61 protein-coding genes, 1 pseudogene and 1 riboswitch (2 of these 63 only partly in view) are annotated in these 57671 nt (G+C 42.3%); of the genes and pseudogenes, 25 read left to right on the top strand and 37 right to left on the bottom strand.

Features of this window, described 5'->3' with window-relative positions; translation table 11 throughout:
• From NSQ64_RS02030 to NSQ64_RS02015, 4 genes are all read right to left on the bottom strand, one after another.
• Window positions 1-967, bottom strand: the 5' portion of a protein-coding gene (locus tag NSQ64_RS02030) for a zinc-dependent alcohol dehydrogenase (protein ID WP_035390568.1). The gene continues 167 nt to the left of window position 1, outside the view; only the first 967 of its 1134 coding nucleotides appear in the window; it begins with the start codon at window positions 965-967; the stop codon falls past the left edge of the window.
• A gap of 161 nt (window positions 968-1128) precedes the next feature.
• Window positions 1129-2151 carry a quercetin 2,3-dioxygenase gene (locus NSQ64_RS02025; protein WP_341014782.1) on the bottom strand — a complete coding sequence of 341 codons (1023 nt, stop codon included), beginning with the start codon at window positions 2149-2151 and terminating at the stop codon, window positions 1129-1131.
• Between the two features lie 80 nt (window positions 2152-2231).
• Window positions 2232-2795 (bottom strand): TetR/AcrR family transcriptional regulator, encoded by a 564-nt coding sequence (locus NSQ64_RS02020; protein WP_024719023.1) that lies wholly within the window; start codon window positions 2793-2795, stop codon window positions 2232-2234.
• Window positions 2796-2838: 43 nt separating this feature from the next.
• Window positions 2839-4323: an amidase gene (locus NSQ64_RS02015; RefSeq protein WP_335364653.1), complete on the bottom strand. Its 1485-nt coding sequence runs from the start codon at window positions 4321-4323 to the stop codon at window positions 2839-2841.
• Between the two features lie 170 nt (window positions 4324-4493).
• Between NSQ64_RS02015 and NSQ64_RS02010 the strand changes: the two genes are divergently transcribed.
• Window positions 4494-6125, top strand: coding sequence for a S8 family serine peptidase (locus NSQ64_RS02010; RefSeq protein WP_445684634.1), 1632 nt, complete (start codon window positions 4494-4496; stop codon window positions 6123-6125).
• Between the two features lie 37 nt (window positions 6126-6162).
• Here the strand turns inward: NSQ64_RS02010 and NSQ64_RS02005 are convergent, their stop codons facing one another.
• Entirely contained in the window at window positions 6163-6699 is a 537-nt protein-coding gene (locus NSQ64_RS02005) for a DUF402 domain-containing protein (protein ID WP_341014778.1), read from the bottom strand.
• 114 nt (window positions 6700-6813) lie between these two features.
• Here NSQ64_RS02005 and NSQ64_RS02000 point away from each other — a divergent pair, with 114 nt between their 5' ends.
• Window positions 6814-7020, top strand: a complete 207-nt coding sequence (locus NSQ64_RS02000) for a hypothetical protein (RefSeq protein WP_008342164.1) — start codon at window positions 6814-6816, stop codon at window positions 7018-7020.
• A 57-nt stretch (window positions 7021-7077) separates the two neighbouring features.
• Here NSQ64_RS02000 and NSQ64_RS01995 read toward each other — a convergent pair whose 3' ends face one another.
• A complete protein-coding gene (locus tag NSQ64_RS01995; protein WP_319078368.1) occupies window positions 7078-7614 on the bottom strand; it encodes a GNAT family N-acetyltransferase in 537 nt (178 codons plus the stop codon).
• 211 nt (window positions 7615-7825) lie between these two features.
• Here NSQ64_RS01995 and NSQ64_RS01990 point away from each other — a divergent pair, with 211 nt between their 5' ends.
• Window positions 7826-9043 (top strand): multidrug effflux MFS transporter, encoded by a 1218-nt coding sequence (locus NSQ64_RS01990; RefSeq protein WP_319078369.1) that lies wholly within the window; start codon window positions 7826-7828, stop codon window positions 9041-9043.
• 209 nt (window positions 9044-9252) lie between these two features.
• Here NSQ64_RS01990 and NSQ64_RS01985 read toward each other — a convergent pair whose 3' ends face one another.
• From NSQ64_RS01985 to NSQ64_RS01975, 3 genes are read right to left on the bottom strand one after another with little or no spacing between them, the layout of a single operon-like run.
• Window positions 9253-9423, bottom strand: a complete 171-nt coding sequence (locus tag NSQ64_RS01985; protein WP_162835678.1) for a hypothetical protein — start codon at window positions 9421-9423, stop codon at window positions 9253-9255.
• Entirely contained in the window at window positions 9420-10007 is a 588-nt protein-coding gene (locus NSQ64_RS01980) for a DUF1700 domain-containing protein (RefSeq protein ID WP_268383278.1), read from the bottom strand. Before NSQ64_RS01980 ends, NSQ64_RS01985 begins: the two co-directional genes overlap by 4 nt.
• Window positions 10000-10317 carry a PadR family transcriptional regulator gene (locus NSQ64_RS01975; RefSeq protein ID WP_268383276.1) on the bottom strand — a complete coding sequence of 106 codons (318 nt, stop codon included), beginning with the start codon at window positions 10315-10317 and terminating at the stop codon, window positions 10000-10002. The genes NSQ64_RS01980 and NSQ64_RS01975 overlap by 8 nt, the downstream gene beginning before the upstream one ends.
• Window positions 10318-10566: 249 nt before the next feature.
• Between NSQ64_RS01975 and NSQ64_RS01970 the strand changes: the two genes are divergently transcribed.
• On the top strand, window positions 10567-11250 hold the full coding sequence (locus tag NSQ64_RS01970; protein ID WP_341014771.1) for a hypothetical protein: 684 nt from the start codon (window positions 10567-10569) through the stop codon (window positions 11248-11250).
• Between the two features lie 19 nt (window positions 11251-11269).
• Entirely contained in the window at window positions 11270-11467 is a 198-nt protein-coding gene (locus NSQ64_RS01965; RefSeq protein WP_080770761.1) for a hypothetical protein, read from the top strand.
• Between the two features lie 74 nt (window positions 11468-11541).
• Here the strand turns inward: NSQ64_RS01965 and NSQ64_RS01960 are convergent, their stop codons facing one another.
• Window positions 11542-12372 carry a YitT family protein gene (locus NSQ64_RS01960; RefSeq protein ID WP_025206673.1) on the bottom strand — a complete coding sequence of 277 codons (831 nt, stop codon included), beginning with the start codon at window positions 12370-12372 and terminating at the stop codon, window positions 11542-11544.
• Window positions 12373-12708: 336 nt separating this feature from the next.
• Between NSQ64_RS01960 and mmuM the strand changes: the two genes are divergently transcribed.
• The 3 genes from mmuM to NSQ64_RS01945 all read left to right on the top strand — a co-directional run bounded on the left by mmuM (window position 12709) and on the right by NSQ64_RS01945 (window position 15830).
• Complete coding sequence (gene mmuM, locus NSQ64_RS01955) at window positions 12709-13647, top strand: homocysteine S-methyltransferase (RefSeq protein WP_046526612.1); 939 nt, start codon at window positions 12709-12711, stop codon at window positions 13645-13647.
• A 46-nt stretch (window positions 13648-13693) separates the two neighbouring features.
• On the top strand, window positions 13694-15097 hold the full coding sequence (mmuP, locus tag NSQ64_RS01950; RefSeq protein WP_341014768.1) for an S-methylmethionine permease: 1404 nt from the start codon (window positions 13694-13696) through the stop codon (window positions 15095-15097).
• Between the two features lie 112 nt (window positions 15098-15209).
• Window positions 15210-15830: a hypothetical protein gene (locus tag NSQ64_RS01945; protein ID WP_135010236.1), complete on the top strand. Its 621-nt coding sequence runs from the start codon at window positions 15210-15212 to the stop codon at window positions 15828-15830.
• A 346-nt stretch (window positions 15831-16176) separates the two neighbouring features.
• Here NSQ64_RS01945 and NSQ64_RS01940 read toward each other — a convergent pair whose 3' ends face one another.
• Window positions 16177-16659 carry a hypothetical protein gene (locus NSQ64_RS01940; RefSeq protein ID WP_007498435.1) on the bottom strand — a complete coding sequence of 161 codons (483 nt, stop codon included), beginning with the start codon at window positions 16657-16659 and terminating at the stop codon, window positions 16177-16179.
• 106 nt (window positions 16660-16765) lie between these two features.
• Window positions 16766-19432, bottom strand: a complete 2667-nt coding sequence (locus NSQ64_RS01935; RefSeq protein ID WP_341014765.1) for a S8 family peptidase — start codon at window positions 19430-19432, stop codon at window positions 16766-16768.
• Window positions 19433-19674: 242 nt separating this feature from the next.
• On the opposite strand from NSQ64_RS01935, the gene NSQ64_RS01930 reads away from it, so the two are divergent.
• The 7 genes from NSQ64_RS01930 (at window position 19675) to NSQ64_RS01900 (ending at window position 28593) form a co-directional block, all read left to right on the top strand.
• Entirely contained in the window at window positions 19675-20133 is a 459-nt protein-coding gene (locus NSQ64_RS01930; protein WP_024719036.1) for a PTS sugar transporter subunit IIA, read from the top strand.
• Window positions 20130-20459 carry a PTS fructose transporter subunit IIB gene (locus NSQ64_RS01925; RefSeq protein ID WP_007498438.1) on the top strand — a complete coding sequence of 110 codons (330 nt, stop codon included), beginning with the start codon at window positions 20130-20132 and terminating at the stop codon, window positions 20457-20459. The genes NSQ64_RS01930 and NSQ64_RS01925 overlap by 4 nt, the downstream gene beginning before the upstream one ends.
• A 36-nt stretch (window positions 20460-20495) precedes the next feature.
• A complete protein-coding gene (locus tag NSQ64_RS01920; protein WP_178929547.1) occupies window positions 20496-21614 on the top strand; it encodes a PTS fructose transporter subunit IIC in 1119 nt (372 codons plus the stop codon).
• 28 nt (window positions 21615-21642) lie between these two features.
• The gene (gene mngB, locus NSQ64_RS01915; protein WP_341014762.1) at window positions 21643-24306 is read left to right on the top strand and encodes a mannosylglycerate hydrolase; all 2664 of its coding nucleotides are present in this window, start codon (window positions 21643-21645) and stop codon (window positions 24304-24306) included.
• A gap of 57 nt (window positions 24307-24363) precedes the next feature.
• Complete coding sequence (locus NSQ64_RS01910) at window positions 24364-25248, top strand: ROK family protein (RefSeq protein ID WP_341014760.1); 885 nt, start codon at window positions 24364-24366, stop codon at window positions 25246-25248.
• Window positions 25245-27164: a BglG family transcription antiterminator gene (locus tag NSQ64_RS01905; RefSeq protein ID WP_058336296.1), complete on the top strand. Its 1920-nt coding sequence runs from the start codon at window positions 25245-25247 to the stop codon at window positions 27162-27164. Before NSQ64_RS01910 ends, NSQ64_RS01905 begins: the two co-directional genes overlap by 4 nt.
• Before the next feature lie 77 nt (window positions 27165-27241).
• A protein-coding gene (locus NSQ64_RS01900; RefSeq protein ID WP_268356789.1) for an IS3 family transposase occupies window positions 27242-28593 on the top strand; the annotation gives its coding sequence in 2 pieces (ribosomal slippage) (window positions 27242-27686 and window positions 27686-28593; 1353 coding nt in all).
• Window positions 28594-28665: 72 nt separating this feature from the next.
• Here the strand turns inward: NSQ64_RS01900 and arr are convergent.
• Window positions 28666-29082 (bottom strand): NAD(+)--rifampin ADP-ribosyltransferase, encoded by a 417-nt coding sequence (arr, locus tag NSQ64_RS01895; protein WP_041508172.1) that lies wholly within the window; start codon window positions 29080-29082, stop codon window positions 28666-28668.
• A 294-nt stretch (window positions 29083-29376) separates the two neighbouring features.
• Between arr and NSQ64_RS01890 the strand changes: the two genes are divergently transcribed.
• Complete coding sequence (locus tag NSQ64_RS01890; RefSeq protein WP_341014756.1) at window positions 29377-29694, top strand: hypothetical protein; 318 nt, start codon at window positions 29377-29379, stop codon at window positions 29692-29694.
• Window positions 29695-29715: 21 nt separating this feature from the next.
• On the opposite strand, the gene NSQ64_RS01885 is transcribed toward NSQ64_RS01890, so the two are convergent.
• The 3 genes from NSQ64_RS01885 to licT form a co-directional block, all read right to left on the bottom strand.
• Entirely contained in the window at window positions 29716-31137 is a 1422-nt protein-coding gene (locus tag NSQ64_RS01885; RefSeq protein WP_008343856.1) for a glycoside hydrolase family 1 protein, read from the bottom strand.
• 18 nt (window positions 31138-31155) lie between these two features.
• Window positions 31156-33015, bottom strand: a complete 1860-nt coding sequence (locus NSQ64_RS01880; protein ID WP_058336293.1) for a beta-glucoside-specific PTS transporter subunit IIABC — start codon at window positions 33013-33015, stop codon at window positions 31156-31158.
• A 236-nt stretch (window positions 33016-33251) separates the two neighbouring features.
• Window positions 33252-34088 carry a BglG family transcription antiterminator LicT gene (gene licT / locus NSQ64_RS01875; protein WP_008343858.1) on the bottom strand — a complete coding sequence of 279 codons (837 nt, stop codon included), beginning with the start codon at window positions 34086-34088 and terminating at the stop codon, window positions 33252-33254.
• A gap of 185 nt (window positions 34089-34273) precedes the next feature.
• On the opposite strand from licT, the gene NSQ64_RS01870 reads away from it, so the two are divergent.
• Window positions 34274-34474 carry a hypothetical protein gene (locus tag NSQ64_RS01870; RefSeq protein WP_035390601.1) on the top strand — a complete coding sequence of 67 codons (201 nt, stop codon included), beginning with the start codon at window positions 34274-34276 and terminating at the stop codon, window positions 34472-34474.
• A 34-nt stretch (window positions 34475-34508) separates the two neighbouring features.
• Here the strand turns inward: NSQ64_RS01870 and NSQ64_RS01865 are convergent, their stop codons facing one another.
• Together NSQ64_RS01865 and trhO are read right to left on the bottom strand one after the other, a co-directional pair.
• Window positions 34509-36128, bottom strand: a complete 1620-nt coding sequence (locus NSQ64_RS01865; RefSeq protein WP_024719047.1) for an APC family permease — start codon at window positions 36126-36128, stop codon at window positions 34509-34511.
• A 343-nt stretch (window positions 36129-36471) separates the two neighbouring features.
• Window positions 36472-37440 (bottom strand): oxygen-dependent tRNA uridine(34) hydroxylase TrhO, encoded by a 969-nt coding sequence (gene trhO / locus NSQ64_RS01860; RefSeq protein ID WP_007498459.1) that lies wholly within the window; start codon window positions 37438-37440, stop codon window positions 36472-36474.
• A gap of 199 nt (window positions 37441-37639) precedes the next feature.
• Between trhO and NSQ64_RS01855 the strand changes: the two genes are divergently transcribed.
• Complete coding sequence (locus NSQ64_RS01855) at window positions 37640-38722, top strand: iron-containing alcohol dehydrogenase family protein (protein WP_341014752.1); 1083 nt, start codon at window positions 37640-37642, stop codon at window positions 38720-38722.
• A 71-nt stretch (window positions 38723-38793) separates the two neighbouring features.
• Here NSQ64_RS01855 and NSQ64_RS01850 read toward each other — a convergent pair.
• From NSQ64_RS01850 to NSQ64_RS01825, 6 genes are all read right to left on the bottom strand, one after another.
• A protein-coding gene (locus tag NSQ64_RS01850; protein WP_341014750.1) for an IS3 family transposase occupies window positions 38794-39944 on the bottom strand; the annotation gives its coding sequence in 2 pieces (ribosomal slippage) (window positions 38794-39671 and window positions 39671-39944; 1152 coding nt in all).
• 118 nt (window positions 39945-40062) lie between these two features.
• On the bottom strand, window positions 40063-40890 hold the full coding sequence (locus tag NSQ64_RS01845; RefSeq protein ID WP_341014748.1) for an aldo/keto reductase: 828 nt from the start codon (window positions 40888-40890) through the stop codon (window positions 40063-40065).
• Window positions 40891-41187: 297 nt separating this feature from the next.
• Complete coding sequence (locus tag NSQ64_RS01840) at window positions 41188-41604, bottom strand: DUF5301 domain-containing protein (RefSeq protein ID WP_008343869.1); 417 nt, start codon at window positions 41602-41604, stop codon at window positions 41188-41190.
• 29 nt (window positions 41605-41633) lie between these two features.
• Window positions 41634-42095, bottom strand: coding sequence for a DUF523 domain-containing protein (locus tag NSQ64_RS01835; RefSeq protein ID WP_282900982.1), 462 nt, complete (start codon window positions 42093-42095; stop codon window positions 41634-41636).
• Window positions 42092-42337, bottom strand: coding sequence for a hypothetical protein (locus NSQ64_RS01830; protein ID WP_142156137.1), 246 nt, complete (start codon window positions 42335-42337; stop codon window positions 42092-42094). Before NSQ64_RS01830 ends, NSQ64_RS01835 begins: the two co-directional genes overlap by 4 nt.
• Before the next feature lie 106 nt (window positions 42338-42443).
• Complete coding sequence (locus NSQ64_RS01825; protein WP_024719151.1) at window positions 42444-42902, bottom strand: MarR family transcriptional regulator; 459 nt, start codon at window positions 42900-42902, stop codon at window positions 42444-42446.
• Window positions 42903-43109: 207 nt separating this feature from the next.
• Here NSQ64_RS01825 and NSQ64_RS01820 point away from each other — a divergent pair, with 207 nt between their 5' ends.
• A complete protein-coding gene (locus NSQ64_RS01820) occupies window positions 43110-43877 on the top strand; it encodes a GNAT family N-acetyltransferase (RefSeq protein WP_341014742.1) in 768 nt (255 codons plus the stop codon).
• A gap of 138 nt (window positions 43878-44015) precedes the next feature.
• Window positions 44016-44393, top strand: a complete 378-nt coding sequence (locus tag NSQ64_RS01815; RefSeq protein WP_341014741.1) for a hotdog domain-containing protein — start codon at window positions 44016-44018, stop codon at window positions 44391-44393.
• Between the two features lie 53 nt (window positions 44394-44446).
• Here NSQ64_RS01815 and NSQ64_RS01810 read toward each other — a convergent pair whose 3' ends face one another.
• On the bottom strand, window positions 44447-45619 hold the full coding sequence (locus tag NSQ64_RS01810) for an MFS transporter (RefSeq protein ID WP_046527294.1): 1173 nt from the start codon (window positions 45617-45619) through the stop codon (window positions 44447-44449).
• Window positions 45620-45696: 77 nt separating this feature from the next.
• A riboswitch (purine riboswitch) is annotated at window positions 45697-45796 on the bottom strand.
• A 400-nt stretch (window positions 45797-46196) separates the two neighbouring features.
• On the opposite strand from NSQ64_RS01810, the gene proS reads away from it, so the two are divergent.
• Together proS and NSQ64_RS01800 are read left to right on the top strand one after the other, a co-directional pair.
• Complete coding sequence (proS, locus tag NSQ64_RS01805) at window positions 46197-47630, top strand: proline--tRNA ligase (RefSeq protein ID WP_341014738.1); 1434 nt, start codon at window positions 46197-46199, stop codon at window positions 47628-47630.
• 290 nt (window positions 47631-47920) lie between these two features.
• The gene (locus NSQ64_RS01800; RefSeq protein ID WP_017358723.1) at window positions 47921-48097 is read left to right on the top strand and encodes a hypothetical protein; all 177 of its coding nucleotides are present in this window, start codon (window positions 47921-47923) and stop codon (window positions 48095-48097) included.
• A 52-nt stretch (window positions 48098-48149) separates the two neighbouring features.
• Here NSQ64_RS01800 and NSQ64_RS01795 read toward each other — a convergent pair whose 3' ends face one another.
• The 10 genes and pseudogenes from NSQ64_RS01795 to NSQ64_RS01750 all read right to left on the bottom strand — a co-directional run bounded on the left by NSQ64_RS01795 (window position 48150) and on the right by NSQ64_RS01750 (window position 53671).
• Complete coding sequence (locus tag NSQ64_RS01795) at window positions 48150-48926, bottom strand: sulfite exporter TauE/SafE family protein (RefSeq protein ID WP_008343880.1); 777 nt, start codon at window positions 48924-48926, stop codon at window positions 48150-48152.
• A 58-nt stretch (window positions 48927-48984) separates the two neighbouring features.
• Window positions 48985-49215 carry a sulfurtransferase TusA family protein gene (locus NSQ64_RS01790; protein WP_008343881.1) on the bottom strand — a complete coding sequence of 77 codons (231 nt, stop codon included), beginning with the start codon at window positions 49213-49215 and terminating at the stop codon, window positions 48985-48987.
• Window positions 49216-49249: 34 nt separating this feature from the next.
• Window positions 49250-50377 (bottom strand): MBL fold metallo-hydrolase, encoded by a 1128-nt coding sequence (locus NSQ64_RS01785; protein WP_341014736.1) that lies wholly within the window; start codon window positions 50375-50377, stop codon window positions 49250-49252.
• A gap of 15 nt (window positions 50378-50392) precedes the next feature.
• A complete protein-coding gene (locus tag NSQ64_RS01780) occupies window positions 50393-50953 on the bottom strand; it encodes a sulfurtransferase TusA family protein (protein WP_056703615.1) in 561 nt (186 codons plus the stop codon).
• 52 nt (window positions 50954-51005) lie between these two features.
• Window positions 51006-51361, bottom strand: a pseudogene (locus NSQ64_RS01775) (rhodanese-like domain-containing protein).
• A 14-nt stretch (window positions 51362-51375) separates the two neighbouring features.
• Entirely contained in the window at window positions 51376-51858 is a 483-nt protein-coding gene (locus NSQ64_RS01770) for a DsrE/DsrF/DrsH-like family protein (protein ID WP_008343885.1), read from the bottom strand.
• Between the two features lie 125 nt (window positions 51859-51983).
• Window positions 51984-52244: a metal-sensitive transcriptional regulator gene (locus NSQ64_RS01765; protein ID WP_003217059.1), complete on the bottom strand. Its 261-nt coding sequence runs from the start codon at window positions 52242-52244 to the stop codon at window positions 51984-51986.
• A 122-nt stretch (window positions 52245-52366) separates the two neighbouring features.
• The gene (locus NSQ64_RS01760) at window positions 52367-52831 is read right to left on the bottom strand and encodes a DMT family transporter (RefSeq protein ID WP_138278038.1); all 465 of its coding nucleotides are present in this window, start codon (window positions 52829-52831) and stop codon (window positions 52367-52369) included.
• Between the two features lie 13 nt (window positions 52832-52844).
• Window positions 52845-53273 (bottom strand): DMT family transporter, encoded by a 429-nt coding sequence (locus tag NSQ64_RS01755; protein ID WP_008343887.1) that lies wholly within the window; start codon window positions 53271-53273, stop codon window positions 52845-52847.
• Between the two features lie 83 nt (window positions 53274-53356).
• A complete protein-coding gene (locus NSQ64_RS01750; protein ID WP_008343888.1) occupies window positions 53357-53671 on the bottom strand; it encodes an ArsR/SmtB family transcription factor in 315 nt (104 codons plus the stop codon).
• A gap of 118 nt (window positions 53672-53789) precedes the next feature.
• Between NSQ64_RS01750 and NSQ64_RS01745 the strand changes: the two genes are divergently transcribed.
• The gene (locus NSQ64_RS01745; RefSeq protein ID WP_341014732.1) at window positions 53790-54296 is read left to right on the top strand and encodes a hypothetical protein; all 507 of its coding nucleotides are present in this window, start codon (window positions 53790-53792) and stop codon (window positions 54294-54296) included.
• A gap of 40 nt (window positions 54297-54336) precedes the next feature.
• Window positions 54337-54945: a transglutaminase-like domain-containing protein gene (locus NSQ64_RS01740; RefSeq protein WP_025206655.1), complete on the top strand. Its 609-nt coding sequence runs from the start codon at window positions 54337-54339 to the stop codon at window positions 54943-54945.
• A gap of 128 nt (window positions 54946-55073) precedes the next feature.
• On the opposite strand, the gene NSQ64_RS01735 is transcribed toward NSQ64_RS01740, so the two are convergent.
• A complete protein-coding gene (locus tag NSQ64_RS01735) occupies window positions 55074-55910 on the bottom strand; it encodes a helix-turn-helix transcriptional regulator (protein WP_008359338.1) in 837 nt (278 codons plus the stop codon).
• A 103-nt stretch (window positions 55911-56013) separates the two neighbouring features.
• Here NSQ64_RS01735 and fabF point away from each other — a divergent pair, with 103 nt between their 5' ends.
• Entirely contained in the window at window positions 56014-57246 is a 1233-nt protein-coding gene (gene fabF / locus NSQ64_RS01730; RefSeq protein WP_341014729.1) for a beta-ketoacyl-ACP synthase II, read from the top strand.
• Window positions 57247-57599: 353 nt separating this feature from the next.
• Here fabF and NSQ64_RS01725 read toward each other — a convergent pair whose 3' ends face one another.
• A protein-coding gene (locus NSQ64_RS01725; protein ID WP_048002323.1) for a hypothetical protein crosses the window boundary here: on the bottom strand, window positions 57600-57671 show its final stretch. 384 nt of this gene lie beyond the right edge of the window; 72 of the gene's 456 nt are visible here — the last part of the coding sequence; its start codon lies off the right edge, out of view — the gene reads right to left on this strand; it ends in the stop codon at window positions 57600-57602.

Genomic DNA, 57671 nt, shown 5'->3' with positions numbered 1-57671 from the left:
CCTGTCCCATTTTCAGCGTGACGTTTCTTGCGAAAAAAGCACCCAATGGGAACATATTGTAAAGACCTCCATACACACCCGTCAGCTGAACAGTCCCGCATTTCCTCACGGCTTTTGTGGCAATTTGAATGGGCCCTATCGTTCCGCCTTGCAGCTTGAGCTTCTGTTCAATCTTTTCAAGCGGTGACTTTTTCCCATCCATCCCCACACAATCAATGACAACATCCGCCCCACCTTTTGTGAGCTCTTTTAGGGTTTCTCCCATGTCAGGGTCTTCTGTAAAATCAAATACTTCTACGCCGCTCATTCGTTTTGCATGGTGAAGGCGATAGTCTATGTAATCAACAGCAATGACCCGCTCTGCGCCCTTTTGCCAAGCAAATTGCTGTGCCATTAACCCAACAGGTCCACATCCTAGCACAATGACCGTATCCCCCTTTTTTACACCTGCGTGTTCTACACTCCAATAAGCAGTTGGCAGAACATCTGATAAAAACAGCAATTGTTCATCCTCTAACTCACAATCATCCGGCACCTTAAATGGTGTATAGTTTCCAAAGGGCACACGTAAATATTCAGCCTGTCCTCCGGGGTAATTCCCATATTTCTCACTGTATCCAAAAAGTCCGCCTGAATCATAATGGGGATTTGAGTGATCGCATTGACTTTCTAAATGGTGATGGCAATACTGGCATTGACCACACGCCACGGTAAATGGAATGACGACACGATCTCCCTTTTTCACCGCAGTGACATCCGGCCCGACTTCCTCTACCACCCCCATCGGTTCATGCCCAATCACATAGCCAATAGGAAGCGGGAAATTCCCTTGATATAAATGTAAATCTGACCCACAAATTGCTGTAGATGTTATCCGAACGATGACATCTTCACGATCTTGTATAGATGGTGCAGCTACTTCCTTTACCGCAATGCGGCTTTTCCCTTGATAGGTGACAGCTCTCATCTGCATTTCCTCCTTTAGTTCAAGTCATCATTTCTATAGCTTCACCTTGAATGGATGGTTCATGCATATGAATATGGATGCTGTTCCATAAGGGAAAACAAAATAACCCGCCGATTGATTCAGCAGGTTGTTTACTTCAATATGTGTAACGCGTTACACAGCTATTTTTCTTCGACAAACACCAAATCATACTGAGCAGAGGTCTCCCCACCCTCCATCATGTTCCCTTCCTGTATAAAATAAGGGCACATACCTGGACTTTGTGCTTCTTCAAATTGTTCAAACACTTGCTCAATATAGCCAGGCAGCAGCAAAACCAAAAATTTATTTGAATGAGACACTAATTCATACGAGTGAACGGTATTCGGAGGAATATAAGCAAAATCCCCCGGCATCAAGCAAATATTTTCTCCGTTTAACTGAAGATTCATTCTGCCTTCAACACAATAAAGTGCTTCTGTATGCACTTCATGATAATGCGGACGTAAGCCTTTTCCCTTTGTCCCTTCAATCACAAAATAACTGAATCCGCCTCCTGTTGTTTCTGTTGTCGCAATCAGCTCATGAAGCTGACCTCCGACCATGTATTGCTTTCCTTCACCAGCCTCCAGCACATATGGCTGCACTGCGCGCGGGAGCTGACTATGAAACAAAACAGCTGGCTTGGTTGTATTGGATAGCTCCCTAATGCCGTGCATCAACATGATATCGCTTTCTTTTTCAGCCTGATGAAAGCTGTCTGCATCAAATGGGTGATCAGTCATCGGCCATTCATTCTGCAACAGCCTCTTTCCGATTTGCAGATAGACATCTGTCATTTGCCCGCCCAGTGTATAAGAAATAAACCTTGTTTTGTGACTATGCATTCTATAGCCATGAATTGTTTTGGGCGGAATATGAATATAATCACAGGCCGTCATCATATACTTTTTACCGTCCAGTATCACTTCCAGCTTCCCTTCCAGCACAAAGATGGTTTCAAATAGCGTCTCATGACAATGCAGCGGAAAGTAAGCACCTTTCCCACCTGTGATTAAGACAAGCTCAAACAGTTGATTTGTTTGATTTGCTTCTGCCAGCACATGTACAAGCTGATTTTCCAAACCATACAGCTCCCCCGAACCTGACACGGTATAAAAAGAGGTATCTTCGGATTGCTTGATCGATTGTGGTTGCTCCGACATCCCATCACTCCTCATGACTAATTGACTATCTTTATTATATAGACCAATTGATATAATAGATAGGCAATATGCGAGAGATTTTACTCTTCTCGCATAAATAAGTGTCTAAGGTAACATTTTACGTGCTCTAAAGGTGTCGTTTGCTTTAATGCAGTAGTCATTGATAATCCGCCGATGACCATTGAATGAAGGAGAGATGCCCGCTCATCCGCTTTTGTTTCATCATATCCGCTATTCATCAACTTTTCTTTGACAAGCTCTTGCCAGCGAATCATTTCTTGTTTACATGCAGCATGAAGTTTTGTATGTTCAGGTTTTGACTCTGCCGCCAGTAAGACAATCGGTATCCCTCTTTCACTTTCTTGCTCCATAAAACCCCGAATGATATTTGTCATAAAATGATCGACGGCGACATATGGGTCATCAGAATAGGCAAAACTTTCTTCAATTTGATCGATGACCCTTTGACTAATATATTCAACGGCTGCTATGGCTAGCTCTTCTTTTCCATTTGGAAAGTAATAATAAAGAGATCCTTTCGGCGTGCCGCTCTCTCTAATGATTTGATTCAACCCTGTCGCATGATACCCCTGTTTACGTAAAAGAAGTGCGGCCGTTTGAATGATTTTGTCCTTCGTACTCACGTGTGACACTCCTTTCCTCCATAGACCAACGTCGATGCCATTGTTATTGATTCAGTAATGGATGCGTTCCTTTCCATAATGAGGATGATTCTATTTCTGACGCCAGTCTGAGCAGCCAGTCCTCTTTTCCTTTTGGTGCTGTCACCTGTACGCCTAAAGGCATGCCTGCTTCTGTGAGATGAACTGGCACACTCATAGATGGCTGGCCGGTTAGGTTAGCCAGCTGTGTAAATGGTGTGTAGGTCAAACTCTTGAGGAACATTTCATAAATCAGATCCTGCTGTGCTTGCATTGAAAGGGATGACACACGTAACAATGCATCAATTTCTTGATCGTTATGCATCAGCTCGCCAACCTTTGGAGCCGAATAGGCAGTAGCTGGGGTCACATATAGATCGTAGGTTTGATGAAATGCGGCCATTTTTGCAGCGGCCATATCCCATGCATCAAGACTTTCTGTATAAGCAGCCGCCGTCACATTTTTTCCTGCTTCCGCCAGTACCCATGCCACAATATCTGTCTCCTCCGGCTTCACCGGACGCCCGAATGAACGAGCCAGAGAGGTAAATAAGGCAGACATTTCACCGCTGTTCATGACGTAATATTGCTGCATCAGATGGACACCATCAATGTCCGGCTTCACTTCTTCTATTTGATGCCCTTGTTCACTCAGCCATTTCACAGTGTTCAAGACTGCCTGCTTTGCTTCCTCACTCACCTTCGTGCCTACTGGAGAGTCTACACTGTAAGCAATTCGCATAGAAGAGGTTCGTTTCACCAAATCCTCCTGATAGCTGCCGTCATATAATGGCGTTTGGAACGCAGCCTCTGGCTGAATGACTTGAAGCAAATCAAGCAGGGCTGCACTGTCTCGAACTGTTTTTGTGAGCGTAAAGTCAATGGAAGCTCCTTGCCACTGCCTTCCTGCACCCGGGCCGACCGGTGTTCTCCCCCTTGTTGGCTTGAGTCCAAATAAACCAGTAAAGGATGCCGGAATCCGAATAGACCCTCCGCCATCACTCGCTCCACCCGCAGGTACGATGCCGCTTGCCACAGCTGCTGCCGTCCCGCCGCTTGAACCGCCCGGAGAATAGTCAGCATTCCAAGGGTTTCTCGTCGGACCATATAAAAAGGGTTCTGTCACATTTCTCAATCCGAATTCAGGTGTGTTCGTATGACCGATCATGAGGAGCCCAGCCTGCTTCAATCGACGGACAAAGTGGGAATCTGTTTGCGCCTTTACATCCTTTAACAGCAAAGCACCCGCGGTCAAAGGTTCATGCTCCAACCCCTGCGATATATTTTTCAACACAAACGGAACACCAGCAAACGGCTGATCCGCATCTAGTGACTTCATGTCTTTGAACACTTGATCTCGTCTAGTATGAATCACCGCATTTAGTACTGGATTCAATTCTTCCAATCTAGTAAATGCAGCTTGTACAAGCTCTTCGGGCGTGACCTGCTTTTTCTGCACAAGTGACGCCAGTCCTGTCGCATCATACGTCATATACTCTTTTACATTCATCGGCATGTCCTTCTTTCTCATATTATGATCTCTCTATTGTCTACTAGAATTCTATGAAATTCAATTTCGGGATACGTGTGAAAAAAACTTTCTTTCTAGACTATGATTCTTCTAACCATCTATCTTATTTCTCCGATATAATAAAGAAAAAAAGACGGAGGTCACCTCATATGCAAGGAGCCATTGCCTTGAAAAAGAAAATCGTCGTGGTCATCGCGTTTCTTCTTGCTTTGACAACTGCTTTGCCCTTCCATTCGCAGGCAGCTGCACCACCAAAAGAAACAGATGTCATCATCGTCTATAAAAATCAAAAAGGAAAACAGACGGCTATTCAAGAAAGTGAAAAAGTGAACGCTCAATACATACATCTTCCAGCTGTAGCAGTGACAGCAGATGAGCAAGCTGTCACCTCACTTAAAAAAGATCCGAACATCGCTTATGTTTCAAAAAACGTTAGGGTCAAACTCGCTTCTTCTACCGTGAAAAAAACGGCTGCTGCTACTGGTCAGGATGCTTTGGTACAAAAATCTTATAACTTGCAGAAGCTCAATGTAAAGCAAGCAATCAAAGAAGGCGTGACAGGGAAAAATGTGAAAGTAGCCGTTCTCGATACTGGTATTTTCCCACATGAAGATTTAAAGGTAGCCGGCGGTAAATCATTCGTCAATTACACGTCTTCTTACAAAGATGATGAAGGACATGGAACACATGTCGCCGGTACAATTGGGGCGCTTAATAATGATTACGGTACGGTCGGTGTCGCTTCTGGTGTGAAGCTGTATGCTGTAAAAGTATTAGATAAAAAAGGAGAAGGCGACTTATACAGTCTGCTCCGAGGCATTGATTGGGCAATTAGCAATAAGATGGACATCATCAACCTAAGTCTAGGTTTTGAAGATAACATTCCGATTTTACGTTCAGCAGTTGATGAAGCATACAAAAAAGGACTGCTGGTCGTTGCTGCAAGTGGAAATGATGGAAAGAAGAATGGGATTAGTTATCCTGCCGCATACAATAGCGTCATTGCTGTTTCCGCAACGACTGACAAAGACAAACTCGCCTCCATCTCTAATACGGGGAAAGGAATTGAATTTTCCGCTCCCGGCGAGAACGTCATCAGTACCTATTTGAAAAATGAATATTGGTATGCAACGGGTACATCACAAGCGGCACCGCATGTCACAGGGATGCTGGCGCTGTTAAAACAGCTACATCCTAAGAAAACAAATGTTCAGCTCCGCACTTTATTGCGCAGCTATACAGTGGATCTTGGCGCAAAAGGAAAAGATCCACAATTCGGCTATGGCCGCGTGCAATATGTGCCGCAGTCAACCTTTTTAAAGGCTGCGACAAGCGCAGTCAAGACAGCCGAAACATCTAAAAAACAGACAGATGTTGATCAAGCCAAAACGAAAATTGGCAGACTCACTGCCAGCAAGCAAAAAACCGCACTCACTGACCGAGTCAAAAAAGTCCAAACAGCCATTGATATTCGTGACGCACGAGCGAAGGTCAAATCAGCTGAAAAAAGTAAAACCCAAGGCTCGATTAAAAGTGCCCAAACGGCTATTAAAAAGCTATCCAAAGGCAAAGAAAAAACAAGCCTGCAAAACCGGCTCGACAAAGTCAAAAAACAAGTCGCCTATCAAAAGAAAGTGACAGATGCCAAACAAAAAGTCAAAAAAGCCGAAGCCAAACGAACAAAGAAAACAAAAGCAACCGCTCAAAGTGCGGTCAAACAACTAAAAGCATCTAAAACGAAAAATGCTTTACAAAAACGACTAAACCGGATCAAGGTTTGATAGAAAAACGATTCCTTTCAGCAAGGAATCGTTTTTTCTATTTCAACATCTTCTGAAACAGGGTGTGATGATATTTCCCTTTCGCATCCAGCCTCACTTGATCGAGGATGTGCGCTAACGAATGGATGACATCACGGAGTGCTTGATGAACCGAGCCGTGTTCAAAGGAAGCTAAACTCTCCGGCAGTTCATCTTCATCCAAAACAAAGAAATCACCATTCGGAAGAACGAGTAGATCAATCAATAAATCTTCAAAAACAACCGTCCGTTCTTCAAACCATGTATGTCTGACGATATTCACATAAGAGCCAAGTTCATTGCCTTGATCATCTCGCCAAAAATAGACATTGTAAGGCCGGTCCGTCCAATAATAAGCGGTCGTATAACTCCCTTTTGGAATCGTGACAGTGCCATCACCAGCAACCATTGTAAATGGTTCTTGAATTTTATGAAACAACACGACTTGCTGCTCCTGTGCGTCTAACAGCTGACACGTATGTTCCACAACCTGATCATCGTATTTGATTTTTCTCTCAATGACGTCATCCCAAGAATTTGCATATAGCGGAAACAATCGGTCACAACCCCTTCTGCATCTACTTCTTATTCTAGTATACACTGCTTTCTTTTAAAGAAATAAAGGTTCACTGCTGCTGCCTATAGAAGACATATGGTGAGGTGAAAACAAATGAACGGAATCACAATCATCGAAACCGTAGCAGAACTCGGACAAATCATCTTGGTTTTTTGTGGCTATGCCCTTTACTGGCGGCTTGTGAAAACGAAAAGAGATCGAAAGCTGACCCCTTATGAACATGTGTTGAAATTCTTTGTCATGTTCGGATTAATCTCATGGTGCTTTTCATATATGGCACTGAACGTATGGGTATCATGAGAAAGAGGAAGAGCCCCGTCCATGCAGGACATGCTCTTCCTCTTCTTATGCAGCGTGTTATGAGCCAGCCGGCTGTTCTTTTTTGATCACATACTGATAGCTCTTCACATGCGTCCCATTTTGATTCACAAATTCTTTATCAAGTGCCCGTTCAAAGCCCATTCTTTCATATAAACGAATGGCGGCCTGCATTTTATCCGACGTATGAAGGTACAGGACGTTCTCGCCCCACGATTGCGTCAGTTCTATACTTTTACGCAACAAGGACTCTGCAATACCTTTTCCTCTCACATCAGGATCTACCCCTAAAAACCGGACAATCGCTGAAGTAATGCCCATCTCTGGCTTGTCATATGCCTGTTCTGATGATCGGAACATTTGAAGGGTCCCCACGACCTTGCCCTCAAGCTCGGCCACAAGCATCAACTCCATGTTTGGGCTATCTACAGCCGCTCGCAGGGCTGCAGAATAGTTTTGCCAGCCTTCCTCTGTAAATTGAGGCTCATACTGTGCGTATGATTTGATCAGCACATGTGTGATCGCCTCATGATCTTCACTCACCGCTTGACGAATGATCAACTCTTGCTGCTCCATGCCAGCACCTCCTGTTTGTCTATGAATGGATATACGTATCATGCAATCACTGCATGCCGATGACCTGATTCTTTTCTCTACTCATTCAATGTAAAGAGTCTTCTTTTAAAGATCAATTATTTTGCACGAAATTTTCTTTGAAAATTTTGATTGAAATGGAAAGCTTGATTCATTATGCTGATTTGAGGACGTATACGAGGAGTGGCATCATATGAATTCTTTATCTTATCCCCAAGAATCGAAAAAAAATCGATTCCTCCTTGCCGCGCTTCTTGGCTCTTTAACAGCCCTTGCACCGCTGGCAATGGATATGTATTTACCTGCTTTACCTAATATCGCCCGTGACTTTGAAGCAAGCACGGCGCTGTCTCAGTTAAGTCTCATGGCTTGTTTGATTGGACTTGCGCTTGGACAGCTGATTGCAGGTCCAATCAGTGATACAGTCGGCAGAAGAAAGCCGCTGATGGTTGGATTAATCATTTTTATTGCGGCCTCTCTTTTATGCACAGTGGTCACATCAATTTGGACATTCATTCTTTTAAGGCTGATTCAAGGACTTGCTGGATCAGCAGGCATTGTCATTGCACGAGCCATCGTACGAGATCATTATGAAGGCTCAGAAATGACGAAATTCTTTGCTTTGCTCATGTTAGTCAACGGAGTGGCTCCAGCAGCGGCACCGATCGTGGGCGGACAAATGTTACGGTTCACGACGTGGCAGGGTGTGTTTGTTCTGCTAGGAATCCTCGGGGCGCTCATGCTTCTAAGATCGATGTTTTCATTGAAAGAAAGCTTACCTGTGGAACGTAGACAGACTGGAGGCTTCAAACAGATCTTAGGTGCGATGAAAATTCTAGCGAGCGATCGACTCTTTGTCGGATATGCTCTCTCACAAGGACTTGTCTTCGCCGCCATGTTTGCGTATATCTCTGGATCACCGTTTGTATTGCAGGAGATTTTCAACCTTTCTCCGCAGGGCTTCAGCGCTGCCTTTGCGGTGAATAGTCTTGGCATCATCACAGCCGGACAAGTATTTGCCCGCGTTGCTGCGAAAATTGGTGAGGAGAAAGTCCTTCGCATTGGGCTGCTGACAGCTGCTTTAGGAGGCGTCACCTTGTGTGTGATGATCTCTATTGATGCAGGATTATATTGCATTCTTATTCCGCTCTTTTTTGTGGTCTCAAGCGTTGGGATTGTCGGCACGTCTGCTCCTTCTCTTGCGATGCAGCATCACGGTGCGCATGCTGGAAGTGCCGCTGCCCTCATCGGCGTGGCACAAATGCTTCTTGGCGCATGCATGACACCCCTTGTCGGCTTAGCTGGAAGCCAGACTGCCTTTCCCATGGGGCTGATTATTATGCTCTGTGACCTTGGCGCACTCTGCTGTTATTTTTTCTTTGTTGCCAGAGCGAAAAAAAGACCCGCATAAGCGGGTCGCAGATTGTTGACAAAGGGCTAAAATGAACTTTATTTTAGCCCTTTATCTTCTTTTCAGCGTGATAGAAAACCTTTGCAGCCCTAGGAAGGACGAGCATCGGCGCGGAGCGAATTTGACATTCGTGAGCACCGAAGCGCAGGACTGACACCGAATGCGAGGGTTTGTCTACACGCTGAGACCCGCATAAGCGGGTCTTTCATTTATGGCTTGCTCCAATTGATCGTGCGGAACACATTGTTCTGATCATTGTTTTGATATGCATCTAGGTCAAAGCCTGAAAGTCCAAAACCAATTGCCATGACTATTCCTCCGGCAACGGTGAAGATGATCCCCCATTTGATGCATTGCTTTTTTAAATCATTCACGTTCATACTCTCACGACCTTCTTTTTAAACATTCCCATGAATGCCTTAGTGGTTTGAACAGTCACTTGCACAAATAGCTTTGTTAAATACGCCGTGGCTATGCCGCTTAATAATCCGACACCTAATAGAAGAATCCCAACTCCGATCTGCGTCACCACCACATGCAAACCATCCTGAAAAATAAATGGAGAACCAATGATACTCCAAAAACCGCCGAGCAGACCAACTAGCGTCATTGTAGCTGTCACGAGTGGAACGCACCAAATCACCATATACACAGAAAGAATCAGCAGGAAGACTGTTGCTAGAATGCTGCCCCATAACGGAAAGCCTAAAATGAGGATGGAGAGCCTTGTGGCTTTTTCTCCAAACGTCGGCACCTGAATGGTTTTGATTCCTTGTTCCTTCATAATCCCTTCAGCAATAATGGCAGGCTGACCGACTTGATGAACTGCTTCCTGTTCACTGTAGCCATCTTCCTGATAATCCTCGATCATTTCATCGTAATACTCGATGAACCGATCACTTTCTTTTTCGCCCAGACGATGCAGGTGCTTCTCCAAGCTGGCTAAAAATTCTTTTTTATTCATTGCCCTGTCCTCCAGAAATAAAGTCGTAAATCGCCATCACTTGATCCCATTCCGCTAAAAACTGTGCCATATGCTCACGGCCGCCTTTTGTCATCCGGTAGTATTTTCTTAATCGACTGTTATGTTCCTGTGAATAGGTCTCAACATAATTGTTTTGCTCTAACCGCTTTAATATCGGATATAATGTCGATTCTGAAATCTCAATACAATGGGACATATCTTTAATCATTTGATAACCATAGGAATCGCCTTTCTTTAATACCGCCAGTACACAGAATTCCAGTAATCCTTTTTTTAGTTGTGCATTCATGTTTACAACTCCTAACTATTTATACTATACAATACATAGTATGATGTGACAAGAGGTATATCTGATGAATTCCAAATATCACATCTTTACAATGCTCGTTTCATTAAGAGTATTTATACTCAGATGAATTATGATCAACCGTAATATATTAGAAATTTATCTGTTTATTTCATTTTTTTAGAGGAATAAGTTTAATTTTATGGAATTAATAAGTTGATTCGATAATATAATATGAAAGGGGCAGTTACTTTGAAAAGGCTTGCTTTTTTCTGTTTGATTTTACTAATTTCAACAATCCTCCCCCAGTCTAATTTAAGTGCTATTTCTCCCTCTAAATTTTCTGTAAACGAAAATAACTTTAAAGATTCTTATGAGGGTAAGTTATTCTCTGAAAAAATTATTTTTAATGACAGTCTTATAAAGTACTCCTATGATTTCACTGATTCAGAAAAAAACGTTGTTAAAATTAAAGAGGAAGGTAACAATAGCGAAACTTTAGTGGAGTTCTATAACAACACTCAGACACTTTTTATTAATGGTAGGAAGGATGAAAATTTAAAAGTATCTACGGATAATACCGTATCTACAGAATTCACAACCCAAGCTGTTCCAAAAGGCGGCTCTTACATGGGAAAATTCAACTATTCTTATAACATAAAAAATGTAACAATTGGGCTTGCTGCAGCAAGCATTTCTGCTGTTACTAAAGCTCCAGTTAGTGTGATTACAGCTATTATTGCATTTCTTGCTGGCACATCCACCACACTGTACTATACAGTTTTTCAATACCGATATGCTTTTAAATGTAATGCTTATCCTTATTTTAATCATACTAAGTTTTACGAAAACTCAACTCGAAAAAAAGTGATGAGAACGGCAGAAAGTGGAAAATTCTTTTCAACTCAACCAATACCGGCTAGTTGTAGACCTTAAAAGAGAGGAGTTGATGATCTTGAATAGAGCGTTGAGCAATTACCTCACGTTAGTTATTACATTAACATTATGTTATATCGTGTATTTGTTCATCTTCAAACAACCTTTTACCATTACACCCATCATCCTGTTTGTGGTGGGAGCCGCCATTGCTGAGTGTATACGTTTTTTCGTTCTGAAAAGTAACGAGAAAAAAGATGATACCTTGAAAAAATAGTCCCTTAAACATAAGATCACTCAACATATGAAAAGACACCCCCACTTTATAGTGGAGGTGTCTTTTTTTACTTTTTATATATTCACAAATCCTTCTCCAAACACATCCCGTACGTCATGGACAACAACGAATGCGTCTCGATCAATTTTCTTAATGATTTTCTTTAAACGCATCAGCTCCTGTTTTTGAATGACTGCATAGAGAATTTCCTTCGATTCCTTCGAATAATGACCGCGACCGTTTAAAATGGTCACGCCTCGATCCAAGGTGTGATTGATTTCTTCTGCAATATCATCTTTGCATGAAGAAATAATCGTCACTGCTTTTTTCGTGTTAAGCCCTTCTATGACGAAATCCATCACCTTAGTCGCCACATATAGCATCACAATCGTAAACATTAATTTTTCCGCACCAATAATAAAGTAAGAAGCAAAAACAACGATCAGATCAAAGAACAAGATGGCGTAGCTCACGTTCCAGTCTAGATACTTATTCGCAATTCGCCCAAGAATGGCAGATCCCGCTGTTGTACCGCCCGCTCTTAAAACAAGACCAATGCCAATACCAATGATGATCCCTGCGAAAATAGAACCAATGATCAATTCATGGACATTCACCACCCATGTAGTGGTCAAATGTAAAAATAGAGAGTTACTTGCGACAGCTACCACTGTGTAGATCGTGGTCTTCTTGTCCAAGTATTTATACCCCACAAGTAATAAAATCGCATTCAACACAAGGTTTGTCAGCCACGGCGCAATCTCAAACATATAGTAGAAAATGATGGACAGCCCCGTTACGCCGCCTTCACCAAACTCAAGCGGAATGACAAACATGTTCACAGCTGCAGCAAATAAAAAAGAACCAACTAGAATCATTGCAATATCTTTTACACATTTTTTCAATTTCTTCTTTCCTCCTTTTTTAAGCATATAAAAAACCCTCTTTCTGCACGAAAGAAGACAGTCGTTGGACAAAATAAAAATCAAAAGACGGCGCCTTTTGATGAAGCTTTCTGAAATGAACCTTTCCATAATATATATCTCTTTTTAGAGGCTGTCAATGACTTGGTTTTCTATTATTTCAACTGTATGTTTATGCACTCAAACCCGCATGTTTTCAGGGTTTTTCCGTCGTATGATGCTTATTCCTCTCCTTGACAAAAACACTTTAGTCATTTAAACTACTGCCTCATATCATATCCATTATTTCCGATCGACAAAGGAGGCTGTTTGATTTATATGAATCCTATTCAAAGCCGTTTACAGGCTCACACACCTTTGATTTTAGATGGTGCACTTGCAACAGAGCTTGAACGAAAGGGCTGTGATTTAAACGACAGTTTATGGTCAGCCAAAATCCTCATTGAACAGCCAGAATTGATTCAGCAAGTACACTTGGACTACTTCCAAGCAGGTGCTGACTGTGCAACAACAGCCAGCTACCAAACGACGATTGATGGCTTTGCTGAAAAAGGCTACACAAAAGAAGATGCAATCGAATTAATGAAACGATCTGTCACGTTAGCAAAAGAAGCATGCGAGCAGTTTTGGCAGGATGAGACACATCGTAAAGAGCGGACAAAACCATTTGTCGCTGGATCTGTGGGGCCCTTCGGTGCTTATTTGTCTGACGGTTCAGAATATAAGGGAAATTACGGACTCACAGAGCAGGCGCTCATTGATTTTCACAGACCAAGAATTCAAGCATTGGTAGAGGCTGGTGCAGATATTCTCGCTTGTGAAACCATCCCTTGTCTCATTGAAGCAATCGCTATCGCTAAACTGCTGCAGGATGAGTTCAGCGGTGTATATGCGTGGATTACATTTAGTGCAAAGGATGGTCAGCACATTAGTGAAGGAGATTTACTTAGAGACTGTGTACAAGCACTTGAGCCATATGAGCAGATCGCTGCTGTTGGCGTAAACTGTACACCGCCGCAATATATGTCTTCTCTCATTCAGGAGATGAAAAAAGGGACGAGCAAACCGATTGTCGTGTATCCGAACTCAGGGGAATTATATGATCCTGAAGAAAAGGTTTGGAGCGGCGATACGTCTCACCATACATTTGGTGAATGTGCGCAGCAATGGTATAAAGACGGCGCACAAATCATCGGCGGCTGCTGCCGGACGACACCAGAGGATATTACCGATATCTTAAAACAGGCAACATCGTAGCATCATGACTCAACACACATACTTTTAAGCAAAAGGGCGGGAAGACATGGAACAAGCAAAAGATCAGTCACAACAATATCAACGAAAAATGACAAGCCGTCACCTGTTCATGCTTTCTTTAGGTGGCGTGATTGGCACAGGACTCTTTTTAAGCTCAGGATATACGATCAATCAGGCCGGACCTGCGGGAACGATTTTGGCTTATCTGGTTGGGGCATTAATTGTGTACCTCGTGATGCTCTGTTTAGGTGAACTGTCTGTCGCAATGCCGGTTACAGGCGCTTTTCACACATATGCAACAAAATACATTGGGCCCGGCACTGGCTATACAGTGGCTTGGCTTTACTGGCTGACATGGACCGTGGCACTTGGTTCAGAATTTACAGCGGCAGGTCTTTTAATGCAGCGCTGGTTCCCGGCCACATCAGTTTGGATGTGGAGCGGTGTTTTTGCCATTCTCATCTTTTTACTCAATGCTTTTACAGTTAAGTTTTTTGCAGAATCGGAATTTTGGTTTTCTAGCATTAAAGTCATGGCTATTATTCTCTTTATTATCCTTGGCGGAGCCGCGATGTTTGGATTGATTCCACTAAAAGGCGGTGAGGCCGCTCCGTTCTTCTCTAACTTCACTGGAGATGGGGGTCTCTTCCCAAACGGCTTTTTACCGATTTTAATGACCATGCTGGCTGTTAATTTTGCTTTTTCGGGTACTGAGCTAATTGGGATTGCTGCGGGCGAAAGTGTCAATCCAGATGAGACCATTCCCCGGGCGATTCGCACGACTGTGCTACGTCTTGTCCTGTTTTTCGTCGGAACGATCGTGGTCTTAGCCGGCTTAATTCCAGTAGAAGAAGCCGGGGTGATCAAAAGTCCTTTCGTTGTGGTCTTTGACCGCATCGGTATTCCTTATGCGGCAGATTTCATGAATTTTGTCATTCTGACAGCGATTTTATCTGCTGCAAACTCAGGGCTATACGCCTCATCTCGCATGCTATGGTCCCTTTCTGAAGAACGAACATTACCTAAAAAGCTGGCAAAATTGACGTCAAAGGGAATTCCTTTGAATGCACTCATTTTGAGTATGATTGGGGGCATTCTCTCTTTGCTATCGAGTGTCATCGCACCTGAAACGGTGTATCTGGTTCTTGTTTCAATCTCTGGACTCGCCGTTGTTGTTGTATGGATGGGAATTGCAGCTTCACAGTTCATGTTTCGCAAAAAATTCTTACAGGATGGCGGACAGCTTCATGATTTATCTTTCCGAACCCCGCTCTATCCGGTGGTTCCGATTGCTGCCTTCCTCCTATGCCTTGCATCTGTGATCGGCATTGCTTTTGATCCAAATCAGCGTATTGCTCTTATATGCGGTATCCCTTTTATCGCACTCTGCTATGCTGCCTATTACGTGACAACATGGATTCAGAAAAAACGAGAAAAACCTGGTGTATAGCACCAGGTTTTTTGTTTGTTCCAAAAAAGGATATCACTAGCAAAACAAAGACATTTTGGTATATGATAGGAATCTATGATTTTCAGGACGAATCAAGGGAGCTGTTTTTAATATGGAAATGACCATTACAAGAGCATTAAGTGAACTGAAAATGTTAGATAAAAGAATCAACCGAACGATTGATGAAGCTGTACTCGGTGGCTTGGTCATCGGGAAACATATACAGAACGGATTTCAAAATCAAGAAGAAGTAGAAAAAAAGGCAAAAGCAGATGACCAATCGATTCAAGCATTAATCAAACGCCGAAATGCCATTAAATCAGCCATCGTTGTGTCGAATGCTACGACAACGATTGAGGTGGCGGGTGTTAGCATGACCGTAGCAGAAGCCATTGAACGCAAGACATCCATAGATTACGATATTCGTTATTTACGAAAATTAAAAAAGGTCTATACAGAGCTGGTTGACCAGTCAGAACAAATCAATGAAGATGTGAAAAAGAGACTGGATCAACATTTAGAAACACTATTTGGGAAAGACGGAAAAACACAAGCCGCTGCCAACCAAGAGATCGTCAAGTCATTCCTAGCTGAAAATGAGGCGGCGATCATTGACCCTCTTCGTCTTCGAGTGAAGATTGAACAGCTTTCGAAAGAGATTGAAGATTTCCAAATGGAAGTGGATTTCTCCTTATCAGAAAGCAATACCTTGACAAAAATACAGATCGACTAGTCGATTTTGTTAGTGAGCCGAAAATCGATAGGACTAAACACCTCCGAGGGAAAGGTCATTCCCTCCTCATCTGATGATCATCTTAGGATGATCCATGATAAAAGCTCAAAGCTGAACGTTCAAAGCTGAAAGCTCAAGTATTCAAAGTTCTTATCCATCAAAGCTCAAGATGTAAAGCTCAATGCTCGATCGAATCTGGGAGAAACGGCTCATGAGTGTTTGTTTATCGACTCTTTCGGTTGCCGCCCAGCAGGTTTGCTAACAAAAAGAAAAGGATGTCACTAGCTGACATCCTTTTTTTCTATGAAAACGACAGGGCTTGCGCCAAGTCGCATCTTCTAGCAGATTAGTAACGTGATGTATATGCCAAATGGTACACACTTGTCACATTTGAAGATAGCGTGATGTCGTTTGAAGTGAAAGTCACTGGAACGATATCGTAGTAATGTGTAGACCAGCCTGCATTATTGTATGTACGGTAGCCTGCACCTGCAGGCACTTGAATCGTTAGTGAAAATTGTCCATTCTCGTCTGTTGTACCTGTCGCTGTTTGAGCATATGATTTGATTGCTGCTTCAAAATAAAGCTGAATTGGCTGATTCGCCATGAGTTGACCACTTGTGTCCTTTAATGTTCCTTTAAAAGTAGCTGGATAATATGAACCTACACGATATTTACTGCCAGAACCGTAATTGACCATACCACCGTCTGCTGCTGTGACGCCTGTTACTTGTACGGATGCTGGTACTGCTCCTGTTTCCTCTGCATGTGCAAAGCTTGGGAAAACGAGAAGCAATGATAGAAAGAAAGCAAACATGATTTTTTTCATCGATAAATCCTCCTTTTTTTCCTACTATATTACTATCGACAGTTATTGTCATTTTTCCAGTAAAAAACAAAAAACTTCCCTTTTATTCAAAAGGGAAGCTACAAGACTATTTTTTCACAACAACTTTCACTGCTTTACTTTCTCTTTTTCTCACATCTGAAGCCGTCACATACAAGACGGTTTTGGCTTTTTGCGGCTTGATTTTAGCCGTAAATGCGCCTTTGCTATTGGTTTTGACCGTTTGAATGACTTTCTTTGATTTGTTCTTCACCTTGATCGTCAAGCCTGCACCCGCAGTTCCTTTGACCGTTTTACTTTTCACTGTTACTCGATTCACCTTTGGCTTAGCTGGCGCTTTGCCCTTTTTCACGACCGTTTTGAGCGAAGTCGCAGCCTTTCCTTTTGATATCTTGATGTGAAGCACTTTATTTTTGTTTTGATGCTTGATCTTCACACTAAAGGTTCCCTTTTTGCTTGCCGTGCCTTTTCCAAGCAGGGTTTTGCCTCTATACACAGAAATGGCAGCGCCGGCTTTCGCCTTTCCTGTCACCTTTTGATGCTGATCTTCTACTTTGTTAACTGATGCGTTTAATTCAACAGCACTTAACGCGGCAAAAGCATTGAGTCTGCCATGTCCTGTCATCCAGTCGATACCCGGAATTTTCGGATCAACAACAGGCTCGTCATTTTCATCATAGAAAACGTCATCTGTTCCATCAACAGCTTTAAATGAAATATCATCCGCTGTATTTTGTAAAATATTTCTCACTTGATTTGGTTTCAGGGTTGGATTTTTAGAAAGCAGTAATCCTGCTGCTGCTGCAACATACGGTGTAGCCATTGATGTCCCGCTCAGGTATGAAACATTCCCATCAGGCATTAAGCTTGGGATATCAGATCCTGGTGCAGACATGCTTAACCCTTTCCCATAGCTTGAGAATTCAGCGGCAATATCCATGCGATTGCTTGCACCAACTGCCATGGCGTACTTGGAAGTCGCAGGATAACCCATTTCTGGAATGCCATCGTTTCCGCTCGCCACTACCACTAATACGTTTTTTTGTGCAGCATAGTTCATCGCATATTCAATGACCTTGCTGTAGTAGCCGCCAAGGCTCATGTTAATGACCTTTGCACCTTTGTCCACTGCATGTTTAATGCCAAGAGCAATATGCTCTGTATCTCCATATCCATACGCATCCAGCACTTTGACTGGGATGATTCCTGTATGTTGATTCAGCCCTGCCATGGAGTAATGATTATCGGCTTTTGCTGCAATGATACCTGCCACATGGGTACCGTGGCCATTGTCATCAATTGCATCTTTATTTCGGCCGATCAGATTGGCACCTAAGTCTGTACGAACCGTTCCGCTTAAATCGGACAAACGGCTGTCGACACCTGTATCCACAACAGCAATTAACGTTTGCTTCATTTTGCTTGTGCCAATCAATGTATTCATTTGTTCAAACTTCACATCAGCGCCTTTTTTCCCACTGTTCTGCGCACTGTTTTTCAGCGGCCACTGGTAACCATACTGCGCGTCATTGCTGAGCGCACGATACGTTTGTACAGGCTCTGCAAATTCAACATTCGGCATACTAGAAAGCTTTCTCGCCGTGCTTTTGATCACAGCTTTGCCTGCTTTCAGCGTTTTGCCAGCTGATTCTTTCCCTGCCGGTACATCATAAACATACATTCCTTTAAATAAAGGATTTACTGACTGAGATGTCACACGGTTTTCTTGAATTCCGTAGCTTTTCATTTTCTTTTTTGCAGATTGAAGCGTTTGTCCATCCTTTAATTTAAAGATGATTTTGTTTGTGTTGACCTTTTCTTCTGGAACAAGCTTTTGTTTCTCTAATACATAACCGATCGATTTTCCTTCAAGCTGATCGATTCCTACTTTTTGCCCCACTGCTTCTAATTCCTTTTTTAAATAGGCTGGACTTGCCTCTTTGAGCATATCAAAAAGGGAACGGATCGCCTGTTGCTCTTTCTCTGTGACGATATGACCGCTGAATGCACCATTTTTCTCTACGTCATTCAGCAATGATTTTAATGTCAGCAAATGATTGTACACCGTTTGCTGCTTTTTTTGATTGTTGATGAGTTTAGATTTGAGAAACGGCTTTGTTTTTTGTAGCAGACGTGTCAGCTTCTGACCATCGGCTGTTTCATTGAATCGTTTGTCTTCGATCGTACGAATGGATTGAAGAATTTCACGTCCATGCTTTTTCTCAATAATGATAATCCCTGGCTCTTCTTCTTCAGGGAAAATCGGTTCAGATGGCGGAAGATTCGCACCTTTATACCCGATTGTATATGCTGCATCCTCTTCCTCATCACGGCTGTCTTCCTCTGAACCTAAATACAGCACTTTGACATAGTAAGGACCTGACCATGCATGCGGGAAGTTGATTTCTGTCTCTCCACTTGCTGTGTCCACACGATATCTCGAATAAGTGTCATCCTTTATCGCTCTATCCTTACTTGGGTAGACCGATACAGATAACACTTGTTTGCTTTTTACAGAAATTTGCATATGTGTATGTTTTGCCACATCATCTGCAGATGGCGTAATTTGGTACCATGACTCTTCTTTTTCATTCTGTAATGTACCTGAAATGACTTCACCATTTTTTAACCCAATGGCTTCATTGACACTTGTGCCTTTACTAACTGCTGATGCTTCGTACCCAGGTAATGCAGCCATACATAGAATGATGGCTATGAGTACAACCACACAGGATTTGACCTGCTTTTTAAACATGAAAAGACCCCCTTATCTTTTACAATATCTTGGAAGAATATCACAGAATCCTTTTTAGTAGAATCTATTTTTGACATAATTAAACTCGTTTTAAGCTAGGATTTGAGATATTCAGATGGCTAGTCTGATCGCTTCATAAACTTTTTGCCATTTCAAACGGAAAATGATGCTATTTAACCATGTCGAAAAGTACATTACAATCAAATTGTAAGCGCTTAACAAACAAGAGAGAAGGGATCAGCTTGTTCCAAAAAGATCATGTTTTTACACAAGTAAACGGTCGATCAAAGAATGAGATTTTACAATACATTTCCGAGAAAGCTGAAGACCTTCACATTACAAACGATCAGTCAGGGTTATTAACAGATTTGTTGAAACGCGAAGACGAAGTCTCAACAGGACTTCAGCAAGGTTTTGCGATTCCTCATACAAAAAGCTCTGCTGTTCAAACGGCTTCACTTCTCTTTTTAGAACTTGAACAACCCATTGAATGGGGAAGCTTCGACGATTTGCCAACAAGCTATTTATTTACACTGCTCGTTCCACTTGAAGAGGCCAATGTCACACACCTCAAATTACTGTCTGGCATTGCCACAAGTTTAATGGAGCCTGCTTTCATCGAAAAGATTCAACCCGGTCAAACAGCAGACTATTATTACGAAGTCATTGAACAACAATTGAAAGAGGGGATTACACAATGAAAATTGTCGGTGTCACTTCATGCCCAGCAGGGTTAGCTCATACACCAATGGCAGCAAAAGCATTAGAGAATGCGGGTAAACAGCTTGGACACGAGATTAAAATCGAGCAGCAAGGAATTATGGGACAGGTGAATGGCATTACAGCAGAGGAAGCCAAGCAGGCAGACCTTTGCATCATTGCCTCCAATCAGCACATTAACGACGCTGAACGCTTCTCAGGTATTCCTACTGTTCGTGTCGAAATCGGACGCGCTCTAAAAAATGCCGAGCAAATCATCACAAAAGCCGTTGCGCTGGTTGAAAAGAAAAAATCTGAATCCCAATAAAAAAGAGCAATGCCATATAGAAAGGAGCAAAGCAGAATGAAAGCAAAATTAAAAGTCATTGAAGGCCACCTCATGACCGGTATTTCTTATATTCTTCCGGTGATCATCGGAGCTTCACTTATCGTTGGTTTAGCCAAACTAGTCGGGTTAGGTTTTGGTGTGTCAGATTTAAACGCCTATAAAGATGCAGGCGGCATTTTACATGGTGCCTATTTGATGGAACAGGTTGGCTGGACAGGCATTGGCTTAATGAACGTACTGCTCGCTGGCTTTATTGCCTATTCGATTGCGGATAAATCTGGTCTTGCGGCCGGCTTTATCGGCGGAGCTCTTGCCAGCTCAACAAATGCTGGTTTTATCGGCGCCGTCATTGCAGGTTTCTTTGCCGGATATGTCGCTCTCTTTGTGAAAAGAAAAATTCAAATTCAAGGCTCTGCAGCTGGACTCGTCCCTCTGCTCATCTTACCGCTCATTACTGTTGGCTTAACCGGACTTCTCATGTCCGTTCTGCTAGGCGGTCCATTAGGAGCTTTGAACACCGCATTAATTGAATGGATCAAAGGCATGGTCGCAGATGGAACGAGCACACTCGCACTTGCTCTCATTCTAGGTGCAATGATTGGCTTTGACCTTGGCGGCCCAGTGAATAAATCAGCTTGGATGGCTGGTAACGCACTCTTCCTATCAGGTGTCTATCTTCCTGCCATTCTCGTCAATATCGCGATTGTCATTCCGCCGCTAGGATACGGGCTTGCGACATTGATTCGAAAACGCAACTTCTCTCCTACCTTCAGAGAAGCTGGACGAGGCGGCCTTGTGATGGGGATTATCGGGATTACAGAAGGAGCCATTCCCTTTACACTCGTCAATCCTTTGAAATTGATTCCGCTGAATGTCATCGCTTGTGCTGCAGGAAGCGGGGTTGCTGCCTTATTAGGTGTCCATGACATCATGCCGCCAATTGGCGGACTATACGGATTCTTCTCAGTAGGAAACTGGTGGGCGTATTTAATCGGCGCGCTAACTGGCGCACTTGTTATTGGAATTGGTGCCAACCTACTTGTGAACTTCTCTGAGAAAAAAGAACCCCAAAAGCCCGAACATGATCAGAAGCAGAAAGAAGAAGATGATTTTGACCTTGTGCTAGAAGGATAATTTGAACAAAGAAAGGTGTCGTTACACAATGACTGTCAATGTACATGTGATTCCACATACTCACTGGGACCGGGAATGGTATTTTACCACCTCCCGCTCCCGTATCTACTTAATGAAAAGCGTAATGGACATATTGGACACCCTCGAAACAGATGAACGGTTCCATTACTTCATGCTCGATGCACAAGCATCCTTGCTAGATGATTACTTGAAATGGCGCCCAGAGGATGAAAATCGAATCAAACAGCTCGTCACAGCAAAACGCCTCATCATCGGTCCGTGGTATACACAAACGGATCAGCTCGTTATTTCTGGGGAATCGATTGTACGGAACCTGCAATATGGGATTGAGCGCTGTCAGCAGTTTGGACATGTCATGAAGGTCGGTTATGTCCCTGATTCCTTCGGTCAATCTGCACAAATGCCTCAAATTTATCAAGGCTTTGGTATTGTCGATACAGCCTTTTGGCGCGGCGTTTCTGATCATATGACGAATCACACAGAATTTAATTGGCGCGGGGCGGATGGCAGTGAAGTGTTTGCAGTGAATCTGCCATTCGGCTACTACTACGGAGGAAATATTCCTGAAAAAGATGAAGACCTGCAAGCCTTTCTTTCTGAAAAAATCGGGGCGCTGCAAGCAAAAGCCACGACAAAGAATGTCTATTTCCCAAATGGCTTTGACCAAGCGCCTATTCGTAAAAACCTGCCTGACTTATTAGAAAAAGCCAATGAAATAGACGAGCATAACTATCAAATCAGCAGTTTAGAAGACTACATTGCAGCAGTGAAAAAAGAGCGGACTTCTTTTAAGACATTAGAAGGAGAACTCATTCATGCCAAGCATATGCGAATTCATAAGTCCATTTTTTCAACAAGAGCAGATTTGAAAATCTTAAACAACCAAATTGAAAACTATCTTGTCAATGTGATGGAGCCGATCCTTACAATCAGCTATTCACTCGGACATGACTATCCGCATGACACGGTACGTGATATTTGGTACCTCATGTTTGAAAATGCAGCGCATGACAGCATTGGTGGCTGTAACAGTGATACGACGAATCAAGATGTCTTCTTCCGCTATAAACAGGCAAAGGAAATCGCCGAGAATCTTGTGGACTTACACATGCGTCTCATCGCCATCCGGCTTCAAACTGAGCAAGAAATCACGTTCACTTTATTTAACACACTGCCTTCAAAGCGCTCTGAAGTCATTGAAGTCGAAACCTTTATCACAGAACGTCCATTTACACTAAAAGACGCTGATGGACGAACTCTTCACTACACAGTCAAAAGCAAAACCGATGTGACAGATTATGTCTTAGCACAGCAGATTTCACTTAACCCAAGCAAAGAAGTGTACATGCCAAAGCAAGTATGGAAAGCTGTTTTACTCATTGAAGCAGTCGACTTGCCATCCGTTGGTTATACACAAGTCAGCATGGTTTTCGATGAATCTAGTGAATCCATTTTGGAAAAAACAGAAGGCCGTGTCATTGAAAATACGTTTTACCACATTACAGCAAATGACAATGGGTCATTAGAAATTACGGATAAACAGACTGGACGAACGTTCTCTGAGCAAATGATCTTTGAAGACAACGGAGATGATGGGGATTCTTATAACTATTCACCACCGCGTGAGGATCTTTATGTATCATCTAAAGATATCTCATCAGCAGACATCACCGTATCTAAAAGCAGTTTACAGGAAGAGCTCACCATCAAGCTTCAATTGACTGTCCCATATGATTTAGAGGAACGCTCGGAGCAAAAGGGGACGACTTCCCTCCCGATCACAGCGAAGGTGGCTTTAAATAAAGATGAAGCGGTCATCCGTTTTCATGTGAATGTTGACAACCATGCGCTAGACCACCGTCTACGGGTACTCTTTGATACAGGTATTGCATCAAACGTATCACTCAGCGATCAACAGTTTGGCACCATCGAACGTCCAACGGAGCTGACGCAAGAGCTAGAATGGTGGAACAATGAACATTGGGAAGAAAAACCGATTACCATTGAACCCATGCAATCATTTGTTGCACTTCGCGATGAAGCATATGGTGTCTCTCTTTTGACGGACTGCGTCAGAGAATACCAAATCACAGGCGAAGACTACACAACCATTGCTTACACACTCTTCCGCTGTTTCGGAAAAATGGGGAAAGAAAACCTTCTTTACCGTCCCGGCCGGGCTTCTGGAGAAAAAATCGTGGAAACACCTGACGCCCAGCTTCAAGGATCGCTATCTTTCTCCTTTGGCATGCACTATAGCCAAGAAGCGGTGAGTGAAGGACACTTGGCTCAGCTTGCTAAACGTTACACCACCCCGGTTCAGTGCTACGAGCGGGCAGACTTTTTAAACGGTCGTTTAATTTTCTCTTTCCGAGATGAAAAAGAAGACTTACAATCTACTTATAGCCTGCTTGACATTGAAACAGACGGGGCCGTTCTAAGCGCTTTGAAAAAGGAAGAGCATGGAACAGGCATTGTCATTCGTCTCTTCAATCCATATTTAACACGTCAAACAGCCGCTTCAATCAATAGTTCATCTCTACAACATGGAGAAACAGCGAATTTAGGCGAAACACCTGAAGGACATATACTGAAAGCACAACATGGATCATTACACATTGAACCGCTCACACCTTGTCAGGTACAAACCTACATTGTAAAGAAAAAATGAACATGTAGGGGCGGGATCCATTTGGATTCCGCCTCTCTTTAATGGAGGGCATTGATCATGCGAATTGGAGGCATCGAAGCAGGCGGTACAAAATTTGTCTGCGGCTACGGAACAACAGACGGAACGATTGAACATATGACTTCCTTTGCAACAGGGAACCCAGAAGAAACATGCCGGCAAGTGATCGAATACTTTACAGAGCATCCAGTCGATGCGATTGGCATAGGCGCATTCGGACCTGTCGATGTAAAAGAACACAGCCCCAGCTATGGAACGATTCTCGAAACACCCAAAACAGCTTGGCGCCAATTTCCATTACTCTCAACCTTAAAACAAGCACTCGGTCTCCCTATGAAGCTTGATACGGATGTGAACTGTGCGGCGCTCGGTGAAGCTCGTTTTTCAACGGAAACAGACAGACCAAATTCCTTGATCTATATCACGGTTGGGACAGGAATCGGTGGCGGTGCCTATATTGAAAACCGCCTCATTCACGGACTGCTTCATCCAGAAATGGGACATATCACTGTTCAGCGCCACCCTCATGACAACTATGGAGGCTGCTGCCCGATCCACCATGATTGTTTAGAGGGACTAGCATCTGGACCTGCCATAGAAGGCCGCTATCATACATTGGCACAAATGCTGCCAGAGGAGCACCCTGCCTGGTCACTTCAAGCTTATTATCTTGGGCAAATGACCGCAAATTTATTACTCACATTTTCACCAGAACGCATTATTTTTGGTGGAGGTGTCATGAAACAGCCGGCCTTGCTGCCGCTCATCCTTGAAGAAACAGACGAGCGGCTTCATGGTTACTTACAACTACCAAAGCCATTAAATGAAATCGTCACAAAGCCTTCCTTTGACGGATTATCTGGTTTAATGGGAGCCATCGCCCTTGGAGCTGATGCCTTAAAGGAACAAGGAGCGGCGCAATGATGATGACGGCAGATACTCGAACCTACCAGCTCATTCAGCGGCTATTTGAAACGAAAGGGTTCGTGAAGCTGGAGGAGCTCACTGCCTCTTTTCGCTTATCTGACCGCTCCATCCGCAATTTAATCAAAGAAGCAAACGAGCTGTTAACACAAGCTGGAGCCATGATCAAGACCATCCGCGGGAAAGGGTATACACTCTTAACAAGTGACCAAGACGCTTTCCTGCTTTGGCTTCATCAGCAAAAGCTTCCTGCTCGCTCTCTCGTTCCCGTCATGCCAGAAGAGCGCATACGATTTATGATGAGAAAACTATTGCTTCAATCAGACTACTTAAAAATTGATCAATTAGCAGAAGAATTGTTCATCAGCCGTATGACGGTCAGCAGTGATTTAAAAAAAGGACGGGAGCTGTTAGCCCGTTACGGTATGACCCTTGTCTCAAAGCCTGGATTTGGCTTAAAAGTAGACGGAGACGAATTGCAAAAAAGGACGTGCTACGCAGACTTACTGCTTGAAGAAGAACCCGCCCTATCTCATATAACTGAGCGGGAACAGCTTCATTTCCCTGACATTTCACTCGAAACCATTCGATCCATTGTGCTGACAAATCTATATCAAGAATCACTGCTCATTAAAGATATTGCCCTAAAGAATTTAGTGATTCACTTAGCGATTGCCATTCAACAAACGCAAAAAAAACAGCGGATACCCGCCAGTACCACTCACACACAAAGACCGCCAGTGTTAACAAGAATCGCTCAAAAGATCACTCATCAAATAAGCGACACGTTTCATGTCACCTTATCAGAGGATGAAACAGATTACTTGGTGATGCATCTCTTAGCGAATCAAACGTGGAAAGAAATCGATGAGCACCAAACAACAGAAGAAGTACGTCAGGCAGTGACACGATTTCTCCAGCACATTGAAAAAACAAGCGGTCATCGTTTTGTAGATGACGATATCCTGCGTCAAGATTTGATGCTGCATATGAAGCCATTATTAAATCGAATTCAATACGGCGTGTCTTTACAAAATCCGCTTTTGCATGAAATCAAAACATCTTACCCTTATCCGTTTGATTTGGCCGTCAGCGGACTCAATGCCTTACAGCTGGTACGGACGCCAAATGAAGATGAAGCGGCATATGTTGCCTTACATATTGCTGCTTCATTTGAAAGAAGTCATCTTGACACCTCACAAAAAAAGAGGGCCATTATTGTATGCGGATCTGGACTAGGAACGGCACGGCTACTTGAAATTAAATTGAAGGCGGCCTTTCAACATGAGCTTGAGATTGTTGAGCTTTATTCTTATCAGGATTACGCTTTTAGCACGACTTTGCCATGTGATGTGATTATTACAACCGTACCTCTCGCACCAAAGGGGAAACCAATCATTCAAGTGAATGCTTTTTTTGAACATCATGATGTCCAGCGTGTGAGTGAGGTCATTCACCTGTTAAACGGACACGGTGCCCCTTCGCAGGAGCTGATGGCTTTTTTCCAAGAACGATTGACCTTGTTGGATGTGGACCTTTCAAGCAAAGAAGAGGTAATAGATACTCTTTGCAGCCGGCTGGAGGCGTATCAGCTTGTTTCATCTTCTTTTCGTTCCTCCGTGCTGGAGCGGGAGCAAATGTCATCGACCTATCTTGGCAAGGGGATTGCAATGCCTCACCCGCTCATCACAAATGAAGGCACCTCCTGCGTGGCAATTGCACGATTGAAACAGCCAATTGATTGGCAGGGCGATCAAGTATCTCTGATTTTCTTGTTAGCCATTCAGAAAGATGACGCTGCCTGCATGAATCAATTTTTTGAACAAGCTGTCGATTTATTAGACAGTCCTGACCGCCTTCACTCCTTGACACATGCAAGGACATTTGATGAGCTAATGCATGTCCTGTTTCAATAGCACAAAAGGCCGCCCAAGTGAAATTGAAGTGCACCCCAAATATTAGACACAGTCTAACATTTGGAGGTGCTTTTCTTTTGGCTAAATTTACAATTGAAGATAAAATCAAAGCGGTAAAACGATACCTCATTGACCGCGAACCCCTGCTTGGAATTGCAAAACAGATTGGCGTGCACAAAAGCATACTTCAATATTGGGTCAGAAAGTATCAATATCATGGCGAAAAAGCTTTTTCAAAGTCATATACAAATTATCCAGTCCAATATAAACTAGACGTACTTGATTATATGAATGAACATGGGACGTCTATCTTGGAAACAGCTGCACTCTTTAACCTGCCTTCTGATACAACGCTTTGGAACTGGAAGCGCATCTTGGAAACACAAGGAGTAGACGCCCTTCAATCTAAGAAAAAGGGGCGTCCGTCTATGAAAAAGAAAACTGGAAAACAAGAAATAACGAAAGGATCAATGGAAGCGTTACAGGCAGAAGTAGAACATTTGCGCATGGAAAATGAGTATTTAAAAAAGTTGAATGCCTTAGTTCAAAACAAGGAACAATCACCAAACAAGACAAAGCGCAAGTAGTCTATGATTTAAGGCATCAATATCCGGTGAAATCACTTCTTAAGCTCGCATGTATTCCACGCAGTACCTACTATTACTTGATCAAGCATTTAGATCGTCCTGATCAGGATGTCGAACTGAAAAAGATGATTCAAACCATTTATCAGGAACATCAAGGACGTTATGGATATCGCCGGATTCGTGATGAACTAATCAACCGAGGACAAAAGGTGAATCACAAAAAAGTCCAGCGCATCATGAAAGTTCTAGGGCTAAAATGCATGGTCCGAGTGAAGAAATATCGTTCATACAGAGGCACAGTGAACAAAATAGCGCCTAATATTTTGGCTCGTCATTTTCAAGCTGATAGACCAAATGAGAAATGGGTCACAGATATAACGGAGTTCAAGTTATTTGGTCAGAAGCTCTATCTTTCGCCCATATTAGATCTATTTAATGGTGAAATCATTACCTATACAGTCGGTTCAAGACCTGTTTACTCACTCGTCTCAACGATGCTTCATCAGGCGTTCAACCGTTTAGATGAAGAGGAGAAACCAATGATACATTCTGATCAAGGATGGCATTACCAAATGAAGCAATATAGACACGCCTTAAAAAAGCGTGGGATTACACAGAGTATGTCCCGAAAAGGTAACTGTTACGATAACGCAGTTATCGAGAACTTTTTTGGTATCTTAAAGTCTGAATTTCTATACCTAAAAAAATTTGAGAACATCGAACACTTCAAGCAAGAACTTGAACAATATATTGATTACTACAATCACACACGTATAAAGACAAAACTAAAAGGCATGAGTCCGATACAATATCGAACTCATGCCTCGAAAGCTGTCTCATAAAAAAACGCGTCTAAATTTAGGGGGTCACTTCAAATCGGGCGGCCTTTTATTCATCTATTCCTCACATACGAATCAATCGTATATGACATTTTTTCCTTCTTCCCTTAACTTTTTTAACGACGTCAGCATATGGTTGATTTCTTCATCGGAATGTCTTTCCCAAGCACCTAATTCTGCGACAATTTTCAAAGGGGATTTCGATCGATAGGAACGGGTCGGGTTACCGGGAAATTTTTTGTCAGTCAAATTCGGATCGTCTTCAAACTCGCCTGTCGGTTCTACAACATAAATTCTCTCTTTTGCATCAGACCGGGCTAATTCAGCTCCCCATTTGGCTGCATTTAATGTTCCGGTGAAATAGATGTGGTTCGATTGTTTATCCTGATAATTGGATAAATGCAACGGTTCAAGCAGGTCCCCAATCTTCAATTCCGCTTTCGTCCCATGAAAAAACGGCCCAGGATCTAAAACATCTTTCTTGTCATTCATACAGCCACATCCCTTATCGTTTTTGACTTGCGTATAACAGTATACGGGCTGATGCGGGCGGAAAACAGTCTATAAATGAGATTAAATTCGGGGTATAATGATAGTAGAGAGTAAGATGTGATCGGTAAACTCCAGCAAGTTGAAAAAACAGCAAGCATACATACAAAGCAGTCTTCTTGAAAGAGATAAAAAGCTGTTAGACGCCATAAAAGCCAAAGAGACGTTTGACGTTTTATGTGGTTGGCGTGTTGGCACATAATCAATTAAATTCTTCAGGAAGGGTGTAATGAGAGAATGAAAGATAGAGATAAGATTTGCCATATATATGCACAAAAAAGTTGGCATATGGATTCTTATATTATTGGTAATCGTGAGGGTTTAATAGAATTAAAGAGTGCTATTGACCAAGCATTGAAAAGTAATGTTGGTCAAGCTGAATTGTTTCCATCAGATTTAGAGGATTATACAACTTACGTTGCTTTAGTAAATGATAAAGAAGAGTTGGATTCACTTATTATGCCTTACACTGATGAGGATAATGATGATGAAAACTTGATACATCCAGTTGATATAGTTACAAGGCATGAAGAGAAAAAAAACCCTAAAAATTAGGGGTTTTTTAGTGTGAAATTGTTACTTCCCGATGTTCTCTCCATTTTGCTCGATCAATGTTTCATACCAATAAGAGCTCTTTTTCCGAATTCTCTTCAGGTCTTTCAGGTCAAATTCATCACGGTTGACGTAGATAAAACCATAACGTTTTGAGCAGCCTTGGTGTGTACTGATTAAGTCGATGGCTGACCACGGGCAGTACCCGAATACCTCAACACCGTCAGTGATCGCCCATTTGATTTGTTCAATATGTTTTTCTAAATAATCAATTCGATAATCATCCTGAATCGATCCATCCGCTTCTAACTTGTCAAAAGCGCCTAACCCGTTTTCCGTAATAATAAGAGGCAACTGATAGCGATCGTAAATCTCACGCATCGTTGATCGGAAACCGGTAGGGTCAATCTCCCAGCCAAATGCATTTTTACTTAAGAACGGGTTGTTGCCGCCTTTGTAGACGCCATCTTCACCAGATTTTAAATGCTGATCTCCGCCGCGGGCAAATTCATCATTGCCATCTCCTTTACTCGCTTCAACCGTTTGAGATGTGTAGTAGTTAAAGGCAATGAAGTCTGGTTTTGCACTTTTCAAAATATCCATATCTCCCTCTTCAATCACAGGAAGAATGTCTTTTTCCTTCATGTATGCCCATGCAAGGTTGTTATAGCGACCGAATACCGCCATATCAAGATATAGCCAGTTGCGGATCGCATTGTAATTAGCAGCAGCAATGACATCCTCAGGTTTTGGAGATGCCGGGTAAATAAGGGCGATGTTTGGCGCTGGTCCGATTTTCGCCTCAGGCAGCAAACGATGACAAAGCGTCATGGCTTTCGCCTGTGCCACAAGCATATGGTGGTTCTGCTGATATAGTTCTTTTTTCGGATTTTCTAAGTTTGGATCCAGTGTACCTAAAGCTGATCCATGTAAAATCATCATGTTTTGTTCATTAATCGTCAGCCAATATTTTACCTTCTCGCCATACTCCTGGAACAAAACCTCCGCATAACGTTCAAACGCATCGACTGTCGAACGATTTGACCAACCGCCTTTCACTTGAAGCGCATGAGGTAAATCAAAGTGATACATCGTCACAATTGGTTCAATGTCATAGCGGCGCAATTCATCAATGAGAGAATGGTAGAAGTCAATTCCCTTTTGATTGATCTCCCCATCTCCATCTGGAATGATACGTGTCCATGCAATGGAGAAACGATAAGCCTTCAAGCCCATTTCTGCAAACATCTTCACATCCTCTTTATATCGATGATAGTGATCGCTGGCTACCTTAAAATCAGTTGTTCCTTCAGGATAGCTTTCTCTCATATCAATGACTGAAGGCCCCTTGCCATCCTCGTTCCATGCACCTTCTACTTGATAGGCGGAAGTCGATCCGCCCCAGAAAAAGTCTTTTGGAAATGGTGCTAGTGTTGAATATCTCATGATTATGTCCTCCCTTTCTTAAACTAAGTGTAAAAATGATTGTCCTGGTGTCACTTGTTTTTCTTCTGTCTCAATGATATCGCTAAATTCACCGGAATTGGTAATAATCACAGGTGTTGTGACAGAAAGACCTGCTGCTTGAATGGCCTCAATATCAAACTCCGCAAGCAGTTCACCTTCTGTAATGGTTTGGCCCTGCTCAACCTTTGGCGTAAAATGACGGCCCCCAAGTTGTACAGTATCCAGTCCAATATGAATGAGTACTTCTGCTCCGCTTTCAGAGGTGAGACCGTATGCATGTCCTGTTGGGAATACCGTTGTCACGACTCCAGTTACTGGTGCAAACAGCTTGCCTTCTGATGGAATAATGGCTGCCCCCTTACCTAAAGCGCCAGATGAGAAGGCTTTATCTTGCACCTCTTCTAGCTTGATGACTTCGCCAGATAAAGGACTTTTCACATGAGCTGCTTTGACACCATGTTCATTTTCAGATGCTGGTACAGAACTAGTTGCAGGAGCATCTTCTTCATCCACAGGATCTTTGAATCCAATCAAATAGGTTAAGACGATCGAAAGGACAAATGAAACGGAAATTCCGATTAAGAATCCTGTAAATCCTTGACCATAGAAGATCGGAAGTGTCAGTAAACTCGGAAGACCTGATGCGATCGCAATACTTTGTGAATAACCGATAATAGCACCACCGACACCGGCAGAGATAACCGCTGCAATAAATGGTTTTTTCAAACGAAGTGTGACGCCGTATACAGCAGGTTCTGTAATTCCAAATACAGCAGAAACCGCTGTCGATCCAGCTAATGATTTCAGCTTTTTGTTCTTTGTTTTCAGCATAACACCGATGGAAGCACCGGCTTGTGAAAATACAGCTGGCGCAGTGGCCGGCTTAATATGATCTTTTCCATGAACCGCAATATTATTTAAAATGACTGGCACAAGCCCCCAATGGATACCGAAGATGACAAGAACCTGCCATGCCATCGCAATTAAAGCACCGGCAAGTGTAGGGCTAAAGGAGAATACTTTCAGCAGGACGGCTGCAATTCCGTTCCCTGCATACACACCAAATGGTCCAAATACGATCAGTGTCAGTGGAACGACCGTGACCAGTAAAATCAGTGGTGTAATAAAGTTTTTCACACTTTCATGAATGACTTTGTTAAAGAAACGTTCGATATATCCCATCACAAACACTGCCAAAATAATCGGGATAACCGTTGATGTATAAGACATTAAGACAACCGGAATGCCGAAGAACGACACATCTCCGCCGCCTTTTGTGAGCTCTTGAATAGTCGGGTAGATCAGTGCACCTGCAATCGTCACAGCGACAAATGGATTCGCTTTAAACTTCCTAGCAGAAGTGAATGCGAGCAGCAGCGGCAAGAAGTAGAACAAGCTGTCTGATGCGGCAAATAAAATTTGATACGACGTATCTTCAGGTGATAACCATTTTGCATTGATACAGATGCCTAGAAGTCCTTTTAAAATACCGGCACCCGCCATGACACCTAGAAGCGGTGTGAAAATTCCAGAAACAATGTCGACGAATTTTCCAAAAAGACTTGTACTTTCTTCACTTGATCTAGCAGATGAAGAAGTGGAATCCTCTAATAGATTCGTAAACTCCCCAATCTCTCGATATACCTCTGGTACGGTGTTGCCAATGACCACCTGAAACTGGCCGCCGCTTTCCATGACAGTCACCACACCATTTAATTTTTCAATGGCCGCTTTATCTGCTTTTGATCTGTCATTTAATGTGAAGCGAAGTCTTGTGGCACAGTGAACCAATGAATGAACATTTTTCTCTGTCCCGATATGTTTGATAATGTCTTCTGCTAATTGACGATGACTCATACAAAAACCCCCTTTTTTTCAAAAAAATACGTTTTTAGGCAAAATAAAAACCTAAACGGGCACCAAAAATAGTCGCAACTTGCTATTGCGCTTTTTCAGTGAACGTTTAGGTTTTGCCTGCCGAACAGTCACAATCCTCTAAGACGATCATTGTGAAACCGTATTCTTTTATGTTTATGAGCAAATAGTACCACTCACTTTTTATGATGTCAACGCTTTCTTTTAAAATTCTATCTTTATTTTTCTCGTTTGATGAGTCGATTCAAATGAATCGATAGATAGAGCATCTCCTCTGATGTCAGGTCGCGATGATACGTTTGATACACATATTCCGCAATTTTCTTTGCGCATTCGTACGCCTTCGGATATTTCACTTTAATCAGCTGATATAAATCTTGGTCTTCACTGACGAGTAACGTTTCGTTGATGAGACGCTGTACGAAAAAGCGTAAATGTGTGAGAAAACGATAAAAGTTGAGCGAGTCTTCATCAAATTCCATGTTCAAGTGATATTTCACAATGGTCAGTATGGCATTCACTTCTTTTGTGATATTGACCGTTGTATTCATGTCTTCATTGAGCTCTGCATTAATGATATGCATGGCAATAAAGCCCGCTTCATCTTCAGGCAGTTCAATATGAAGACGATCTTCAATCATCTCAAGGCATTCCTTCGCCACGAGAAACTCATCTTTGTATAAACGTTTAATCTCCCAAATCAGCGAATTCTCAATCAAGTGGTTTTTCTTTAATCGTTCGATGGCGTAATGAATATGGTCTGCCAGCGATACATGCAGACTTTCGTTTAATCTTCGGTTCAGCTTTGTATGTGCGTATTGGATCATTTCCTCGGTCACCTTGACGACATCATATGGAACCTCTTGAAGCAGCATTTTCATCCGCTCATGTACGGAATGATCTTCTAGGCGGAACACTTTATCAATTAACGCCTCGTCCACCGGGTCGCCGGGACGTCTTTGAAAAGCGATGCCTCTGCCCATGACGACGATTTCTTTTCCTTGTTCATCTATCACACTAATGACATTATTGTTTAGAACCTTTTGAATCTGCATCTCCAAACACCTCCGTCTATAACCAGCCATCTACACTCAAAATATGCTCTCATCTTAACACAACTGTCAAATCACTTGGCGTTTTTATCTGACTTTTGAAATAGATTTAACGATATTTTCACTTCTTTCTTGCTGGTCTGATCCTCCCTCGGCCTGCATACAATACCCCGAGGAGGTGACCTTCGATGAAGGCTTTTTTCTGGTCAGCATCTTTTTTATTCATGTTCATTCTGACTCTCTTTATTCTAGGTATTGTTTTTTGGCTTAGTGGACAAGGCTTAGATCAGCTATGGAGATATGCGCTTATCTGTCTTGTGACAGCCACCGTTCTACACGGCGTTACCACTTGGCTAAAGCAGCATGTCATGCATCATCTATCCAAATAAAAAGGCTGCCCTCAGTATTCAGGCAGCCCTTCCGTTATTCCTTAGATGAGGCGGCTTCTTTCTGAGAAGCACGCAGTTCATCATTAATTTTTTTCGCATCTTCTAAAAACTCTGTTTCAAATCCACTTTTGAGTGCCCACATATAAAATAACAACGCCACAACTGCAATGAGCGCCATATCCCAGCCATAATGAATGACGTTATACCCGCCAAATTTATCACTGCCGAGACAAGAAATCGTCATCATCACAAGCAAATACACAACCATCCAAGCACCTGCTTTAAAGTGACGGCCAAAGCCCTTCCACTTCGCTTTTGCTTGATAGTAAAAATAGATTGGCAGACCGATGAGAATAATGAACAGCACCTGACCCGTCAGCGGCCATCTCGCCCAGTACAGTGTCAATGATGCAAAGACAAAACCGAGCGGGGCAATGATGCTGAGTCCTTTAATTCGCAATGGACGATATAAATCTGTGCCCGTCTTTCTCAGCGTCATCACTGTCACAGGTCCTGTCAAATAGGAAATCAGGGTCGCCACAGAGATAATTTCAGCGAGAACCCCCCATCCTCTAAACAAAAACAAAAAGATAAACGATACGCCTAAGTTAAAAAACATCGCTGGACGAGGCACACCGTAAATTGGGTGCAGACGGCCAAGTACACTCGGCATGTACTTGTTTTTTTCCATCCCATAAATCATACGAGACGTCGTCGCCGTATACGTAATCCCTGTTCCAGAAGGAGAAACGAACGCATCTGCATATAAAATAAGGACAAGCCAGTTGATCCCTAGCGCAATGGCAAGGTCAGCAAATGGCGAGTTGAAATTCAAATGCCCCCAGCCATTCACTATCATTGATGGATCGACAGCCCCAATAAAAGCGATTTGCAGCAGCACATAAATGACCGTTGCAATCAAAATCGATCCAACAATGGCGATTGGAATCGAACGCCCTGGATTTTTCGCTTCTCCTGCCATATTAATCGGGCTTTGGAAGCCATTAAAAGCAAACACAATCCCTGATGTTGCCACAGCTGTGAGCACACTCGCCCAGCCGTTCGGCGCAATACTTGTTCCAGAAGTAAAATTCTCACTATGAAAACCTACGAATAAGAGCGCACCAATTGTTAATCCTGGAATGACGATTTTAAAAACCGTAATGAATGTATTCGCCTTTGAAAACAACCCAACTGTCCAATAATTGAGCAGAAAATAAATCACCAGCAACACACTTGCCACCATGAGCCCCTCGGTCGTCAAAACCCCTTTTGTGACCAAATGGCTTGTCCACTTTGCCCACTCCCAAGGCCATGAGCTCATGTATTGAACGGAGGCCACTGCCTCAACAGGAATCACTGAGACAATCGCAATCCAGTTTGCCCAAGCGGCGATAAATCCAATAAAAGAGCCGTGTGAATATTGCGTATATTTGACCATTCCGCCTGCCTCTGGAAACATCGACCCGAGTTCACTATAAGACAATGCGATAAATAAAATAACAACCATCCCGATCAACCATGACAAAATAGCAGCAGGGCCGGCGATTTGAGCAGCCCGCCACGCACCAAAGAGCCATCCTGAACCAATGATTGAGCCAAGACCTACCATCATTAAAGCGAAAGTTCCCATCCTACGATGCAAATGATTCATGTTCATAACACCTTTCGATTAAAATACAGAGCATGTGTCGAGCAAGCGCCTTTCTTTTATAGCAGCTCACCTTTCATTCCATTGGCAAATACTTTCTGATCTGAACTTTTATCTTTGTTCATTTTTTTGCCTGTTATATTATCTCTCAATTCTCCATTTTCTGAAATAGTCGAACATGCTTATTTCAAAAGAAAGCGCTTTTTCAACTGTTCAATCTATTAGACTGATTAACTACCTTTACCCTTATTTTGAAAAAAACAAAACAAAAAAGAAAGAGGAAATGACTTCCTCTTCCCTCTGAACACGTATCATTCAAAGAAAAAAGGATAAAAGGGAGACCCTCTTATCCTTGTGAGATTGCTTGTTCTTTTTCAATGACAGCTAGTCTTTCTTGAACTTCTTCTTCAGATAAATTATGTTGTTTCACATAAAGGTTACGTTCGCTTGTGCGGCATTCATGGCTGCAGCTACGCATATATTTATGCTCGCTTTCTTCTGTTGCAATCATTTTGCGGTTACACGCAGGGTTCGCACAGTTCACATAACGCTCGCAAGGTTCGCCAGTGAAGAAATCTTTTCCTACTACGACGTGCTCTGTTTGATTGACCGGAACCGTTAGGCGGTTATCAAACACATAACATTGACCGTCCCATAGCTTTCCTTGAACTTCTGGGTCTTTTCCGTACGTGACAATTCCACCGTCAAGCTGGGATACATCTTCAAAGCCTTCACGCTTTAACCACCCTGAGAATTTCTCACAGCGTACGCCGCCTGTGCAATACGTCAGAATTTTTTTCCCTTCAAGAATCTCTTTGTTGTCACGAATCCACTCAGGTAATTCACGGAATGTCTCAATGTCAGGGCGCACAGCACCTCTGAAGTGACCGACATCAAACTCATAATCATTACGTGCATCAATCACGACCGTATCAGGTGATTGCATTTGCTCGTAAAATTCAACTGGGCTGAGATGTTTCCCCGTTAATTCTAGCGGATTCACATCATCTTCAAGACTTAAATTCACCAATTCATTTCGGTGGCGGACGTGCATTTTCTTAAACGCATGACCATCTGCTTCGTCAATTTTAATTGGCATGGACGCAAAGCGTGGATCTTCTTTCAATGCTTGCATGTACTTGTCCGTCTGCTCAATGGTACCAGAAACAGTTCCGTTTATGCCTTCAGATGAAACAAGAATACGACCTAACAAACCAAGTTCCTTACAGAATGCTAGATGCTCTGCTGTAAACGTTTCTGGATCCTCAATGGGGACATATTGATAGTAAAGTAATACACGATATTGTTTTTCCATATATATAAACACCTCTTAAATTTAATCAAAACATACCATTTTATATCATACAGGAAATACATACCTTAAGGCAATGTCAGCAGTTCAATTCCATAAAACGGAAGAGTCTATGGTCTCATATTGTCCGTTTATTTGACAGAACTTTCTGTAAAATGAGATGATTTAAGTACTATATGATTTCGTAAAGGAGCATAAGTCAATGATCCAGCCAGAAGATATCGTCAGAAGCGGTCCTAACCAGTTTATTTCTCAAAAGGGGATTTATCATGAAATCGAGTCATTTGTTACTCCCTTTCAGTCACCAGCTATAGTGACAGGATATGACTCATATCAAGCCTTTTCACAGTACACAAAGCTTCCATCCGAGTGGCCTGTTGTTCAGCATAAAGGTTACAGTTCACCAAATGCGATCACACGAATTGCGGAAGAACTCAAGAGTTCAGACGTGATCATCGGGATCGGTGGCGGCACGATTTTAGATACAGCGAAGTCTGTTGCCGACGCTCTCCAAATTGAAGTGATCATGGTGCCGACGATTCCTGGGACATGTGCGGCTTCTACACCGCTCAGCGTCATTTATGATGACAAGGGGAATTTCATGAGGGTCGACTATCATAAGCGGTCCAGCTATCTCACGTTAATTGATCATACTTTTTTGCTTTCATCTCCTCTTTCCTATCTCCAAAGCGGAATTGGGGATACGCTGGCAAAATGGTATGAAGCGGAAGCCATTATTCGTAACACAAACGGCACCTTGCCGCTCATGGTACATGCTGCATTAAAGCAGGCAGTGTACGTTCGTGACATTCTTCTGACTCATAGTGAAGAAGCCGTTAGCAGTTTAAAAACAGGTCAGCTTTCTCAAGCCTTTGCAGATGTAACAGATACGATCATTACGTTAGCCGGAACAGTCGGCGGCTATGGAGGACGTTATGGCAGAATGGCAGGAGCCCATGCCGTTCATAATGGATTAACATTTATTGATGAAACACATCATGTGTTACATGGACAAAAAGTGGCCTATGGCATTCTCGTTCAGCTTGCCGCAGAAAACCGCATGACGGAAGTAGAAGAATTACTTGAGCTTTATCAAACACTCGGATTACCTAGAACGATGCGTGAGCTTGGCATCACAGCTCAGCTAGAGGAAGCAGCACATACAGTGGCAAACCATGCTGCACGTAAAGATGAAACCTTTTGTTTGATTGGAGACTATACGAAAGAGCAAATTGTCGACGCCATTCAAATCATTGAGACCTATCAGCCTCAAAAAACGGTCTGAACATACCGGCAAATAAAAAAGCACAGGCATCGGGACTGACCCCCGTTTTTGAGACAGGAATCAAAACACCTTTATACAGCCAATTGCCGATAGTTTATCGGTGATTGGTTGTTTAGTTTCGTTTGAATACGAATGTTGTTATAATAATAAATGTATTCTTTGACAGTGCGTTCTACGATGGTGGTCGTAGTGCGATCAATCCTGTTAAGATAGAACGTTTCAGACTTTAGTGAGGAATGAAACGATTCGATGGAGGCATTATCAGCGGGCGTCCCTTTACGGGACATGCTCATGGTAATGCCTTTTATATGAACAGCTTTCTGATACTCGTAAGATGTATACACAGAACCTTGATCGCTATGTAACACGCAATTCTCAGGAAGTGCTGGGAGCTGATTAAGTGTGTTTAAGATAAAGTCTGTGTCCTGCTTATCACCAATTGTAAAAGCAATCACTTCTCCATTATATAAATCCAATATACTGGAAAGGTACAATTGTTTCTGTCCATAAGGCAAATACGTGATGTCCGTGACTAGTTTTTCAAGAGGGCGATCAGACTGAAAATTCCGATCCAGTATATTACCAGCCACGGCATAGGGCTGCCCATTCTTCTTACGCTTTTTCATTTTAACCCGGCATTGCCACTGGTTTTTCTGCATGATACGTTGAACAGTTTTATGGTTAATACGCATTCCCATTTTTAGTATGGCTGTGATTTTCCGATAACCATATCGATATTTGTGCTTTCGGCACAACGTGCCGACCTGTTTCTCTAGTTGTCTTTTAGGATGATTCTGAGTCAGATTCTTTTTCCATCTATAATACGAAGTGCGTGAGATGCCTAAATGGACACAGATGTCCAGTACCGTCATCGTTTTGCACAATTCATCTACCAGTTTGATTGACGTTTCCTTATCAACTTCCTTTCCAATTCGTTGTACTTTTTTAAAACCTCATTCTGTTGACTCAAATAGCGATTTTCTGCCTGAAGTCTCTCTAATTCTGAAGAGTACTCGGGACCCTTTCCATAGGTATATTGTTTTCCAACAGGTTGTTCGAACCTGTGTGTATCCCCAGTTTTATGCCATCTCACCCATGTCTGAACCTGCGTCTTATTCTTGATATTCAATTCCTGCATGATCTCTTTCATAGGTACGCCTGCCAATCTCATTTCTACAGCCTTCTGTTTGACTTCAGCCGGATAACTCACTCTTGTCCCCATAGAAAAAACACCTCCATGTTTTATTTCGGATCACAACGATCCGTTTTCAAACTTGAAGGTGTTTTTTATTTGTCTCATCTTAGGGGGTCAGTCCCATCTCGCCCGTGCTTTTCTTATATTAAAAATCGAAGTTATCTGGGTCTGGACCCGTGCGCTCATCTTCATTGAGCTGATCAATGACACTCATTTCATGGGCGGATAACTCGAAATCAAATACGTTTGTGTTTTCGATGATTCGGCTCTTCGTCACAGATTTCGGAATGGTGATAATGCCATGCTGCAAGTCCCAGCGAAGAATGACTTGCGCCACTGACTTCTCATGTTTTTTCGCAATATCTTGAAGCACCGGATGGTTAAGAAGTTTCCCGCTACCTAATGGCGACCATGCTTCTATATGAATGCCTTTTGCCTTGCAGTAGTCACGTAAAGGCTCCTGCGTCAGCTTCGGATGCAGCTCAATTTGATTGACCATTGGTACCACTTCTGCCTCTTCTAATAAATCTTCTAAATGGTGCTGATGGAAGTTACATACGCCAATGGCTTTCACGCGGCCATCCTTATACAGCTTTTCTAGCGCCTTCCACGTTTCTTTATATTTGCCTTCAACCGGCCAATGGATTAAATAAAGATCCAATACATCCAAACCAAGTTTGTTCATACTCGTTTCAAAGGCTTCAAGCGTTGACTCATATCCTTGATCACTATTCCACACTTTTGTCGTAATGAACAGATCATCGCGAGAGATGCCTGATTGCTGAATGGCTTTGCCAACACCTTCTTCATTTTGATAGGCCGCTGCTGTATCTATACTGCGATAGCCCGCTTCTAATGCGTCTTTGACTGCATTTACAGCCTCAGCCCCATCTTTTACTTGCCATACACCAAAGCCTAGCTTCGGCATTTTCACTCCGTTTGCTAAAGTGACTGTATCTGTTAATCCACTCATCAAACAAACCTCCGCTTCATTTTTGCTTACCATGCACTATACCCGAATGTGCGAAAGATCATGCATGAAGATAAACCATTCATAGACTGAATGATCTCAGATAGTTGACAAAGGGCTAAAATGAACTTGATTTTAGCCCTTTGTCTTCTTTTCAGCGTGATAGAAAACCTTTGCAGCCCTAGGAAGGACGAGTACTGGCGTGGAGCGAATTTGACATTCGTGAGCACCAGCACGCAGGACTGACAAAGAATGCGAGGGTTTATCTACACGCTGAAACCATTCATAGACTGAATGATCTTATTTGATGTATTGTCCCATATCGACTTGATTTGCATCAACGATTTGGTATTCACTGATTCGATTTTTTGTTTTAGAACCATCATACGTCTCTAAAAAGCTTTGGTCATAAAAAGTCAGACCATAAGTTTGCTTTTCGTTCTCGTACACTCTGATCCAATAAGATTCTTTTGAGGCTTTTTTAGCCTCGTTTATTTTCTTTAATTGAATACCCGAAAATTTCTTCAGCAGCTTTTGAATATCCTCTTTCTTGTCCACCACAACGCGCTCATCATCATGCTCAATTTGAATGGAAGTCACTTTATCTTTATCAATCGAGACCACATCATCAAAAGCATATGTTTTGGCATTGATCATAAAATAAAGACCTATTCCGATGAAAATAACGACTACTAAACCAATGATCCACTTCTTCAACCTAACTCCTCCTTCAATTCACGCCATCCTTATACAAACAGCGAGGTCCAATCATCCTCCTCAGAGAATACTTGAATCCCATGCTGTTTCAGCAAGGCAGACGTCACACCGTCCCCAGCCTTTGTCTTCCCGTTAAACTCTCCCCGATAGATCATCCGGCTTCCGCAGGAAGGGCTGTACTCTTTTAACACGACGGATGTTGCGCCAAGAGTCTGAGCCTGCTTAAGCGTGTCTTGTGCACCATTTACATACATCTCTGTCACATCTGTTCCATGAACATCAACAACAGAAGCCTGCCCCCGTAAGACATCATGACCATCTCCACCAATAATTTCTGCGGGAGGTCTTGGTGTAGAGAAGCCGCCAAGCAGCTCAGGGCAAACTGTTACCGCCTTTCCTTCCTGCACAAGCTCCTCGATACGTTGATCTAATCGATGGCTGCCATTATAACGGACCTTTAATCCCGCAAGACAAGCGCTGACCACAATCACGTCTGTTCCTCATTTTTATGGATTGAGTGTTTTTTACTAACTTTAAAATAAATACATACAGGCAGATAGAAGATCGTGTACCCTAAAAAGGGCAGAGCACAATACAATGCAGCAGCCCAAATCGACCCTTCAACTCCTGTGATACCAAAAAAATAAACAAATAATAGCAAGCTGACAAACAATCCGACGAACGGCATGATGGTTGCTGATTTTTTAAAATTTTCCATCATTTCTTTCCCCAAAGAAGCTCCCCCCTTTTCACATCATCACGAATAACGTCAATATATGTTAATTTTACCATAAAAAAACCGAAAGCATCTAGTTTATAGAAAGCTTTCGGTCCGTTATTTATATCTTTTCCTTCCAAGCCTTTAAGAAGCGCTCAATAACCTGTAACTCGTCTTCATTAAATTCATGGAGGAATTCTAAGTAGGAGGAGACTGCCTGTTCATGAAGCTCATCATGCAGTGCCGCAAGCTGTGTGCCTTCCTCTGTCAGTGAATAATAGACGGATTTCTTGTCACCTTGCCGGTGGCAATAGTCGACCATGCCTTTTTCGATGAGCTTTTTCACAGCCTTTGTAATAGCTGGTTTTGATAGTTTTAGTTGTTGTGAAAGAAATGTATTATTGGATTCATTAGGGTTTGCTTGAATCATAGATAAAATATGAAGCTGTGTAAGTGTCCAATCTTGCTTGAGTGTATCAGTCGTGGTAATCAGTGGATCTGTTGGATCGTTCCGTTTCTTTTCCCTATGCATAATCAAATCTTGAATCGCTTTTAAGACAATCTGCTCGTTTGTTTCCATCTGAACCTCCACTCTTAACTGGTTAATAAAATGGTACTAATAATCAATAAAGGAGTCAAAAGAAATGTGGGGATGAGGAAAAGAATGGGTCATCAGACCTGATAAATAAGAGAACTTTTTTACTAGATTACAAGAGACCGCACAATTTCCTTTTCTTTGCTATTATTTATGATAGGTAACCCTCAATCAAAAAAAGAAGGTGAGAGAATGAAAACAGAGCAGCAAATGGCCATTCGCCAGTTAGAAGAAAAAATAAATTTGTTTTCTTCTGTTGTAAACGGATCGTTCCTATCAACGGAAGATTTCGTTCTATCAAACACGCATATATCAACTGACACGTTCAATTTGTTATTACCCATTTCAGCGCACATACAAGATCAACAAAAAGTGGAAGCTGCCATCGAACAAATGCAGCAACAGCAACTAACATTCAGCACATGGATCACTCAAAGCCTGCTCCACCCCGATTGGTCGAATATCATGCAGAAATATGGGCTTCAAGAAGTGGAACGCAATACCATCATGATGCTTGAACATACAAACGACATCGATCAAAGGACCTCTCAATCGCTTACGATCAAGGAAGTGACTGACGATCAAACCTTTCTCGATTATCAACATTTATTTACCGAACTTTTCGAAGGATCACCTGAGGCAATCGCTTTAAACAGCTATTTCCAACGCTTTTCGATTGAACGATTACACCCGAGTACCCGCATGTTCGTTGGATATGAACACAACAAACCGGTCACAACGGGCTTATTGATCGAAACAGCAGACAGCTACGGTATTTATGATGTCATCACAAAGGCAGAACACCGCGGAAGAGGACTTGGCAGTGACATGTTTCATTACCTTCTGACCCAAACAGATAACAAACAAAAGTGTGTGATGTTACAAGCCTCAAATGACGGCAAACATATCTATCAGCGTGCCGGATTTCAACCAATTGGAGAAATGGTAGTTTTTGAATAGAAGATGACATTTTTCCTGGCTTATCAAGGGCAAAGAAAGGCATCCTGTCTCTTCTTTGCTTCCAACATCTCACCATAAAAATGAATGTACATTCATTCACTCCTTTGGTACATTTAAAAAAAGGAGCTGAAAAAACAGATGGTTCGACCAGGCGATCAATTTCAAACAAGCAAAACCTATACGCATGAAGATGTGATTCAATTTGGCGAGATGACAGGTGATCTTGGCAAACATCATACCGAGCTAGATGATCAAGGCAGGCTCATGGTACACGGCTTTCTCACAGCAAGTCTAGCCATGAAGCTTGGCGGTCAGTTTCATTTTATCGGTCAAGAGATGACATGTACCTTCATACGCCCTGTTTATACAGGTGACACCATTACCTGTCAGATGGCCGTCACCAAGGTAGAACCCCTTGAAAAATACCATCGTGTCCACCTTTTTTCCCGTTATATCAATCAGCATGGAGAAGAAGTCATTACTGGTAAAAGCGAAGGTGTGGTTTTAAAAAAATAAAAAGCTGCCTATGATGAGGCAGCTAACTAACACGAAAACGTTCTTATTCTCTTCTATTCAGCCTGATGCTGACGATCCATATAAAGCGGCGGTCTCTTTAATGAAATCACTGCACAGCTAAAGGCAATCAGCACAAAAATAGCGCCGAATTTAGCCAAGTCAACGGATGAACCGGTCATTGTAAACATGACGCCGCCCACTGCTGATCCAATGGAAATCCCAATTTGCAAAGCGGATGTATTCAAACTCTGCTGAATATCAGACGTCACAGGGTCTGTTTGAATCAAATAGCTCTGCAAAGCCGGTGTCAGTGCCCAGCTAAGAGCACCCCATAGGACAACCATCACCATAAAGAGCATAAACACTCCCGCTGTATAAGGAAGGATAAACATCACAATGGCAAACGCGATTGTCACCAGCAAAATGGCTTTCCCTGAACCAAGCTTGTCACTAAGCCAGCCGCCAAATCCATTCCCACCAATCGACGCAAGCCCGAAGACCAAATAACAAATACTAATCCAAAACGGAGTCATATGCAGAACTTCCATCAGAAATGGCGTGAAATAAGAATACAGCATATAATGACCAGCAAGCATGAACAAACTAATCAAATGTGCACTGAAAATTTTCGGATGCCCTAAAGAACGAATTTGTTCTTTAAGCGGTGTGACTTTTTCAACAGGCATTTTCTCCAATAGAAAATAAATGAGTACCATGGATATGGCTGACAGAATACTGATTCCTAAAAACATCACTCTCCAGCCAAAGCTCTCTGTAATAAAAATACCGATCGGTACACCGAGAACAAGTGATGAGCTAATCCCAATAAAAATCAGACCTAATGCTTTCGCTCGATGCGCCGGTTCCACCAGCTTGGCGGTAATCGTCAATGATAACACCACAACAAGCGCTGTACTCATGGCAATCAAGACCCTTGAGATCATGACAAGGGCAAAGGTAGAACTAAAATATGTGAATACATTGCCTAATGTAAAGACCAATAATGCGATTAAATAAAGACGCTTTCGTTCGATTTTGGCTGTAACGGTCAGTAGCACCGGTGCTGAAATAGCATACACAATCGCAAATACCGTGATCAGCTGCCCAGCTGTCGCAAGAGACACATTGAGATCCTCTGCTAAACTTGGCAAAATGCCCCCGACCACAAGCTCAACTAATCCAACCGCAAAAGTAGAAACAGCTAATAAATAAACTCTCCAGTTCATGTCTAACATCCCTTCTCTATATCATGGCTTTCACTTTTGATACAGGGTGCAGACAAACAAAAAAACCCTGATTACAAAAAAGGAAAGCGCGCTTTTGTAATCAGGATTTATCGGATCCTGGTAGAAACCCTCAAACCATATTATTGAGGTTATACAAGTCTATTTTTTTCTTCAAATATATTAGCATAGCCTTCCATAACGTGCAACCTGCAAAAATAGAAAATGTTTGCCAATGGCTCTTCGACATAAACGACCTCAGAAAGGCATGAAATGAACTTGCGGACCAACTTGCTTTCTCCCCCATTTACAGGTAAACTGATGAAAAATCAACGAACAAGAATCAACGTAGATCTGGAATAGTAGCTTGAATCGATCTTTACCAGAGAGGGAACGGTGCTGAGAAGTTCCTACTGACATCTTCAAGTGAACCTGCCGATTTAGTTCTGTTTCATACAGCGGTTCATACCGTTATCATGATCGAGTGTAAAGCTGTGCTTTAAATTAGGGTGGTACCACCAGGAATGGTCCCTAACTTAAAGCACAGCTTTTTTGTTTTTTTAAAAGGAGGAAAAAGACGATGTCAAAGAAACAATTTGTTGAGAAAATTACAAGTATGGAAGACGACTTTGCCCAGTGGTATACAGATGTTGTCACAAAGGCGCGTCTCGTCGATTATTCAAGCGTTAGAGGCAGTATGATTATTCAGCCATACGGTTTTAAAATTTGGGAGAATATTCGCGACGAACTTGATCGTCAAATCAAAGAAACGGGTCACGAGAATGTCTATATGCCGCTCTTTATCCCAGAAAGCCTTCTCCAGCAAGAAAAGGATCATATCGAAGGCTTTGCTCCTGAAGTGGCGTGGGTGACACATGGCGGTGATTCGGAATTACAAGAAAGACTCTGCGTCAGACCAACCTCTGAAGTGCTGTTCGCCGAGCATTATAAAAACATCATTCACTCCTATCGTGATTTACCGAAGCTATATAACCAATGGGCCAATGTCGTCCGCTGGGAAAAGACAACACGTCCATTCCTTAGAACCCTTGAATTCCTCTGGCAGGAAGGGCACACTTGTCACGAGACAGAGCAAGAAGCGATTGAAGAAACAGAAAAAATGCTCCATGTCTATGCGTCTATTTGTGAAGAGCTTCTAGCGATCCCTGTCATTAAAGGAAGAAAAACAGAGAAAGAAAAATTCGCTGGCGCTCGCTTCACCTATACGGTTGAAAGCTTGATGCATGACGGAAAAGCCCTGCAAACCGCCACTTCTCACTTCTTCGGCAACGGATTTGCCAAGGCGTTTGGCATTGAATTTTTAAATCGAGAAGGAAAATTAGAGCATGTCCAGCAAACATCATGGGGCTTCACCACAAGAATCATTGGCGCTATGATCATGGTGCATGGCGATGACAGAGGACTTGTCCTGCCGCCAAACATTGCGCCAACCCAAGTACGTGTTGTGCCAATTGCTTCCCATAAAGAAGGTGTCCTCGATCATGCCTATGAATTAAAGGATCGACTCGCCCGCATCGCACGCGCTGACATCGATGCAAGTGATAAACAGCCTGGTTGGAAATTCAACGAATGCGAAATGCAGGGCATCCCATTACGCGTAGAAGTAGGACCAAAGGATATGGAAAAAGGCCAGGTCATGCTCGCAAGACGAGACACAGGTGAAAAGCAAGCCGTCACGTTAGATGCGCTTGAACAAACCATCACGTCCACGCTTGAAGACATTCAGCAGACGATGTACGAAAAAGCAAAAGAAAGATTACATGAAAAAACATCAAACGCCCACACAATCGAAGACATCGAGCAGCTTCTTGCCGAAGAAAACAGGTTGATCAAAGCCATGTGGTGCGGTGATGAAGACTGCGAAAACAACATCAAAGAGAGAACAGGGGCGACATCACGCTGTATTCCGTTTGAACAAGAATCCGTTTCTGACACATGTGTCTGCTGCGGGAAACCTGCTTCTGATATGGTGTTCTGGGCAAAAGCCTACTAATCATGCTTCAAATTGTTGACAAGGGCTAAAATGAACTTTATTTTAGCCCTTTGTCTTCTTTTCAGCGTGACGGAAAGCCTTCGGACTCTTGCGAAGCGAAATTAAAAATCATGAGCGCCAGCATGCAAGGCTGACAAAGAATGCAAGGGTTTGTCTATACGCTGAAGCATCTTATACGATGCTTCTTTTTTGTTAAAAAGAGCCAAATATCCATTGACCTCCTTCACACAATCCCCTATAATTCATATTAATATAATCGGTTTTTAAGACTTTAACTGGAGTGGTGATCTATGAAGCGCTGGCTCTCAATTTTTAACGAACGCTGTCCAAAATGTAAAACAGCATTAGATGTCTCGAAGTCCAATGCCTTGCAAGGCAAAGTCGTGAAAACATGCCCCAATCTTCATTATCAAAAAGAGTACCACCCTGCACTTGAAACGTATATCGAGCACGATGACATGAAATAAAAAAGACCAACACATGGAAAAGAGCCCTTGCTCTCAGTTGTTGGTCTTTTTCTTATAATAAATCGACCCAGATTTTGATCGCTGTGGCTGTAATCATCACGGCAAGCGCCCATTGCAAATAAACGGCATTGATTTTCTGGCCAATTTTCGCCCCAATCGGCGCGGCCATCAAACTGGCTACCATTAAGACAAGCGCAGGCATGAACATGACTTGACCAGTCAGCACTTTCCCAGCCGATGCGCCGATCGCGGAGAGAAACGTAATCGCCAGAGACGAGGCAATCGTCATCCGCACAGGGATTTTGAGAATCGATAGCATCACCGGCACTAAAATAAAGGCACCGCCTGCACCTAATACACCCGATACACTTCCGATCACAAAGGCAATACCAGCCGCCAGTCCTTTATGAAAGGTCACCTCTCCATCCGCTTCTGCCTGCTGACCTTTTTTCGGAACAAGCATTAAAATGACAGCGACAATGGCAAGCAGACCATAGACTACATTGATGCCTTTCTCTGGAAGGAAATGTGATAAATAGCTGCCTAATAAACTCCCTGCCAATATACTGCTCCCCATATATAAAATCAATGGTCGATGTAAAAATCCGCTTTTTCGATACGCCAGCACACCGCCGAGTGTCGAAAATAGTACTTGAATGGCACCAATCCCTGAAACCTCGTGTGCCGATAATGCCATCACTCCGACTAGAGGCGGGATATAAAGCAGCATGGGATAGTTGATCACCGATCCTCCTATTCCGACCATTCCTGATAAGAAGGAACCAATAAATCCGATGATAAATAAAGTAATGAAAAATGCAAAATCCACGCTGGTCTCCTCCTTTGCAAAAGGAAAAGGGGCTCCCTCATAGATACCCCTCTCCCCTTTAGGACCCTTTTCTCACCCAGAACTTCAGCACATGCCCTTCATCTGTCTGCGTGATCAATTCATGTCCGCTTGACTTAGCCCATGCAGCCAAATCAGCTTTGGCCCCTTTATCTGTTGCATGTATTTCTAATACTTGGCCTTCTGCCAAGTCGTTCATTTTTTTCTTCGTCCGAATAATCGGCATTGGGCATGCAAGCCCGGTTACGTCTAAAATGTGATCTGATGTCATCTGATCATCCCTCGCTTCTTTATTTTATTGAACATTATCGAATCGCACAACGGTTTGGACCAATTTCCATGTCTCGCTGCGCTTCCTCGTCTGGATGCAGCTTCCCCATATTGGTAGACCGAATGTCTTGATAAGCGTTTGGCTGTGCAGGTAGATCCTGCGTGACCATTTGTCTAAATACGTCTTCATCTTCAATGTTCAGCCCGTGATTTTCTTCAAACAAAGCGCCTAGCTTCTTCCAAACGCTCCCGTCTTCATTCAGCTCATCCACGATCATAAAATGTGCAGGCAGCACAATCAATTCTGCCGAAAGCGCCGTATATCGTGTATAAAGGGTTTCTCTCAAATCACCTACCCAGTCCTCCGCCATACCGGCTAGGTCAGGTCTTCCGATCGAATCAATGAACAAAATATCACCTGAAAGGAGATAACGGCCGTCTACGATAAAAGAGGTTGAACCAATCGTATGGCCCGGTGAATAAAGGGCATGAATCTCAATCTCCGTCGCTCCAATCGTCACACGCTGTCCTTCTTCAAGGTGATTGTAATCAAATGTCACCTCTTCGGCGTCTTTTGGCGGTAGCCAATAGATAGCGCCAGTCAGTTCAGACAGCTTTTTCCCGCCAGATATATGGTCCGCATGAAGGTGCGTATCAAACACATGCGTCACTGTAACTTGATGTTTTTTAGCAAATTGCGTATAGACCTCCGTCATTCTAGCCGCATCAATAATCGCAGCTTCCCCATTCGACATGATCATATAGGACAAGCACCCCTTGCCCATTCTCACAAATTGGTACAACTCTCCACCACCAGTTAAATCACCGATCTTCACTGGCTCTAAATGCTCACTCCATGCCTTCATGCCGCCTTGCAAATAATGGACCGTTCTGCCTGCCTCTGACAGCATCTCTGCCACCATAATAGAAGAGCCCTCTTTCGCACAAACGACCAGTACATCTAGGTCATCCGGTATGTTCTCCACCATATCCTCTACGCCATCAAGAAGCTCAAAGTAAGGCACATTTAAATATTCAACGGCTTTCCCTTCAATTTTCCAGTCCTGCACATCTGATTCGTTTCGTACATCCAACAAAAAGATCGGCTCTTTGTTGATGATCTTTTTTGTTAACTGTTCTGCTGTCATTGCTTTTACAGTCATTGGTTCATTCAGCTCCTATTTTTCAATCTCTCCTGTCCAGCTGTTCATGCCTGGCACTACATTGATCAATTGATGAAATCCTTTTTCTTTTAACTTTTGTGCGGCTAATTCACTTCTTCTGCCTGAATGACAGATGAGGTAAATGAGCGTCTCTCGGTTCAATTCTTCAGCACGTTGTTCCACCTCACCGAGAGGGATGTGAACAGCTCCTGGAATATGACCCGCTTCGTATTCATCTGGCTCTCGTACATCTAAAATAAACAATGACTGATCTTCTTTTACCTTCTGTTGAAACATGTTCAACGACATTTCCGAAATCATTGACTGCTCCTCCCCCTGTTTCGCTCCGCCTTTACGAATCAAATGATGAAGCACCTGTCCTTCTACTTTTGTTCCTAAAAATTCATGACCGGCGCTTTTTGACCAAGCTGCTAAATCCGCTGTAGACCCTTTATCGGTTGCTTGCACTTCAAGCACATCTCCTGGCAAGAGCTCATTCATTTGTTTTTTCGTTTTGACAATGGGCATTGGGCATGCCAATCCTTTTGCATCTAGAATTGCTGTTGGTTGCTGCATTGTTTTTCCTCCTTTTATAGGGGTGGGGGTATATTTTAAAGCCTATTTATACCTATAATCGCCAAGCATTCATGCCACCCTTGATATTCGTAATGTGGGTAAATCCCTGTTTTTTAACAATTTAGCCGCCTGCATACTTCTCATCCCGCTCTGGCAGATCACATACACTTCTTTGTCTTTCTCAAGCTCATGCACTCGTTCCTTTAACTGGAATAAGGGGATATTTTGAAATCCTTTTATATGATTTGTTTGAAACTCTAAAGGTGATCGCACGTCTATCAGCTGTTGATGCCGACTATGCAATTTAGGTTTCAGATGAGCTGCGTCCATTTGTTTCACACCCCGTACGGGAAGAAAACGGCTCACAAGCAAAGCGATCACAATAATGAGCAAAAGCGTTTGAATCATGTATGGACACCCCCCTAGATAAATAAGTTCACATTCCCGATTTCTGCCTCTGCTAAATACGCTGCCACACCGGCATATTGAATGTCTGCTAGTAATTCATTCTCCTGCAGCCCTAAAAGATCCATCGTCATCGTACATGCCACGAGGTTAATCTCTTGTTCCTTCGCCATATCAATGAGCTGCGGCAGGGTCATGGCATTGTGTTTATTGATCACATGCTTGATCATCTTCGGTCCCATTCCTGCAAAATTCATCTTTGACAGCCCCATTCGATCAGCGCCACGCGGCATCATTTTGCCAAACATTTTTTCTAAAAATCCCTTCTTCAGTGGCACCATCTCTTCCTTACGCAACGCATTCAGCCCCCAAAAAGTATGAAAAATAGTCACCTCGTGATCATAAGCTGCTGCGCCATTTGCAATAATATAAGCGGCCATCGCTTTATCATAATCTCCACTAAATAAAACAATTGTTGTTCGTTTTTTCTGTTCCTCCATCATGATCCTCCTTATCTTAATTACCCATGGGGGTATATAGAAAACAAAAAATATATACACATACCGGTAAGGGTATATTATAACAAGTAAAAAAATTCGTCAACCTCCAAAGGCTGAGGAATTTCTTACCGGCTTTTCACCAAGAGCTCAACCGCTTCTTTGACAAGCCCCTCTGTATCCTTGCCCTGTTCAAGACTTTCACGGACACATTGTTCAAGGTTTGTACTCACAATCACACCCATTGCCCGATCAATGGCATTGCGTGATGCAGACAGCTGCGTCACCACCTCGCGGCAATCCTTTCCCTGCTCCATCATCGCAAGAACCCCTTTAATCTGCCCCTCAATCCGGCGAAGACGGTTCTTCATCTGCTGATTATACTCCACGTTTAACACTCCTTTCTCTTTTCCCTATGATCAGATAGTATACCCTGATAGGTATTTAGTCAAACATGATGAATCAGTATAAAAGAGCTGCTGAGAGCAAATGTCGCAGCAGTCCGTTCTCTTTAAGCACTCGCTTCCTCTCGAGAGCGCTTATTTCCTTTGTAAATAAAATAAAGAGCGATCAGCATAAAGAACAATGCCAATATGCGTTTGAGATCAAGTGAAATCACCAAGCTATGGAACCAGCCAAAATGATCAATGACCATTCCAATGACAAGCTGCCCAGCAATCCCCGCAATATTCGCAGCAATGACACCGATTTTCGGAACAGCGATCACTGTCAGGATTAAATAAGCCGTTCCAAGAAAAGCCGCACTCAACTGCCACTTCGGCGCATGCAAGAGATTCAACAGATGGCCGCTCCCAAAGAATAAAATCAGAATGGTTAAAAACATCGTACCCGTTAAAAAGGTCAAAAAGGTCGTTTCAATCGTACCCGCTCTCCTGCTAAACGTACCGTTTATGGAAGATTGCGCACTTAACGTAATGCCTCCGATTAAAGTAAATAAAATTAACAATAATGCCATATCGACTTTCCTCCTAATGAATAAGAATAAGGGCAATGATCATCGAAATGACCGCAAATACCTTCTCTTTGTTTACTCTCGTTCTCTGACTCCCAAGCCAGCCAAAATGCTCAATCACCATACTCATCAACAGCTGACCAATAATGACAGCGACCATCGTTACCCCCACACCAACGAATGGAACACTCACCACAATAGACGTTAAATACACAACCCCCATCGCTCCGCCAAGTAGCGACCATTTTGGTGCCTTCAACGTATAGGAAAGGTCACCTTTGCCAAAAAAGAGCCACAATAGCCCCATAATAATTGAACCGACAAAAAAGTTATAAAAACTCGTTTCTAACTGTCCGATCGACTTCCCAAGCTCCGCATAGATGGCTCCTTCAAAACTAAGTGCCGCACCCGCTAATAGTGCAAGCACATAAAAAATTAAACGCATCATCAAATCTCCTTTGATTCATATTTTTATATATCTAGATAAACAGATATATAGAATAGAAAAAAACAGAAATCACACATCCTTTAGATCTCTGTTTTCATATATTGTCCGATCTGTTGGATAAATTCTTCATTTCGTCTATAGTATGTCCATTGTCCATGCCGTACCGATTCAAGCAGACCAGCCTTTTGCATCAAATGTAAGTAGCTAGAGACCGTTGATTGAGAAATTTGCGCCTTTTCTTGAATATCCCCAACACAAACGCCCCCCTTATAACTAACCTCCTTCGGTAAATGAGCGCCTTGCTTAGGAAAATGCTTCTCTGGTTCCTTGAGCCACTTTAAAATATTCAACCTTGTTTCATTCGATAATGCCTTAAACACATCAATAGGTTCCATGGCAGACATTGTATATCTAGAAATACCGATATGTCAAGCCATTGCATATTCACCTCTAAATTGGTAAAAAGGAAATAATCAACGCTATAAGGAATATTTCAAGGAAAGAGGGCAACCCATGACTTTACAGCATTATATTGGATCAAACAAAGAACTGCCGCTTGGTACCATTGGTCAAAATCCTACCTATAAACCATTCTCTGAACTCAATATCAGCATGTTTGATAAAAAACAAAAAAAGCCCAAAATCTATCAAAAAGATGATCTTTTGATAGAAGTATTTGAAACAGAAGAGGATTTCGAAGGCATTCACATTGATTATCTAGATCCCGTCAATGAAGCGGTAAGAAACAAATTCACGCACCCTTTTGTTTATGAATTAGACATCATTCATTCTCTTCGTGCACTTTTTAAATTCATTGAAAAAGTGCTGTCAAAAGGAGAAACCATCCAAATCTATTCTTGTCTAAATGAACTCGAAATGAAAGAAAAGGACGATCAATTGGATGTAGAAATTGACCTAAGCACAAAACGGTTTGGAAAACATATCGATTTTAAAGGGATTGATGAACTGATTGATATGTTTGAATTAGAAAACTTACAATATGTGTTGGTGAAAAAATAGACCTTCTGCAGTAAAAGTATAGAGAAAAGGAGACATTATAATGAATATGACATGTGAATCGAAAAACTTTAATGATTATTTACTGGAATTAAATGAAGTTGATTATTCTAATCCTATTATTTGTACACTTGCAAATGAACTTTTCAACCCTTTGCAGACAGAAATAGAAAAAGCAAAAGCAGCCTATGAGTTTGTTCGAGATGAAATATCCCATACATGGGATATTCAATCCAAACGAGTGACTTGTCATGCATCAGATGTATTAACATTTAAAGAGGGAATTTGCTACGCAAAGTCGAACCTATTGGCTGCCCTGTTGCGCTCACAGGGAATACCCACAGGTTTTTGTTACCAGCGATTAATGTTGTTCGATACGCCAGATAAAGGATATTGCATTCACGCATTAAATGCTGTATTTTTTCATTCACTTAATAGATGGATTCGATTAGATTCACGCGGGAACAAAACAGGAATTGATGCTCAATTTTCCCTTGACCATGAGAGATTAGCTTTTCATACTCAACAAGAGTTAGATGAAGTCGACTATCCTTTGATATATGTAAGACCCCATCCAAAAACAATGAGTATTTTAAAAGAACATACAGATGCTATTGAGATGTATAAACACCATTTACCAGAAAAGATATAGGCTTGGGGGCAAGAAGCCTCAACGTGAAACTAAACCGGTGCTCATCAGCATCGGTTATGCCACTTGTCACTGATTTGCATAGGATCTATTTTATATTAATGCACTCAATAACCTCATCCAAACGAAACCTACCCTTCAATTAAACGTTTTAACTTAAGCTCCGTTTCAGTATCCTCAACTGGAGTATAGACACTGCATCTTAAATCAGTATCCCCATACACTTGTAATGAAGTGAGATTAAACAACATTTTCCCTACCTTAGCATGACGAAATTCAATTAATACTTCAGGTGCATAACTGATCTCATTTTCATTCCATATTTTACGAAACTCAGGATATGCCTGCTCCATTTCTTCTATAAATTGCTCATACCAGTCATCCGCCACATACTGTCCATAATACGTTCTAAATATGGCGATATATCCTCTTACAAAATGCTCCCAATTCACGGCTAAACTTTTAAATTCCTTTCTTGCGAATAGTAAGCGGATGATATTTCTTTCTGCCGGGATGATTTGTTCAAAGTCCAAAAATACATTAGCTGCTGCTTGATTCCACCCAACAATCTGACTTCTTCTATCAGATATAATTGTTGGGCAATAACGAAGTTCCTGCAAAATTTTCACTAAAGCCGGACTGATTTCCTTCTCATTCTCAATGATATAGGATTGTTTCACACCTTCCTCTAACGCTAAAGCGTACAAATATCTCCTTTCATCGTTATTTAATTGTAATGCACTAGAAATAGCATCTAATACCGAAGTAGATACTTTTATATCTCTGCCTTGCTCTAACCATGTATACCAAGTAAGACTCACACCGGCTAGTTGAGCTACTTCTTCTCTTCTGAGCCCTGGTGTTCTTCTGCGGGTTCCTACAGGTAAACCAACCATTTGAGGCGTGATTTTTGAACGTTGGTTTTTTAGAAATTCTGATAATGCTTGAAGTCTTGTTTCAGGTTTCAATATGATCACCCTTTAAAATATTATTCATTATACTAGGATAAACAACAACTTGTAATAGGATAACACAATGGCTAAAGTTAATAAAAACAAGGAGGGAATGATCATGAAAAGAGTTGTCATTACTGGAATGGGAGTTATTTCTCCACTTGGAAATGATATAGATAGCTTTTGGAATCAACTAGTTCAAGGACAATCGGGAATATCTCTCATTGATTCTTTTGATACGACTGATTATAAAACAAAAATAGCTGGAATCGTTCGTGATTTCGTTGCAGATGAAATATTAGGGAGAAAAGAAGCAAAACGATTAGATCGTTTTAGTCAGTTTGCCTTAGCAGCAGCCGAACAAGCATTAGAACATTCGCAATTACAGTTAGATCAAGTAGATCTTGAACGTTTAGGCGTATATGTTGGTTCAGGAATCGGGGGCATACAATCGCTTGTTGATCAGGTGAATGTATTAGATAAACGAGGTCCATCGAGAGTAAGCCCTAGCCTTGTCCCCATGATGATTTCAAATGCAGCTGCGGCCCAAATCAGCATTAAATTAGGCGCACAAGGGCCATCATTGTCACCAGTCACAGCTTGTTCTATCGGTAACACTTCTATTGGTGAAGCTTTCAATGCGATCCGAAATGATGAAGCAGATATTATATTTGCCGGTGGAGCAGAAGCTGCCGTCAACCAGATATCTTTGGCTAGTTTTGGAAACGCACATGCACTGTCTACTAGAAACCAAGACCCAAGTCGAGCCAGCCGTCCATTCGATACAGATAGAGATGGCTTTGTTATGAGTGAAGGCGCAGGTATCTTAGTATTAGAATCATTAGACAACGCAATTCTTAGAGATGCGCCGATATTATGTGAAGTAGTGGGATACGGGGCTAGTTCAGATGCACATCATATGGTCGCTTCACACCCAGAAGGTAGGGGTGCCTACTTAGCCATGAAGAAAGCATTGAGCAGTGCAGATATATCAACAAGTGAAATCGATGTTATTAGTGCTCATGCAACAAGTACACAAGTAGGTGATCGTTCAGAAGTTCTAGCCATTAAGAAATTATTTGGTGATCGATCAGGTGAAATTCCAACAACTGCGAACAAGTCAATGACTGGGCACATGTTTGGTGCTGCAGGCGGAGTAGAAGCGATTGCTTTAGTGGAAAGTTTGAGACGAGGAATGATTCCGCCAACTATTAATGTAGAGAAACAAGATCCAGATTGCAATTTAGATGTTGTATTAGAAGCGAGACAGCTTCCATTGAAATATGGGCTATCCAATTCTTTTGGTTTTGGAGGACATAATTCAGCCATCTTGTTAAAACATTACGATTGAAGTAGTGAAAAGAATACAATGAATTGATCAAGGGTTTATAGCCCTTGATTTTTCATGATGGGAATACCTCACAGACACTTGATCACGGACCTCAGCTATCTGATATATTAATTATATTCCTGTTTAGACGGTTTTGAGGATGAAGATAAGGATGAGAGTTTGGATTTAGTTATTAATTTCAAGACTCAACAATTTGGGAAACATTTAAAGTTCAAATCTTCTATTGGAACACAAACAATACATCTTAATTAAGAAATAAATGAGAACGCCCATAACATTTTAAAAGTAAGGAAACTATCTTATTAACCTCCTTACTTTTATATCAATACACTATTATTGAATACTAAATAGCCTTAATCCCATTTTTCCATATGTACTTTTAATTCTGGTATACTTAATATCCTTTGTATCTCTGTATCATTTTC

It is taken from the genome of Bacillus sp. FSL W8-0183 (genome assembly GCF_038006825.1).
GTDB lineage: Bacteria > Bacillota > Bacilli > Bacillales > Bacillaceae > Bacillus > Bacillus altitudinis.
Note: the sequence above shows the minus strand (reverse complement) of the source record. Positions and strands in the feature narration are given on the sequence as shown.

What these genes read in the sequence shown, in the direction of transcription:
- NSQ64_RS02025 (WP_341014782.1), bottom strand. Translation starts at nt 2,151, where the DNA reads ATGTCGGAGCAACCACAATCGATCAAGCAATCCGAAGATACCTCTTTT.
- NSQ64_RS02015 (WP_335364653.1), bottom strand. Translation starts at nt 4,323, where the DNA reads ATGAATGTAAAAGAGTATATGACGTATGATGCGACAGGACTGGCGTCA.
- NSQ64_RS02010 (WP_445684634.1), top strand. Translation starts at nt 4,494, where the DNA reads ATGCAAGGAGCCATTGCCTTGAAAAAGAAAATCGTCGTGGTCATCGCG.
- NSQ64_RS02000 (WP_008342164.1), top strand. Translation starts at nt 6,814, where the DNA reads ATGAACGGAATCACAATCATCGAAACCGTAGCAGAACTCGGACAAATC.
- NSQ64_RS01995 (WP_319078368.1), bottom strand. Translation starts at nt 7,614, where the DNA reads ATGGAGCAGCAAGAGTTGATCATTCGTCAAGCGGTGAGTGAAGATCAT.
- NSQ64_RS01990 (WP_319078369.1), top strand. Translation starts at nt 7,826, where the DNA reads ATGAATTCTTTATCTTATCCCCAAGAATCGAAAAAAAATCGATTCCTC.
- NSQ64_RS01985 (WP_162835678.1), bottom strand. Translation starts at nt 9,423, where the DNA reads ATGAACGTGAATGATTTAAAAAAGCAATGCATCAAATGGGGGATCATC.
- NSQ64_RS01980 (WP_268383278.1), bottom strand. Translation starts at nt 10,007, where the DNA reads ATGAATAAAAAAGAATTTTTAGCCAGCTTGGAGAAGCACCTGCATCGT.
- NSQ64_RS01975 (WP_268383276.1), bottom strand. Translation starts at nt 10,317, where the DNA reads ATGAATGCACAACTAAAAAAAGGATTACTGGAATTCTGTGTACTGGCG.
- mmuM (WP_046526612.1), top strand. Translation starts at nt 12,709, where the DNA reads ATGAATCCTATTCAAAGCCGTTTACAGGCTCACACACCTTTGATTTTA.
- mmuP (WP_341014768.1), top strand. Translation starts at nt 13,694, where the DNA reads ATGGAACAAGCAAAAGATCAGTCACAACAATATCAACGAAAAATGACA.
- NSQ64_RS01945 (WP_135010236.1), top strand. Translation starts at nt 15,210, where the DNA reads ATGGAAATGACCATTACAAGAGCATTAAGTGAACTGAAAATGTTAGAT.
- NSQ64_RS01940 (WP_007498435.1), bottom strand. Translation starts at nt 16,659, where the DNA reads ATGAAAAAAATCATGTTTGCTTTCTTTCTATCATTGCTTCTCGTTTTC.
- NSQ64_RS01935 (WP_341014765.1), bottom strand. Translation starts at nt 19,432, where the DNA reads ATGTTTAAAAAGCAGGTCAAATCCTGTGTGGTTGTACTCATAGCCATC.
- NSQ64_RS01925 (WP_007498438.1), top strand. Translation starts at nt 20,130, where the DNA reads ATGAAAATTGTCGGTGTCACTTCATGCCCAGCAGGGTTAGCTCATACA.
- NSQ64_RS01920 (WP_178929547.1), top strand. Translation starts at nt 20,496, where the DNA reads ATGAAAGCAAAATTAAAAGTCATTGAAGGCCACCTCATGACCGGTATT.
- mngB (WP_341014762.1), top strand. Translation starts at nt 21,643, where the DNA reads ATGACTGTCAATGTACATGTGATTCCACATACTCACTGGGACCGGGAA.
- NSQ64_RS01910 (WP_341014760.1), top strand. Translation starts at nt 24,364, where the DNA reads ATGCGAATTGGAGGCATCGAAGCAGGCGGTACAAAATTTGTCTGCGGC.
- NSQ64_RS01905 (WP_058336296.1), top strand. Translation starts at nt 25,245, where the DNA reads ATGATGATGACGGCAGATACTCGAACCTACCAGCTCATTCAGCGGCTA.
- arr (WP_041508172.1), bottom strand. Translation starts at nt 29,082, where the DNA reads ATGAATGACAAGAAAGATGTTTTAGATCCTGGGCCGTTTTTTCATGGG.
- NSQ64_RS01890 (WP_341014756.1), top strand. Translation starts at nt 29,377, where the DNA reads ATGAAAGATAGAGATAAGATTTGCCATATATATGCACAAAAAAGTTGG.
- NSQ64_RS01885 (WP_008343856.1), bottom strand. Translation starts at nt 31,137, where the DNA reads ATGAGATATTCAACACTAGCACCATTTCCAAAAGACTTTTTCTGGGGC.
- NSQ64_RS01880 (WP_058336293.1), bottom strand. Translation starts at nt 33,015, where the DNA reads ATGAGTCATCGTCAATTAGCAGAAGACATTATCAAACATATCGGGACA.
- licT (WP_008343858.1), bottom strand. Translation starts at nt 34,088, where the DNA reads ATGCAGATTCAAAAGGTTCTAAACAATAATGTCATTAGTGTGATAGAT.
- NSQ64_RS01870 (WP_035390601.1), top strand. Translation starts at nt 34,274, where the DNA reads ATGAAGGCTTTTTTCTGGTCAGCATCTTTTTTATTCATGTTCATTCTG.
- NSQ64_RS01865 (WP_024719047.1), bottom strand. Translation starts at nt 36,128, where the DNA reads ATGAATCATTTGCATCGTAGGATGGGAACTTTCGCTTTAATGATGGTA.
- trhO (WP_007498459.1), bottom strand. Translation starts at nt 37,440, where the DNA reads ATGGAAAAACAATATCGTGTATTACTTTACTATCAATATGTCCCCATT.
- NSQ64_RS01855 (WP_341014752.1), top strand. Translation starts at nt 37,640, where the DNA reads ATGATCCAGCCAGAAGATATCGTCAGAAGCGGTCCTAACCAGTTTATT.
- NSQ64_RS01845 (WP_341014748.1), bottom strand. Translation starts at nt 40,890, where the DNA reads ATGAGTGGATTAACAGATACAGTCACTTTAGCAAACGGAGTGAAAATG.
- NSQ64_RS01825 (WP_024719151.1), bottom strand. Translation starts at nt 42,902, where the DNA reads ATGGAAACAAACGAGCAGATTGTCTTAAAAGCGATTCAAGATTTGATT.
- NSQ64_RS01820 (WP_341014742.1), top strand. Translation starts at nt 43,110, where the DNA reads ATGAAAACAGAGCAGCAAATGGCCATTCGCCAGTTAGAAGAAAAAATA.
- NSQ64_RS01815 (WP_341014741.1), top strand. Translation starts at nt 44,016, where the DNA reads ATGGTTCGACCAGGCGATCAATTTCAAACAAGCAAAACCTATACGCAT.
- NSQ64_RS01810 (WP_046527294.1), bottom strand. Translation starts at nt 45,619, where the DNA reads ATGAACTGGAGAGTTTATTTATTAGCTGTTTCTACTTTTGCGGTTGGA.
- proS (WP_341014738.1), top strand. Translation starts at nt 46,197, where the DNA reads ATGTCAAAGAAACAATTTGTTGAGAAAATTACAAGTATGGAAGACGAC.
- NSQ64_RS01800 (WP_017358723.1), top strand. Translation starts at nt 47,921, where the DNA reads ATGAAGCGCTGGCTCTCAATTTTTAACGAACGCTGTCCAAAATGTAAA.
- NSQ64_RS01790 (WP_008343881.1), bottom strand. Translation starts at nt 49,215, where the DNA reads ATGACATCAGATCACATTTTAGACGTAACCGGGCTTGCATGCCCAATG.
- NSQ64_RS01785 (WP_341014736.1), bottom strand. Translation starts at nt 50,377, where the DNA reads ATGACTGTAAAAGCAATGACAGCAGAACAGTTAACAAAAAAGATCATC.
- NSQ64_RS01780 (WP_056703615.1), bottom strand. Translation starts at nt 50,953, where the DNA reads ATGCAGCAACCAACAGCAATTCTAGATGCAAAAGGATTGGCATGCCCA.
- NSQ64_RS01770 (WP_008343885.1), bottom strand. Translation starts at nt 51,858, where the DNA reads ATGGAGGAACAGAAAAAACGAACAACAATTGTTTTATTTAGTGGAGAT.
- NSQ64_RS01760 (WP_138278038.1), bottom strand. Translation starts at nt 52,831, where the DNA reads ATGGCATTATTGTTAATTTTATTTACTTTAATCGGAGGCATTACGTTA.
- NSQ64_RS01755 (WP_008343887.1), bottom strand. Translation starts at nt 53,273, where the DNA reads ATGCGTTTAATTTTTTATGTGCTTGCACTATTAGCGGGTGCGGCACTT.
- NSQ64_RS01750 (WP_008343888.1), bottom strand. Translation starts at nt 53,671, where the DNA reads ATGGAACCTATTGATGTGTTTAAGGCATTATCGAATGAAACAAGGTTG.
- NSQ64_RS01745 (WP_341014732.1), top strand. Translation starts at nt 53,790, where the DNA reads ATGACTTTACAGCATTATATTGGATCAAACAAAGAACTGCCGCTTGGT.
- NSQ64_RS01740 (WP_025206655.1), top strand. Translation starts at nt 54,337, where the DNA reads ATGAATATGACATGTGAATCGAAAAACTTTAATGATTATTTACTGGAA.
- fabF (WP_341014729.1), top strand. Translation starts at nt 56,014, where the DNA reads ATGAAAAGAGTTGTCATTACTGGAATGGGAGTTATTTCTCCACTTGGA.